The organism is Collinsella sp. OF02-10 (genome assembly GCF_003463445.1).
In the GTDB taxonomy this organism is placed as follows: domain Bacteria; phylum Actinomycetota; class Coriobacteriia; order Coriobacteriales; family Coriobacteriaceae; genus Collinsella.
The window spans coordinates 1-55,248 of sequence record NZ_QSCW01000014.1 but is presented as its reverse complement, the minus strand read 5'-3'; the positions used below and the strand labels follow the sequence as shown (position 1 = coordinate 55,248).

At 58.3% G+C, this 55,248-nt stretch carries 47 protein-coding genes and 1 pseudogene; 33 read left to right on the top strand and 15 right to left on the bottom strand.

Features of this window, described 5'->3' with window-relative positions:
- Positions 1-49: 49 nt before the first annotated feature.
- The 4 genes from DXA43_RS07620 to DXA43_RS07605 all read left to right on the top strand — a co-directional run bounded on the left by DXA43_RS07620 (position 50) and on the right by DXA43_RS07605 (position 5,857).
- A complete protein-coding gene (locus DXA43_RS07620) occupies positions 50-1,042 on the top strand; it encodes a helix-turn-helix transcriptional regulator (RefSeq protein WP_089572366.1) in 993 nt (330 codons plus the stop codon).
- A gap of 315 nt (positions 1,043-1,357) precedes the next feature.
- Positions 1,358-2,986 carry an amidohydrolase gene (locus DXA43_RS07615; protein WP_158564962.1) on the top strand — a complete coding sequence of 543 codons (1,629 nt, stop codon included), beginning with the start codon at positions 1,358-1,360 and terminating at the stop codon, positions 2,984-2,986.
- Between the two features lie 96 nt (positions 2,987-3,082).
- Complete coding sequence (locus tag DXA43_RS07610) at positions 3,083-4,459, top strand: MATE family efflux transporter (RefSeq protein ID WP_117806745.1); 1,377 nt, start codon at positions 3,083-3,085, stop codon at positions 4,457-4,459.
- A gap of 228 nt (positions 4,460-4,687) precedes the next feature.
- Entirely contained in the window at positions 4,688-5,857 is a 1,170-nt protein-coding gene (locus tag DXA43_RS07605; protein WP_199409482.1) for an ATP-binding protein, read from the top strand.
- Positions 5,858-6,230: 373 nt separating this feature from the next.
- Here DXA43_RS07605 and DXA43_RS10555 read toward each other — a convergent pair whose 3' ends face one another.
- Positions 6,231-7,034 carry a LuxR C-terminal-related transcriptional regulator gene (locus DXA43_RS10555; protein ID WP_255413567.1) on the bottom strand — a complete coding sequence of 268 codons (804 nt, stop codon included), beginning with the start codon at positions 7,032-7,034 and terminating at the stop codon, positions 6,231-6,233.
- A 178-nt stretch (positions 7,035-7,212) separates the two neighbouring features.
- Between DXA43_RS10555 and aguA the strand changes: the two genes are divergently transcribed.
- Together aguA and DXA43_RS10280 are read left to right on the top strand one after the other, a co-directional pair.
- Positions 7,213-8,334: an agmatine deiminase gene (gene aguA, locus DXA43_RS07595; RefSeq protein ID WP_117806744.1), complete on the top strand. Its 1,122-nt coding sequence runs from the start codon at positions 7,213-7,215 to the stop codon at positions 8,332-8,334.
- A gap of 181 nt (positions 8,335-8,515) precedes the next feature.
- Positions 8,516-8,665 carry a hypothetical protein gene (locus DXA43_RS10280; protein ID WP_158564961.1) on the top strand — a complete coding sequence of 50 codons (150 nt, stop codon included), beginning with the start codon at positions 8,516-8,518 and terminating at the stop codon, positions 8,663-8,665.
- Positions 8,666-9,280: 615 nt separating this feature from the next.
- On the opposite strand, the gene DXA43_RS07585 is transcribed toward DXA43_RS10280, so the two are convergent.
- The 5 genes from DXA43_RS07585 to DXA43_RS07565 form a co-directional block, all read right to left on the bottom strand.
- Complete coding sequence (locus tag DXA43_RS07585; protein ID WP_117806742.1) at positions 9,281-9,931, bottom strand: GNAT family N-acetyltransferase; 651 nt, start codon at positions 9,929-9,931, stop codon at positions 9,281-9,283.
- Between the two features lie 375 nt (positions 9,932-10,306).
- A complete protein-coding gene (locus DXA43_RS07580) occupies positions 10,307-11,338 on the bottom strand; it encodes a 3-deoxy-7-phosphoheptulonate synthase (protein ID WP_117806741.1) in 1,032 nt (343 codons plus the stop codon).
- 570 nt (positions 11,339-11,908) lie between these two features.
- A complete protein-coding gene (locus DXA43_RS07575; RefSeq protein WP_117806740.1) occupies positions 11,909-13,765 on the bottom strand; it encodes an ABC transporter ATP-binding protein in 1,857 nt (618 codons plus the stop codon).
- Positions 13,765-16,134, bottom strand: a complete 2,370-nt coding sequence (locus DXA43_RS07570) for an ABC transporter ATP-binding protein (RefSeq protein ID WP_117806739.1) — start codon at positions 16,132-16,134, stop codon at positions 13,765-13,767. The genes DXA43_RS07575 and DXA43_RS07570 overlap by 1 nt, the downstream gene beginning before the upstream one ends.
- The gene (locus tag DXA43_RS07565; RefSeq protein ID WP_117637026.1) at positions 16,131-16,580 is read right to left on the bottom strand and encodes a MarR family winged helix-turn-helix transcriptional regulator; all 450 of its coding nucleotides are present in this window, start codon (positions 16,578-16,580) and stop codon (positions 16,131-16,133) included. The genes DXA43_RS07570 and DXA43_RS07565 overlap by 4 nt, the downstream gene beginning before the upstream one ends.
- A 252-nt stretch (positions 16,581-16,832) precedes the next feature.
- On the opposite strand from DXA43_RS07565, the gene DXA43_RS07560 reads away from it, so the two are divergent.
- The 10 genes from DXA43_RS07560 (at position 16,833) to DXA43_RS07510 (ending at position 26,974) form a co-directional block, all read left to right on the top strand.
- Complete coding sequence (locus DXA43_RS07560) at positions 16,833-17,582, top strand: SDR family NAD(P)-dependent oxidoreductase (RefSeq protein WP_006234857.1); 750 nt, start codon at positions 16,833-16,835, stop codon at positions 17,580-17,582.
- Between the two features lie 108 nt (positions 17,583-17,690).
- Positions 17,691-18,704: a 2-keto-3-deoxygluconate permease gene (locus DXA43_RS07555; RefSeq protein ID WP_117564719.1), complete on the top strand. Its 1,014-nt coding sequence runs from the start codon at positions 17,691-17,693 to the stop codon at positions 18,702-18,704.
- Positions 18,705-19,173: 469 nt separating this feature from the next.
- Positions 19,174-21,225: a formate C-acetyltransferase gene (gene pflB / locus DXA43_RS07550; protein WP_117635670.1), complete on the top strand. Its 2,052-nt coding sequence runs from the start codon at positions 19,174-19,176 to the stop codon at positions 21,223-21,225.
- Between the two features lie 85 nt (positions 21,226-21,310).
- A complete protein-coding gene (gene grcA3, locus DXA43_RS07545) occupies positions 21,311-21,562 on the top strand; it encodes an autonomous glycyl radical cofactor GrcA3 (RefSeq protein WP_055252439.1) in 252 nt (83 codons plus the stop codon).
- A 444-nt stretch (positions 21,563-22,006) separates the two neighbouring features.
- Positions 22,007-22,861 (top strand): DegV family protein, encoded by an 855-nt coding sequence (locus DXA43_RS07540; protein WP_117806738.1) that lies wholly within the window; start codon positions 22,007-22,009, stop codon positions 22,859-22,861.
- Positions 22,862-23,048: 187 nt separating this feature from the next.
- Complete coding sequence (gene pflA / locus DXA43_RS07535; protein WP_089572353.1) at positions 23,049-23,867, top strand: pyruvate formate-lyase-activating protein; 819 nt, start codon at positions 23,049-23,051, stop codon at positions 23,865-23,867.
- A 298-nt stretch (positions 23,868-24,165) separates the two neighbouring features.
- A complete protein-coding gene (gene mtnN, locus DXA43_RS07525) occupies positions 24,166-24,906 on the top strand; it encodes a 5'-methylthioadenosine/S-adenosylhomocysteine nucleosidase (protein WP_099432169.1) in 741 nt (246 codons plus the stop codon).
- A gap of 38 nt (positions 24,907-24,944) precedes the next feature.
- Complete coding sequence (yihA, locus tag DXA43_RS07520; protein ID WP_089572350.1) at positions 24,945-25,535, top strand: ribosome biogenesis GTP-binding protein YihA/YsxC; 591 nt, start codon at positions 24,945-24,947, stop codon at positions 25,533-25,535.
- A gap of 91 nt (positions 25,536-25,626) precedes the next feature.
- A complete protein-coding gene (locus DXA43_RS07515) occupies positions 25,627-26,310 on the top strand; it encodes a DUF3990 domain-containing protein (protein ID WP_117648279.1) in 684 nt (227 codons plus the stop codon).
- A gap of 31 nt (positions 26,311-26,341) precedes the next feature.
- On the top strand, positions 26,342-26,974 hold the full coding sequence (locus DXA43_RS07510; protein WP_117806736.1) for a helix-turn-helix transcriptional regulator: 633 nt from the start codon (positions 26,342-26,344) through the stop codon (positions 26,972-26,974).
- Between the two features lie 282 nt (positions 26,975-27,256).
- Here the strand turns inward: DXA43_RS07510 and thrB are convergent, their stop codons facing one another.
- Both thrB and thrC read right to left on the bottom strand, forming a co-directional pair.
- Complete coding sequence (gene thrB / locus DXA43_RS07505; RefSeq protein WP_117806735.1) at positions 27,257-28,138, bottom strand: homoserine kinase; 882 nt, start codon at positions 28,136-28,138, stop codon at positions 27,257-27,259.
- A gap of 201 nt (positions 28,139-28,339) precedes the next feature.
- On the bottom strand, positions 28,340-29,857 hold the full coding sequence (gene thrC, locus DXA43_RS07500) for a threonine synthase (protein WP_117806734.1): 1,518 nt from the start codon (positions 29,855-29,857) through the stop codon (positions 28,340-28,342).
- 103 nt (positions 29,858-29,960) lie between these two features.
- Between thrC and DXA43_RS07495 the strand changes: the two genes are divergently transcribed.
- From DXA43_RS07495 to DXA43_RS07475, 5 genes are all read left to right on the top strand, one after another.
- The gene (locus DXA43_RS07495; protein WP_117806733.1) at positions 29,961-31,349 is read left to right on the top strand and encodes an aspartate kinase; all 1,389 of its coding nucleotides are present in this window, start codon (positions 29,961-29,963) and stop codon (positions 31,347-31,349) included.
- Positions 31,350-31,522: 173 nt separating this feature from the next.
- Positions 31,523-32,548 (top strand): aspartate-semialdehyde dehydrogenase, encoded by a 1,026-nt coding sequence (locus DXA43_RS07490; RefSeq protein ID WP_117790509.1) that lies wholly within the window; start codon positions 31,523-31,525, stop codon positions 32,546-32,548.
- A gap of 644 nt (positions 32,549-33,192) precedes the next feature.
- Entirely contained in the window at positions 33,193-33,768 is a 576-nt protein-coding gene (locus DXA43_RS07485; RefSeq protein WP_233508860.1) for a methylated-DNA--[protein]-cysteine S-methyltransferase, read from the top strand.
- 196 nt (positions 33,769-33,964) lie between these two features.
- Positions 33,965-34,465, top strand: coding sequence for an ATP-binding protein (locus DXA43_RS07480; RefSeq protein WP_117758369.1), 501 nt, complete (start codon positions 33,965-33,967; stop codon positions 34,463-34,465).
- A gap of 148 nt (positions 34,466-34,613) precedes the next feature.
- Entirely contained in the window at positions 34,614-35,288 is a 675-nt protein-coding gene (locus DXA43_RS07475; RefSeq protein WP_117806732.1) for a TIGR00266 family protein, read from the top strand.
- A 162-nt stretch (positions 35,289-35,450) separates the two neighbouring features.
- Here DXA43_RS07475 and DXA43_RS10610 read toward each other — a convergent pair.
- Positions 35,451-35,591, bottom strand: a pseudogene (locus DXA43_RS10610) (hypothetical protein); the annotation flags it as partial.
- A 109-nt stretch (positions 35,592-35,700) separates the two neighbouring features.
- On the opposite strand from DXA43_RS10610, the gene DXA43_RS07465 reads away from it, so the two are divergent.
- Positions 35,701-36,402 carry an ABC transporter ATP-binding protein gene (locus DXA43_RS07465; RefSeq protein WP_117806731.1) on the top strand — a complete coding sequence of 234 codons (702 nt, stop codon included), beginning with the start codon at positions 35,701-35,703 and terminating at the stop codon, positions 36,400-36,402.
- Positions 36,403-36,407: 5 nt separating this feature from the next.
- Complete coding sequence (locus tag DXA43_RS07460; protein WP_233540042.1) at positions 36,408-39,173, top strand: FtsX-like permease family protein; 2,766 nt, start codon at positions 36,408-36,410, stop codon at positions 39,171-39,173.
- 483 nt (positions 39,174-39,656) lie between these two features.
- Here the strand turns inward: DXA43_RS07460 and DXA43_RS07455 are convergent, their stop codons facing one another.
- The 3 genes from DXA43_RS07455 to DXA43_RS07445 form a co-directional block, all read right to left on the bottom strand.
- Positions 39,657-40,577 (bottom strand): helix-turn-helix domain-containing protein, encoded by a 921-nt coding sequence (locus tag DXA43_RS07455; protein WP_117806730.1) that lies wholly within the window; start codon positions 40,575-40,577, stop codon positions 39,657-39,659.
- A 393-nt stretch (positions 40,578-40,970) separates the two neighbouring features.
- Positions 40,971-42,050, bottom strand: coding sequence for a 6-phosphofructokinase (locus tag DXA43_RS07450; RefSeq protein ID WP_117640208.1), 1,080 nt, complete (start codon positions 42,048-42,050; stop codon positions 40,971-40,973).
- Positions 42,051-42,190: 140 nt separating this feature from the next.
- Positions 42,191-43,276 carry a carcinine hydrolase/isopenicillin-N N-acyltransferase family protein gene (locus tag DXA43_RS07445; RefSeq protein WP_117640210.1) on the bottom strand — a complete coding sequence of 362 codons (1,086 nt, stop codon included), beginning with the start codon at positions 43,274-43,276 and terminating at the stop codon, positions 42,191-42,193.
- Between the two features lie 161 nt (positions 43,277-43,437).
- Here DXA43_RS07445 and DXA43_RS07440 point away from each other — a divergent pair, with 161 nt between their 5' ends.
- Both DXA43_RS07440 and DXA43_RS07435 read left to right on the top strand, forming a co-directional pair.
- Positions 43,438-44,823 (top strand): M18 family aminopeptidase, encoded by a 1,386-nt coding sequence (locus DXA43_RS07440; protein WP_233540041.1) that lies wholly within the window; start codon positions 43,438-43,440, stop codon positions 44,821-44,823.
- A complete protein-coding gene (locus DXA43_RS07435; protein WP_117640212.1) occupies positions 44,824-45,006 on the top strand; it encodes a hypothetical protein in 183 nt (60 codons plus the stop codon).
- A 390-nt stretch (positions 45,007-45,396) separates the two neighbouring features.
- Here the strand turns inward: DXA43_RS07435 and DXA43_RS07430 are convergent, their stop codons facing one another.
- The 3 genes from DXA43_RS07430 to DXA43_RS07420 all read right to left on the bottom strand — a co-directional run bounded on the left by DXA43_RS07430 (position 45,397) and on the right by DXA43_RS07420 (position 48,201).
- Positions 45,397-46,332, bottom strand: a complete 936-nt coding sequence (locus tag DXA43_RS07430; RefSeq protein WP_117806729.1) for a D-2-hydroxyacid dehydrogenase — start codon at positions 46,330-46,332, stop codon at positions 45,397-45,399.
- A 130-nt stretch (positions 46,333-46,462) separates the two neighbouring features.
- Positions 46,463-47,350 (bottom strand): type I methionyl aminopeptidase, encoded by an 888-nt coding sequence (gene map / locus DXA43_RS07425; RefSeq protein ID WP_117806728.1) that lies wholly within the window; start codon positions 47,348-47,350, stop codon positions 46,463-46,465.
- Between the two features lie 74 nt (positions 47,351-47,424).
- Positions 47,425-48,201, bottom strand: a complete 777-nt coding sequence (locus DXA43_RS07420) for a radical SAM protein (RefSeq protein ID WP_117806727.1) — start codon at positions 48,199-48,201, stop codon at positions 47,425-47,427.
- Positions 48,202-48,377: 176 nt separating this feature from the next.
- Here DXA43_RS07420 and DXA43_RS07415 point away from each other — a divergent pair, with 176 nt between their 5' ends.
- The 8 genes from DXA43_RS07415 to DXA43_RS07380 form a co-directional block, all read left to right on the top strand.
- The gene (locus tag DXA43_RS07415) at positions 48,378-49,175 is read left to right on the top strand and encodes an alpha/beta fold hydrolase (protein WP_158564960.1); all 798 of its coding nucleotides are present in this window, start codon (positions 48,378-48,380) and stop codon (positions 49,173-49,175) included.
- A 211-nt stretch (positions 49,176-49,386) separates the two neighbouring features.
- Positions 49,387-51,270 carry an HD domain-containing phosphohydrolase gene (locus DXA43_RS07410; RefSeq protein ID WP_158564959.1) on the top strand — a complete coding sequence of 628 codons (1,884 nt, stop codon included), beginning with the start codon at positions 49,387-49,389 and terminating at the stop codon, positions 51,268-51,270.
- Positions 51,271-51,294: 24 nt separating this feature from the next.
- Entirely contained in the window at positions 51,295-51,651 is a 357-nt protein-coding gene (locus tag DXA43_RS07405) for an Hpt domain-containing protein (RefSeq protein ID WP_117806724.1), read from the top strand.
- A gap of 230 nt (positions 51,652-51,881) precedes the next feature.
- Complete coding sequence (locus DXA43_RS07400) at positions 51,882-52,442, top strand: hypothetical protein (protein ID WP_117806723.1); 561 nt, start codon at positions 51,882-51,884, stop codon at positions 52,440-52,442.
- Between the two features lie 8 nt (positions 52,443-52,450).
- Positions 52,451-52,780, top strand: a complete 330-nt coding sequence (locus tag DXA43_RS07395) for a helix-turn-helix transcriptional regulator (protein ID WP_117806722.1) — start codon at positions 52,451-52,453, stop codon at positions 52,778-52,780.
- Between the two features lie 144 nt (positions 52,781-52,924).
- Positions 52,925-53,686 carry an ABC transporter ATP-binding protein gene (locus tag DXA43_RS07390; RefSeq protein WP_117806721.1) on the top strand — a complete coding sequence of 254 codons (762 nt, stop codon included), beginning with the start codon at positions 52,925-52,927 and terminating at the stop codon, positions 53,684-53,686.
- On the top strand, positions 53,683-54,507 hold the full coding sequence (locus DXA43_RS07385; RefSeq protein ID WP_117806720.1) for a hypothetical protein: 825 nt from the start codon (positions 53,683-53,685) through the stop codon (positions 54,505-54,507). The genes DXA43_RS07390 and DXA43_RS07385 overlap by 4 nt, the downstream gene beginning before the upstream one ends.
- Positions 54,491-55,248: hypothetical protein (locus DXA43_RS07380; RefSeq protein ID WP_147344738.1), on the top strand; the 758-nt coding region annotated here is incomplete at its 3' end. The genes DXA43_RS07385 and DXA43_RS07380, both read left to right, overlap by 17 nt.

Here is a 55,248-nt window from a genome sequence, read left to right as displayed (position 1 = left end):
TGCTCGCCATCGAAATTTATCGATGGCCTATTTCAGACTGTAATGGGACATGAGCTTCGCATTCTATATCTACACCACAATTATCATGGGTGTGGCTCTGGTGACCAGTGCCGTGGCATTGGTGGTTTGGCTCATGACGCGCCGTCGCGACAGCCTGGTGGCCGCGGCGGGCTTTTTGCTCTACATGCTCGATATGTCGGTCATTTTTTTTGACGAGTACAATCGGCTCAAATACGACTACGCTGTTACCTTTAGCGAGCCGTTGCAGCACCCCTTGCTGCGCTGCGTGCTCGGTATTGCCATCTATGCCTGCGTGGTACTGTGGATGTTTGCGCGCTTGCGCAAAAGGCCGACGTCGCGCATGCTCGGACTTGCTATCGTGCCGTTTTCAATCTTGCAATTGGTGCTGGTGCCTCGCAGCGGTGCTGCCGGAGAGATGCAGCAGTATCTCTTTTGGCTCACGCGTGACCTGGGCAATGTAGGATGTCTTGCCTATGCCGCCTGGCATTACCGGCACAGGGCCACGCGTGTTGAGAAACTCGACCTCGACCGCTCAAAGCTCTTTTGGAAGGTGGCACTCGTTCTTGCGTTTTGCGTAATCGCCGAGGACACCTACATGATTTTGCTCTGCCGCCCCGACTCTCAAAACCCCGTCATCAGCCTCTTTTTGTGGTATCTGTCCGAGCGCAATATCTCCGAAAACGTGCTGCTCGTGGCATGCGCGGTCCAACTCTTTTGCCAGTTTAGCCATATCCTGCGCGTGTATGCCCGTCATCCGCGTGCCGATGAGGACGTGGCGGCCGAGAGCGCACGCTCTGGGGACGATCTAGCATCACGCGTTGTGATCTATGCCGATGCCCATAAGCTGTCGCGGCGCGAGCAGGAGGTGCTCACGCTGGTGCTGAAGGGCAACGACGCCCAAAACATCGCCAGCGAGTTGGTCATCAGCCCTGGCACGGTCAAGGCGCACTTGCATCGCATCTACGTTAAAAGCGGTGTCTCCAACCGAGATGACCTCATAGATGCCTTTTGGCGTTCCTAGTCCTATTCTTCCTTGCATGCGGGTCTTGCCGTGTGGGCGGGCACGCCGTTGGGCGTAATGACGCGGTAATAATCTCAGACAATAAACCTGCAGGTAAAGCGTGTAAACCTGCTTAAACTGACCGTTTGCGATCCCTGGCCTTGGCACGGATTTGCCCCTGTGTATCAATGGGTGTAGCGCGAAGCCGCGGACGTGGGACAGACGTCCGAGCACGGCTTGTAGGCACGCGCCGATGCGGGAGCGCTACGCTCCCAACCGAGTGCCCACGCGGGCGGTGCGTCCGCGTTGCAACCAAAGATGCCTGAGGAGGCTCACATGGACAAGGCTGATGTAGTTATCAAGAGCAACACCGTTTTTACCGGCGATGGGCTCGAACCGTTTAAGGGCGGCGTTGCCGTGCGTGGCGATAAGATCGTTGCCTGCGGTGACGATGCCCACTTGGCGCCGTTTATCGGCCCCGATACTGAGGTGCGCGACTTTGGCGATCAGCTCGTTATGCCTGGCCTGATTGACTCGCACACGCATTTTGCTCAGGGTGCGTTTATGACCGACCCCGATTTTGCCGTCAACCTTATCGATTGCACCAGTTTTGAGATGGCGATGGAGCGTGTCGTGGCGTTTGCGAACGCCCATCCCGATAATGAGTGGATTCTGGGCTGCCAAATCATTCAGTTCCAGTGGGATATCCCCGAGATGCCCACGGCTGCGATGATTGACAAATACATCTCGGACCGTCCGGTATTTTTGCAGCAGGTCGACATGCATACGTTTAGTGCCAATACCTGCGCTATCGAGAAAGTCGGCATTACTACCGAGACGGCCGATCCTACAGGCGGCAAGATCCTTAAGGATGCCGACGGCAACCTGACGGGCGTGTTTTCCAACAATGCCGGCTCCTTCTTTATGGATGAGGTCTACGACCCAGCGCCCGAGGTTGTTGACGCGTCGTTTGCAAAAACCGCCCGGCGCGCCAATGCCCTGGGAATCACTACGGTCGGCATGGTCAATCCTACGTTTGTGAGCATGGAAAACCCGTATGCGGTGTTGGCAGGTCTTAATGCCAAGGGCGACTTGCCACTGCGCGTGTTCCTGTACACCGATCTGTTCGAAAACGAGTCCTTAACGCTCGAGCAGATCAAGGAGAAATACGCCTTCTCGGGTACGCAGGTCGAGTGGCACGGCTTTAAGCAGTTTCTTGATGGCGTGTGCTCCGACCACACCGCTTGGATGCTTGAACCCTATTCCAACGCGCCCGATACCTGCGGTGAGCCCGCGGAGGATCCAGAGCGCATCCGTGCCGCCATTGTCAGGGCGCAGGAATGGGGCGTTGACACGCGCGTCCATACGATCGGCGATCGCTCGGTGCGTTTTGTGCTTGATTGCTTTGAGGAGGGCGAGCGCTTGCATGGTAAGCGGGGTTGCCGCCACTCCATGGAGCACAACGAGACGGTTCAGCCCGAGGATCTGCCGCGCTACGTGGAGCTTGGTATATGCCCCGGCATGCAACCGTGGCACATGCTGCTCGATATGGCTGACCTTGCCAAGGACGATGCCGTGGGCCCCGAGCGTGCAGCGCTTTCGTGGCCCCTGCACAGCCTGCTTGCAAGCGGTGCCGTGGTGCACTTGGGCAGCGACTTCCCCGTTGTGGGCTTGGAGCCCATGGAGGAGGTGTACGGCGCAGTCTTCCGCATGCTCGAGGACGGTTCCAACCCAGAAGGGTGGTTCCCGCAGGAGCGCATCACCATGGCCGAGGCCCTGCGCGCCTACACCTACGGCAGCGCCTACGCCATGCATGCCGAGGATCGCATCGGTACGCTCGCATGCGGCAAACAGGCTGATATCTGTGTGCTCGACCGCAACCTCTTTGACTGCGAACCGGCTGAGGTCCTCGAGGCCACGGCGTCTCTCACGATGATTGCCGGCAAGGTGGTCTACGAGGCCTAGCGGGGCTGCTGCATCGCTGGGCGGTGCCACAGCCTGTGCGTGCCGCCCATCCATCCATCCATCCATTCATCAATCTCTCATGGAAAGGGGAGAACAATGGCAGAAGAAACAACCGCCGCTGTTGAGGAGGAGCGTGAGCTTGCCTCGCAGCCGATTCCCGGCCTGGTGCGCAAGTACACCATCATCACCGGCCAGGGTATGCTTGCCCAAATCATCATGGTGGTCCTGGAGGGCCTTGTCATGGGCTGGGGCTTGGGTGCCCACGGCCTGGCATGTATCTCGATCATCATGTCGGTCGAGTACATTAACCTGGCCTTTGGTAACCTGTTTGGCACCGGCGTGCCCGCCGTGGTGGGCAACCTTTTGGGTGCCGGCGACATTAAGGGCGCCAGCAAGGCGTTTAGCCAGGGCTTTTGGCTTACCACGATTGTGAGTGTGCTGCTTGCTGTGGTGATGGCTGTGTTTACCGAGCCCATCTGCGCATTCTTCGGCGCCACGCCCGACATCATGGCCGATACCGTTGCCGGCGTGCGCACCTTCTCCGTGCTGCTGCCGCTCACGGTCATTGGTCAGATGGTCACCGCCGTCATGCGTGTGGACGAGAAGGTTCAGATCCAGGCCAACCTCATGACCATGTCTGCCATCGTCGCTATCTGCTGGCTTGCGCTTTCCACGTTTGTACTCAAGCTTGGCGTTATGGGAGCTGGCGTGTACTACGGTCTTTCCATCGGTATCTGGGCCATCGGTATCTTCTGGTTCATCGGGGGCAAAAAGTCCCAGCTCCAGATTAGCCTGGCCGACCTTAAGCTCGACCTCGCCATCTGCGGCCAGATCTTCAAGATCGGCTTCCCGTTCTTCCTGGTTCAGGGTGCGACCTTTATCTTTAATACCGTTGCCAACTCGCTTTTGGGTTCGCTCGGCGGCGATATGGGCTCGCTCTACATCGCAGCCTTTGGCGTGATCAACGGCTACATCCTCTACATTACCATGATGGTTGCCCAGTGCTTCTCCTACGGTCTACAGCCCATCGCTGCCTTCAACGCCGGCGCAAAGGCTTGGGCACGCCTTAAGGAGACGCTCTCCTGCACGCTTAAGTACCAGGTTGTGACGCTGGCGCTGGTCACCGTCGCGCTCTGGCTTGCCGCCACCCCGGTGTGCGCCTTCTTTGCCGGCAGCGATCCTGCGCTCGTTGAAGTTGCCGCCAACGCCACGCGTACTGTCATCCTGGCTGTTGCCCTGGGCTATCTTGCCATGACCATGTCGATGTATTTCCAGGCGGTCGAGAAGGTGGGTGTCGCCACGTTTACGGGCCTGCTTCGCTATGTGATCTGCTCGGTGCCGCTTATGTACCTCCTCGGCAACATGATGGGTGTCGAGGGCGTGTGGATCGCCCTGGTGGTGGCCGATGCCATTACTGGCATCATCTCCATTGCGCTCGCCGCGCACGAGTCCAAGCGCCTTGCCACGCTCTAGGCTCGGACATGGCTCGCGTACGATAGTCGAACAAGTTAACTCGCCTGCAAGCCACCACAATGGGGACAGTCCCCATTGTGGTGGCTTTTGTTATTTAGGGTCTGAGATTTCTGCTCTATAAATAATGCTTTTGAACTGGGTTACTATAAGATTATGGTAAACGCTACTATAAGATTATGGAGAATGAAACTATTCGATTATGGTAACAGCGTAATAAGGGGCGTTGATATGGCTGAGTTCATTAACAGGGATTTGCATGAGTTGCTCATTCGCATGGCAGGCTGGTTTCCTGTTGTGTCGTTGACAGGGCCTAGGCAGAGCGGTAAGTCTACGCTGGTTCGGCATGCCTTTCCCGACTATTCCTACGTCACGCTTGAGGACCCTCAAACGAGGCGCGCGGCCTTGGAGGATCCGGTGAGTTTTATCCGCAACCGAAAGGGCGGACTCATCATCGATGAGGCGCAATACGCGCCGGATTTGTTTTCAATGATCCAGGTTGTTTCGGATGAGCGGGGAGACGCCGGTCAATACATCCTTACAGGCTCGCAAAACTTTTTGATGATGAAAAGCATCGGGCAGTCTCTTGCCGGGCGAGTCGGGATCTTAAAATTGCTGCCATTATCGTTTCGAGAAGCGGAGAGGGGCCAGCAGGGGCAGCTGGAAGTGGATTTGTTCGCGCTCGAAGGGGGATACCCTCGCCTGCGTTCCGCCGGAATGCCGTCCTCGGTTTATTTCCCCAGCTATATCGATACCTATGTTGAGCGCGATGTTGTGGGCTTGCTTGATGTGCGCAATAAGGCGGAGTTTCATAAGTTTCTGTCCATAATTGCTCAGAGCGTCGGTGCCCTCATCAATATATCCTCGCTTTCTCGAGATACGGGCGTGAGCGTATCGACCATTAAAAGCTGGTTGTCCATCCTGGAGCAGAGCTACCTGACGTTTTCGCTGCAGCCCTATTATGCAAATGCCAAGAAGCGTCTAACTAAAACGCCCAAGCTCTATTTTTACGACACGGGGCTGCTCTGCTACTTGCTCAAAATTGGATCACTGGAGCAACTATTGGAGAGCCCTTATCTGGGGGCCGTTTTCGAAAACCTCATCGTTTCCGAAACGGCGAAGAGCCATCTCAACGTGGGCGAGAATCCCGAGCTGTATTTCTATAGGGACGACAGCAAGCGTGAAATCGATTTGCTCGACTGTACAAACTCAGGGAGTCCCAAGGCTATCGAAATAAAATCATCCAGAACGTATCACGATAAGTACGCCCGCCATCTACAGACTGTATGCGATGAGATCGACATTGCAAAAGATGCGCGCTATGTTGTGGCCCGCGTGGACTCAACGTATGAGTCGAAAGACTGTAGTGTGGTTTCGGCGCGTGATTGGCTTTTACGATAACAAGCTCGGCGCATTAACAACAGCCGCGAAGGGAACCGGCCCCTTTTGCGGCGGTTTTTTGCCTATCTGGTGCGTCTTAGATGCAAGTGAGTAGACTTATTTGGATATGCCGAGCACATCGCGACAAATGCTCAATAAAACCGCAGGTCAGAGCTGTGGCGTTTTGGGGCGTGCTTGACCTCCTGCAAAAAGCCTACTCACTTGGTTTTTTCTGTTAGAAGACCGCCGCGAGGGAAGGCAGCTCCCTCGCGGCGGCTGACATTTGCCCAGATAAAACCTGCCAAAATAAACCTGTCTACTCTTTGAGCCAGAGCCGACACTAATTCAAATGGCGAAATCAAAGGGCGTTCTCCGCATGGAGGGCGCCCTTTTTTCATCGCAGGATGTTTTGCACGGCAGTCATAAGGCCCAGGCGGTTGCCGACGCCGAGCTTGCGATAGATGGCGTTGATGTGCTTCTTGACGGTTGACTCGCTTATGAATAGCTCGTTTGCCATCTGTTTGTTCGTTTTGCCGTCGAGCATGAGCCGCATGACTTCGGCTTCGCGCGGTTGGATATTGTGTTCTGTAATGAAGGCGTTCAGATGGTTTGTGTCTTCGGTCTGGGTGAGTTTAATGCCCCGAGGATAGAGGTTGGCGAGCGCGAGGCTCGCGTGCCGAGCGATTTCGAGCAGGATTGCGAGCTCGGTGTCAGTGAAGTCCCCGGCCGTGCGTTCGCGAAACAGGGTGATGCTTCCAAGTGGTAGGTTGTTGTGAGCAAGCGTGGCCGTACAGCCAAAGTAGACGCCCTGCGGTTCCATCCATTTGCGATAGATGGGCGTGGCATCGCGTCGCTTGACGTCGACGAGGTCGAGGTCGCGGTAGACGCCGACCTTATGTAAGTCAAAGCTCCATGTTGTATAGTCCATCGCGGCGTAGCGGTTGTAGTAGTCGCTCAGTGCGCGGTCGTCCATTCCGCTGCTTGCGGGGTGGACGTAGCGTGGGGCATCACTGCCCGCCGCCTCGATCAGGTCGAACATGGCGATCCGATGGGGCACGAGCCCTATCGTTCCCTCGAGGGTCTCCTTTTGCAGCTTATCGACACCGTGTGATGCGTGGATTGCAAGCGCGAGCTCGTTGAGAGCAGTCCAGGTCGTACTGTCCAACTCAATAGTCTGCTGTTTATTGCATGGGGGCATAGGGCGTCCTTTCCATTGCGGAACCCAGTATGTCATGTTCTCGGCCTGAATAGAACTTTAGGTCAGCGAATGGTATACCGTCGATCGCTGAAAGGGGCTCGAGGGACCATTGAGAACATCTCGGTGCGGCCGCATCATGGTCTCGTCAAGCAAAAGCACCGAGATTTAGGAGCTTGAAATGAAGACCATCTACGAGAGTGAGTCCACACCTAAGAAGGACGGGTTCTATATGCCCGGCGAGTATGAGGAGCAGGAGCGCACCTGGATTTTGTGGCCGCATCGTTCGGATGTGTGGCGCTGCGGTGCCAAGCCGGCGCAAAAGGTCTTTACCGAGATTATTAAGACCGTTGCACGCTTCCAACCCATCACCGTTGGTGTCAATGCCGAGGATTTCCCTGCGGTGTGCGAGATTTTCGATGGCGTTGAGAACGTGCGCGTGATTCATATGGAGTACAACGACTCCTGGATCCGCGACCCCGGCCCGGCGTTTCTTGTCAACGACAAGGGCGACGTGGCACTCTCGCACTTCCACTTTAATGCTTACGGCGGTTTCATTGACGGCCTGTATTTCCCGTGGGACAAGGACGCTTCCATTGGCCTGCAGGTGGCACAGCTCGAGCAGGTTAACCGCTATCGTCCCGAGGATTATATCCTCGAGGGTGGCTCGTTTAACTGCGACGGCCAGGGCACCGTGGTGACCACCGAGATGTGCCTGCTCAATGAGGACCGCAACCCCCAGTACACCAAGGGGCAGATCGAGGAGAAGCTTGCCGAGTACCTGGGCATCGAGAAGGTCATTTGGATCAAGGATGGCATCGACCCGTTTGAGACCAACGGGCACGTGGATGACGTCGCATGCTTTAGTGCGCCCGGAGAGGTCTGCTGCATGTGGACCGATGATCCCAACCATAAGTTCTACAAGGAGTGCCAAGAGGCGTATAAGACGCTTTCCGAGACGACGGATGCCCGTGGCCGCAAGCTCAAGATCCACAAGGTGATTATGCCTGCGACCTCGGTATATATGACCGAGGAGGAGGCATCGACCATCGATCCGGTCGAGGGTGTGCTGCCGCGTACCCCCGAGGATGCTTTCGAGCCGAGCTACCTCAACTTCCTGCCCATCAACGGGGCGGTGCTGGTGCCACAGTTTGGCGACCCCAACGATGCCCAGGCACTCAAGGATATCCAAGCCGCCTATCCGGATCGCGAGGTCATCGGCATCATGACGCGCGAGGTCATCTATGGTGGCGGCAACATCCACTGCATCACCCAGCAGCAGCCCAAGGCGCGCTGTAAATAGCAGTTCCATGGTGAACAGTGCTTGATTGTCCGCACGCGAAAGTTCGCCGACTTCAATGGTCGGCGGACTTTTTGTGTGGTGGTTTCAGCTGAACGGCGGGCCGTGCGGCTTGGGTGTGCGGGCACACAATCTGGGGAAACCAAACAGATTGGGGGCTTGTATAATCGATTCGAAGGGAAACGTGCGACCCGAGGGCATGTTTAACAGGGCGTACCTGGCCCCCGAAGCCCAGCGCGCATACGATACGCTGCTCGAGTGCGTGCTCAACGGGCAGAAGGGTTGCGAGGCTTCGGCGCATGCGGGCATGGATACCATCAAGGCGCTCGTATAGCTTTACGCTTTCGGATGTGACACATAGGACTGCGTGCGCCGCTCCCGGCTATATTGCCCCCGAGGTGCTTCAACTCATGGAGATAGCCGGCATCAGCGATTTCGAGAGCTTGGCAGCGTCCACGAATGCCCCCGTGTTTACGCCACAGACGGATGACTTTGGACTCGCGGTCCATATCTTTAAGATGCTTAACCGCGGAATACACCCATACGCTTCTGGTGAGCTGGACTTGGACATATTTGACCTGGACGACGATGACATTCCGCCTGCACCATTGATAAACAGCTGCGTGTGTAATGGGCACAGCCCGTTTGTGGGGACGTTGGTCGGATACGTTGTCCCAAAGTACGCTCTTGAGCTCGATGATTTTAGCGGCATTATGGGCGAGGCACTCCGTCGATCGCTGTATGGCAGGGCGGAGGAGCGTCTTGACGCACGCACATGGGCGCGCCTGCTCGACCGCTATCTATCCGAGACAGTTGTGTGCAAACGTGGCCATCTCCACCACTCGTTACAGCACGAATGCCCTTGCTGCCGAGGAGAGCGCGCCTTGTTGACTCGTCTTGGTTGATGGTTTGGGCCGTCTTGTAGAAAGCCCGTGAGGCGACATGCAAGTTAATCCTGCGTGTCGCCTCCGTACATATAGACGATAAATCCGTCGCCGGTGTCCTGGCTGTGATCCTCCAAGATGCGCTTCATGTTGAGGTGCTCGTAGAACTGCCAGTCGGAGTTGCAGTCGCTCATCAGGAAGAATTTGGTGCACCCGGCTTTGGCGAGTTCGGCGCGCGCAAGGTCGATGAGCGCACGGCCGAGCCCCTTGCCCTGCCATTCGGGCACGATGATGATCAGGTTGAGCTGGCCCTGGGCATATTCGTTGCCCGTGGCGGCAAAGCGGTCGGCTGTTGCCTTCTCGCGGCTATCGCCAAAGAGCGAGCCTTCGAGCTTGGCATCGGCGGTCTTTGCCATCTCGGTTGCCTGGACGAACATTTCGTTGTAGCAGGGCTCCCACGTGGGATTGGTGCGTGGTTTGCCGTCTTCGAAGATACCGATGCAGCAAGCGGCGATGATGCGGCCTTCAGCTTCGGCAACGAGCGCGATGGGGGAGCGCTGCAGCTGCATGGCGATGTTAAAGCGCGCACAGAAATCGGCGGCTTCGACGTCGCCTCGGTTGCGCAGCGTGTTGCACCACAGCTGGTTGTAGATGGCGGCGATGCCGGCCAGGTCATCGAGCGTGGCGGCACGCAGAGTTACGTTGTCAAGGCTCATGGGGGCTCCTTCCAAGTTGGGTCAGGCCACCCCTGAGTGTGACATGGACGCAGGACGGCCGCATCGACCATTCGGCAGGCGAGCCTCGAATCCTCGGGGACGGAGGGTCCTAAGAAGGAATGAGGGCGGATTTTCGGACACTTGCTCGATGAGAGTGGATAATTTCCCACTTTTAGCGCTGGTATAGGCCAAAAACGGGAGATTATCCACTCTCATTCTGGGTAGTCGTTGGGGACGTTCTTAAACGACCAGTCATTAAAGAACGTCCCCAATGACTACCCCAAGGAACATCCCAGACTGCCGGCAGAAAAGGAACGTCCCTAACTGCCGCATCCGGAGTAAGACAACGCCGCAGGTAGAGGACGGCCCGCGTAACTAAACCCGCTCCGCGATCTCGTGGATGAGGTAGTCGGTCTTTTCCCAGCCCAGGCACGGGTCGGTGATCGACTTACCAAAGACACCGCCATCGACCGGCTGGTTGCCGTCCTCAAGGTAAGACTCGATCATAAAGCCCTTGACCAGCTTGGAGATGGACTCGTTGCGGCGGCAGCTGTCGAGCACCTCCTTGCAGATGCGGTACTGCTCCAGCGGGCGCTTGCCCGAGTTGTCGTGGTTGCAGTCGATGACCGCCGCCGGGTTGGCGTAGCCGGCATGCTCGGTATAGCGCTCGGCCAGGCGCTCCAGGTGCTCGTAGTGGTAGTTGGGGTAGGTGCGACCGTCGAGACCGATGTAGCCACGCATGACGGCGTGTGCGAGCGGGTTGCCGTCGCACTCAACCTCCCAGTTGCGGAAGATGAAGCTTTGATGTGCCTGGGCGGCGTAGATGGAGTTAAGCATGACGGTGGTGGAACCGGCGGTGGGGTTTTTCATGCCGACGGGCACCGAAATGCCGCTCGACACCAGGCGATGCTCCTGGTTTTCGACCGAGCGCGCGCCCACGGCAACGTAGCTCAGCAGGTCGACGAGGTACTGGTAGTTGGACGGGTAGAGCATCTCGTCGGCGGTAAAGAAACTGGTCTCCTCGATGACGCGCAGGTGCATGTGGCGAATGGCTTTAACGCCTTCGAGCAGGTCATCGGGCGCCTCGGGGTCGGGGTTGTGCAGCAGACCCTTGTAGCCGGTGCCCTTGGTGCGCGGCTTGTTGGTGTAGACACGCGGAATGATGATGAGCTTGTCCTTGACCTCTTCGGCGACCTTGGCCAGTCGGTTCATGTATTCAAGCACCGAGCCCTCGCGGTCGGCAGAGCACGGGCCGATGATGAGCACTTTGCGTGCGTCCTCGCCGGTAAAGACCTTGGCGACCTCGGCGTCGAATGCCTGCTTTTTGGCGGTAAGCTCGGCGGAAAGCGGCATTTCCTCGCGGATCTCCATGGGGATCGGCAACCTGCGCTTGAATTCCATGGCCATATGGGGCCTCCTTTATCAATTAACGGCAACAATTGGCGAATTCTCGAATGCTCGGCATTATCCGCTGTCGCACGCTAAAGTGCAAGTGAAACCTGCCGAAAAGGGACAGGTTTATTTTGGTCGGTTTTATCTGGGGAAATGTCGGCGCTCGCCGGAAGAGGAGGGCCAACGTACGGCACGCTGGAGCAAGTTGGATCTTCTGCGGCATACCCTGTGGACAAAAAATGGCAAATATAAGTACTGTTGCTAGCGTAGTATCATATCGATCTTACAAGATAATAGACACAACAGTAAATATGTTCATTAACGTTGGCACACAGAAGCATGCTACCGGGCATTTTGATCAATTTGAAGGCATGTCTAGGCCGCAATGAGGTCGTTTGGGGCAGTTTTGGCTGTTACTAAAAAGGTGACAGTACTCATATTTGCCATTTTTTGTCCACGGGGTCTTGAGGGAGGGCGTCAATCAGGTCCCAGGGGAGGCGGTTCGAGGGCCGCAGAACAAAAAACGGGGGCGCAGGCTGTCCTGCGCCCCCGTTCTCGGGCGTTATTCGTTCCCTGCGGCAGAATTTACGCCGCTTCGTCGAACTGCGAATTGTACAGGTCGGCGTAGAAGCCGCCTTGGGCGAGCAGCTCGTCGTGCGTGCCCTTCTCGACGATGTCGCCGTCGCGAATCACCAAGATCACGTCGGCGTTGCGGATCGTGGACAGGCGATGCGCGATGACAAAGCTCGTGCGGCCCTGCATCAGCGCATCCATGGCGCGCTGAATAAGCTCCTCGGTACGGGTATCGACGTTGGAAGTCGCCTCGTCCAAAATCAGCGCCGGACGGTCGGCCAAAATGGCGCGGGCGATGGTCACGAGTTGGCGCTGGCCCTGTGAGAGGTTGGTGCCCTCCTCATTGATCATAAAGTCGTAGCCGCCGGCGAGCGTATGGATAAAGTGGTCGCAGCGTGCGGCGCGTGCGGCGGCCTCGACCTCGGCGTCGGTCGCATCGGGGCGTCCGTAGCGGATGTTCTCGCGGATGGTGCCGTTAAACAGCCAGGTGTCCTGCAGCACCATGGCAAACTCGCCGCGCAGCGCCGCGCGGTCCCAGTCGCGCACGTCGACGCCTTCGACGCGCAGCGAACCGCCGTCCACGTCGTAAAAGCGCTGCAGCAGCTTAATGAGCGTGGTCTTGCCGGCGCCGGTGGGGCCGACGATGGCGATGGTCTGACCGGGCTGCGCCTCGCAGCTAAAGTCGTGGATGATGGTCTTGTCGGGCGTGTAGCCAAACTTGACGTGGTCGAACTCAACGTGGCCGGGGCGCTTCTCGGGAATCTGGGCGTCGGCCTTCTGCTCCTCCTCGGGCGCGGCGAGGAACTCAAAGACGCGCTCGGTGGCAGCGGCCATCGACTGCATCGTGTTGCTCACGTTGCCCAGCTGCTGCACCGGCTGCGTAAAGTTGCGCACGTACTGGATAAAGCTCTGGATGTCGCCGGGCGTGGCATTGCCGGTCAGCGCGAGCTGTGCGCCCACCACGACAACGCCCACGTAGCCCATGTTGCCCACCAAGCTCATAAGCGGCATCATCAGGCCCGACAGGAACTGCGAGCGCCAACCGCTCACAAACAGTCGGTCGTTTTGACGGTCGAACTCCTCGATCGAGGCCTCGGCGCGGTCGAACACCTGAATGACGTTCTGACCGGCAAAGTCCTCCTCGATAATGCCGTTGACGGTGCCCAGGACTTGCTGCTGCTCGCGGAAGTACGGCTGCGAGAAGTGAATCATCACGGTCAGGATAATCGCGGCGGCCGGCAGTGTGAGCACGGTGACGCCGGTGAGCGGCAGACTGATCGAAAGCATCATGACGAGCACGCCGATAATCTGCGTCACCGACGTGATGAGCTGCGTCACGCTCTGGTTGAGCGACTGACCCAGCGTATCGACGTCGTTGGTGATGCGGCTGAGCACGTCGCCCTTGCTGTGGCCGTTGAAGTAACTCATCGGAACGACGGCGATCTTGGCGGCGATCTCCTTGCGCATGCGATAACAAATCTTTTGCGTGACGCCGGTCATGAGCCAGCCTTGGATCAGGCTGCAGGCAGAGCTCGCCAGGTACAGGCAGAGCAAAAGGCCGAGCGTCTTGGCAATCCAGCCAAAGTCGACATCGCCGGTGCCGTTGACCTTGGCAACCAAGCCCTCGAACAGCTTAGTCGTAACCTGGCCGAGCACCTTGGGCCCCACAATGTTAAAGATGACCGAGCACACGGCAAAGGCGACGGCGGCAAACACGGCAATCTTGTGCTGGCCGATATAGCCGAGCAGCTGCCTCATGGTGCCCTTAAAGTCCTTGGCCTTTTCGCCACGGCGCATGCCACCCATGCGGCCCATGGGACCACGCTGGCGGGTGGGCTTGGGAATCTGAGTCTTGGTCTCGTCTGCCATTAGCGCTCGCCTCCTTCCATGACGGCTGCAATTTCTTCTTGGGTAAGCCCCAGCTCCTCGGCGGAAAGCTGCGACTGTGCAATCTCCAGGTACGCCGGGCAGCCGTGCAGCAACTCCTCGTGCGTGCCGGTGCCCACTACGTGACCGTCGTCGAGCACGATGATCTGGTCGGCGTGCATGATGGTCGCGATGCGCTGGGCCACGACCACGAGTGCGGCGTCGGTGACGTTTTTGGCCAGCTCCTCGCGCAGGCGCGCGTCGGTCTTGTAGTCGAGGGCGCTAAACGAGTCATCGAACACCACGACCTCGGGCTTTTTGGCCAACGCGCGGGCAATGGCCAGGCGTTGGCGCTGACCACCCGAAACATTGGAGCCGCCCTGGCTGATGGGGGAGTCGTAGCCGCCCTCGCGCTCGGCGATAAAGTCCTCGGCCTGGGCGATGCGTGCCGCCTGGCGCATATCATCATCGCTCACCATGTCGCCGGCAAACTTGAGGTTGCTCTCGACGGTGCCCGAGAACAGGCGACCCTGCTGCGGGATGTAACCAATGCGGTGGCGCAGCTCGGAAAGGGTCATGTCGCGCACGTCGATGCCGTCGAGCGAAATGCTGCCGCCCGTGACGTCGTACAGGCGCGGAATCAGCTGCACGAGCGTGGACTTGCCCGAACCCGTTGAGCCAATGATGCCGAGCATCTGGCCGGCATGTGTGGTGAAGTTCACGCCGCTGATGACATCGGCGCGGGCATCGGGGTACTGGAAGCTCACGTCGCGGAAGGTGAGCTCACCGCGCGGCGCGCTGGCTGCGGGCAGTTTGGGCGAGGCAGGGTCGTTGATGCTCGTGGGGCAGGTGATGACCTCTTCCACGCGCTCTGCTGCGACCTCGGCGCGGGGCAGGATAACCGAAACCATGGTGAGGATCATAAACGCCATGACGATCTGCATGGTGTAGGAGATGAACGCCATCATGTTGCCGACCTGCATCACGCCGTCAGACACGCCCTGCGCGCCAAACCAGACGATAAGCACGGTGATGCAGTTCATGACGAGCATCATGAGCGGCATCATAAAGCTCATGGCGCGGTTGGTGTAGAGCTGCGTGGTCATCAGGTCGAGGGACGCCTGGTCAAAGCGCTCGAGCTCATGCTCCTCGCGGTTAAACGAGCGGATGGGCATAAGGCCGTCGAGCAGCTCGCGGGCGGTAAGGTTCACGCGGTCCACAAAGCTCTGCATCTTTTTGAACTTGGGCATGGTGAGGCCCATAAGCACGCCGACGACGGCCGAGACCGCGATGATGGCCACGGCGATGGTCCACTCCAGGCCGGTGTGGTTGGCCAGGACGCGCATGACGGCGACGATGCCCATGACGGGCGCCATGAGGCACATGCGGATAAACAGGGTTGCGGCCATCTGAATCTGCTGAATGTCGTTGGTGCAGCGAGTGATGAGCGAGGCCTGGCTAAACTTGCCCACCTCGGCTGGCGAGAAGTGCATGACCTTGTTGAAGGTCTCGCGGCGCAGGTCGCGTGCGATGGAACAGGCGGTGCGCGAGGCCACGGCGCCGGTTAGGATGGTGGCGACCAGTGAGATCAGGCACAGACCAAACATCGTGGTCGCCATGCGGCCCAGGTAGGCGTTCTGCACGTCGGCGGGGTCGATACCCTGCGCCTTGTACTCGTCTTGCACATAGCTCACGGCGCGTTGGGTCACGATGGAGCCCGACATGGAGCCCATTTTGTCCGCCATTTCATTGGCGCCCTCGACGAGCTTGCTTTGGTCTACCAGACCGCCCTCGACACCTAGGCGCAGACTCTTCATGGTGATCTTGCCGCCGTCGGCATCAATCTGCTTTTGCATGTTTTGCGCCGCTGTGGCCTTCTGCTGCATCTCGGCGAGCTGCTCGGGCGTCATTGCCGCCATCTGCTCGGGGGTGGGCATGGCCTGGGCGCCGCCGCCATTGCTTGCCTCGGTGGATGCGCCGGTCATGTCGCCCATGGAGCTGGCGTCGATGCCCTGGTTGAGAGAAAGGACGACGGTCTCGGGCAGGCTCATAATGTCGGCAATCTTGCCGCCATCGGCACGCTCTTCCTCGGTGCCCTTGTACGTTCGAATGCCTTTTTTGTCAGCCTTGCTAAACACGGCCTCCACAGCTTTGGCGTCCTTGGTGCTCATAAAGAGCTCAAGGTCATCGAGTGATTCGGCACGAATGGTGTCGGGCACGGGCGAGGCGATGCCGCCTTGCTGTACGCCCACGTCGACGATGTCGCTCATGTAGGTAGGCAGTGCCAGATCGGCGTTGCAGCTGATTACGATAAGTACGATAGCTGTGAACAGTGCCAGGACATGCTTTTTAAAGAGCTTGAGAATCCTCACTCGGCATCTCTCCTTTCTTGATTGCGGTCGATAATTTCGTTGAAACGCCTTAGAAGGCGCACCATCTCTTGGGTATCTGTTTCGCCGAGCTGCTCGAGGAAGGCCGCGGTGCGCTCCTCGAATTCCCGACGTTTGATTTCGAGATTCTGGAATCCCTTATCGGTCATCGTGACGTGTACACGACGACGGTCGGTCTTTGAGTGCTCGCGCTCGACCCAGCCCTTGGCTTCGAGAGTGCGTAAGATATTGGCGATGCGGGCACTCGAGACCCAGGCGCGATTTGCGAGTTCGCTCGGCGTGAGCGAACCGCCAGCGAGCATGAGGGCGCGCATGACAGCCATCTCGCCGCCGAGAGCTTTGTCCGCAGAGCGTGAAATGCGATGATGCATGCTGCCAAACTCAGTTAAGAGCTGACGCCCAAGCTCATGGAAATCGGTATCTTCCACCGAAAAGCCCTAACACTAGAAACTATTTTCGGTGAAAGATGATACCCGCATATTCGGGCCTCATGCAGTGGGCAATATAAAGAGCGCATAAAGAGTTAAAAAATTCAATTGCTGAAGCGTTTCAAAGAACTATTATGCCCGCGGTTAGGCGGGGGGGTTGTCACCACCATGACGACTGGGACTCATATAATCGCCACGTGCGATGCTCCAACTTCCCGCAAGGAGACACCTTATATAAAGGGGGATGGAGTCATGGCATTTGACTTCACGGGCAAGACCGCGATTGTCACGGGTGGCACTCAGGGCATTGGCCTCGAGATCGCCAAGGGCATCGTCGCGGGCGGCGGACACGTCGCGCTCATCGCAAGGAACGCTGCTAAGGGCGAGGCCGCGGTGGCCGAGCTTGGCGAGGGCAACAAGTTCTATCAGCTCGATGTTGCCGATGCGCCCAAGGCGCGTGAGACCGTCGAGCAGATTTTTACGGACCTGCCGCAAACCAACATCCTGATCAACTGCGCTGGCGTCATCAGCACCAAGAAGTTCGACGAGATCGATGACACCGAGTGGCGTCGTACCATCGACATCAACCTCAACGGTACCTTCACTATGATGAATGCTGTGTACCCGCACTTTAAGGCGGCCCATGCCGGCACTATCGTCAACGTGAGTTCCGTTGCGGGCAAGATCGGTGGCGGCCTGCTCGGCACCGCGGCTTACGCGAGCTCCAAGGCCGGTGTTAACGGTCTAACCAAGGCAGTCGCCAAGGAAGGCGGCAAGTTTGGCGTCCGCTGCAACGCCGTGTGCCCGTCGCTCACCCTTACCGATATGACCTCGATTCTCTCTGACGAGAACTCTCAGCGCATCATCAACGGTATTCCTCTGGGCCGTGCCGCCCAGGCAAGCGAGCCCGCGCAGATGGTGCTCTTCTTTGCCTCCGACCTTGCCAGCTTCGTGAACGGCGAGATCGGTGACTGCGACGGTGGCATCGTCCTGGACGGGTAATACCCCGCGACGATAATTCGGCGACGGCTCCTGCGACTCGGGACCGTCGCCTTCTTTCTGACAAAGGCGCGTGCGGCCGCGTGTCACACGCATCAAAAGGAGATATAAATGAGTGAATCGACTGCGGTGGAGGCGCCGGCGGCAAAGGAGCCGTTCTTTAAGATGTCCTCCATCCCGGGTGCCAATATTTTGGTGCCGCTTTTGTTGGGCTGCCTGCTCAACACGCTGTTCCCCGATCTGTTCAAAACGCTCGGCAGCTTTACGCTCGGCATGACCCAGCAGGGCGCAGGCCCGCTTGTTGGCGCTTTTTTGCTCATCGTCGGTACGACGATTTCGTTTAAGAGCGCTCCTGCCGCCGCTGCCCGCGGCGCCATCATCATCGCCGTCAAGCAGATCGTGGTCGTTGCCGTGTCGCTGCTCATCCTTTATGTGTTCAACGACAACCTGTTTGGTATCTCGGCCATGGTGATGCTGGCCGCTTGCACGGGTGCCAACAACGCTATGTACGCTGGACTGATGGGCACCATGGGCAACGAGGCCGAGCGTGGCGCCGTCGCCATCACCACGCTGGTTGTCGGCCCTCCGGTCACGATGATCGTGCTCGGCGCTGCCGGTCAGGCTCCGATCGGCTGGTCGCTCGTGGGCGCCATCCTGCCGATCGTCGTCGGCATTATCCTGGGTAACCTCTTCCCCAGCTTTAAGAAGATGATGGCACCGGCACTTTCCGCCATCATCGTGCTCGTCTTCTTTGCCATGGGCTCGACCATGACCTTTGGCCAGCTTATCAACGGTGGTCTTCCCGGCATCCTGCTCGGCGTGATCTGCTCGGTGGTCTTTGCAATTCCCGTCATCGCGGTCGATAAGCTCACGGGCGGTACGGGTGTCGCAGGTGCGGCCATTTCGAGCTGCGCCGGAGCCAATGTGGCCACGCCTGCTGCCATGGCAAGCGTCAACGAGGCCATGTACGGCGGCGCGGTGCTCGCGACGGCGACGGCGCAGGTCGCAGCATGTGCTATCGTGACGGCCATTTTGACCCCGCTGGTCACCAGCTGGTGCTACAAGCATTTTGAGGGTCAGGGCCACAGCAAGGCAACGACCGACAAGGCCGCCGCAGCCGCCTAATGCCAAGTGGCAATCAAAGCTAAATAACTAGCCATGCCACAGGGCGGCCCCGGGGGAAATCCCGTGGCCGCCCTGCAGTTTCTGTGGGGTCTCTGGGGCACTTTACCCTGCTAAAACTGACATAACAGCTAGAGTGAACGTCGTACAAAGGCAAGGAAAAATACCAAACAAATCGGTGAACGGTAGTTGTTCGCGCTCGCATTTCCTGCGGATTTGTTAAAAACGCCATAATGGTATAAAAAAAGAAACATATAACAGCCCTGATGAAGGGGGTGGCTATGTTATCCTTCTCAAACGGGTGAAATCTTGGGTTTGGGTTGTAGTTCCAAGGTGGACAGACGTTTTTCCCTGCACCAACGTGTGGTGAAGAACGGAAGAAGCCGGTAGTGCAAGCCGATAATTCAAGAATTCAATAAGCAGCGGTGTGAGAGAGCGCCGCATTACACGTAACTAGGAGCGTGGTTACACAATGCAGGAGGCATGGGAAGGCTTCAAGGAAGGCATCTGGACGGGAGAGGTTGACGTCCGAGACTTCATCCAGAAGAACTACACCCCCTACGAGGGCGACGAGTCGTTCCTCGCCGGCCCGACTGAGCGTACCAAGGAGCTGTGGGGCGAGGTTCTCGATCTGCTGCTCAAGGAGCGCGAGCAGGGCGGCGTCCTCGATATGGACACCAAGACTGTCACGGGTATCGTGAGCCACCCCGCTGGCTACATCGATAACGCCCATCGCGACAAGGAGACCATCGTCGGCCTCCAGACCGACAAGCCGCTCAAGCGTGCGCTGCACGTCAACGGTGGTATCCGCATCGCTTGCCAGGCTGCCAGCCAGCACGGCTACAAGGTCGACGAGAACGTTGTCGAGCGCTACACCTTCGAGCGCAAGACCCACAACGCCGGCGTCTTCGATGTCTACACCCCCGAGATGCGCGCCTGCCGTTCGGCCCACATCATCACCGGTCTGCCCGATGGCTATGGCCGCGGCCGCATCATCGGCGACTACCGTCGTGTCGCCCTGTACGGTGTCGACTACCTGATCAAGGACAAGGAGGCCCAGAAGGCTTCCACCCCGACGGTCATGACCGCCGACAACATCCGCGATCGTGAGGAGCTGCAGGAGCAGATCCGCGCCCTCGGCGAGCTCAAGATGATGGCCGAGACCTATGGTTTCGACATTTCCAACCCTGCTACCAACACGCAGGAGGCCATCCAGTGGATGTACTTCGCCTACCTCGCTTCCGTCAAGGAGCAGAACGGCGCCGCTATGTCCATCGGCCGTACCTCTACGTTCATCGACATTTACGCTGAGCGCGACCTTGCCAACGGTACCTTCACCGAGGAGCAGATCCAGGAGTTCGTGGATCACTTCATCATGAAGCTCCGCATGGTCAAGTTTGCCCGTACCCCCGAGTACCAGGCCCTGTTCACCGGCGATCCGCAGTGGGTCACCGAGTCCATCGGCGGCATGGGTGTTGACGGCCGTACGCTCGTTACCAAGATGAGCTACCGCTACCTGCACACGCTCGAGAACATGGGCACCAGCCCCGAGCCCAACATGACCGTTCTGTGGTCGACCCGTCTGCCCGAGAACTTCAAGAAGTTCTGCGCCAAGACTTCTGTCGCCAGCTCCTCGATCCAGTACGAGAACGACGACCTCATGCGCGTTTACCACGGCGACGACTACGGCATCGCCTGCTGCGTGTCCTCCATGCGCATCGGCAAGGAGATGCAGTTCTTCGGCGCCCGCGCCAACCTGGCCAAGTGCCTGCTGTACGCACTCAACGGCGGTGTTGACGAGGTCTCCAAGAAGCAGGTCGGCCCCAAGTATCGCGCCGTCGAGGGCGATACGCTCGATTACGACGACGTTGTGGCCAAGTACAACGATATGATGAAGTGGCTCGCTGGCGTGTACGTCAACTCGCTGAACATCATTCACTACATGCACGACAAGTATTGCTACGAGCGCATCCAGATGGCTCTGCACGACAAGCACGTGCATCGTTGGTTCGCTACGGGCATCGCTGGCCTTTCCGTCGTGGCTGACTCCCTGTCCGCCATCAAGTACGCCAAGGTCCACCCCGTCCGTGACGAGAACGGCATCATCGTCGACTTCGAGACCGAGGGCGAGTTCCCCAAGTACGGTAACGACGACGACCGCGTCGACCAGATCGCTCACGACGTTGTGCACCAGTTCATGGAGTACATCCGCATGAACGACACCTACCGCAACTCCGTGCCCACGACCTCGGTTCTGACCATTACCTCCAACGTCGTGTACGGTAAGAAGACCGGCTCCACGCCCGACGGCCGCAAGGCTGGCCAGCCGTTCGCCCCGGGTGCTAACCCCATGCACAAGCGCGATAGCCACGGCGCCATCGCTTCGCTGTCTTCGGTTTCCAAGCTCCCGTTCCGCGATGCTCAGGACGGCATCTCCAACACCTTCTCCATCATCCCGGGTGCGCTCGGCAAGGAGGACCAGGTGTTCTTTGGCGATATCGACCTTGATCAGCTGGGCGAGTAACTATTGTTAGTGCTATACTAACAATAACGATTACTGATTGGCGCGCCGGTTTCGGCCGGCGCCTATCAATCGAAGGAGACACATTATGAAGGTTTCTGAAGTTTCCGAGACTCAGGCCGATAACCTGGTCCACATGCTCGACGCTTACGCCGAGAAGGGTGGCCACCACCTGAACATCAACGTCTTCAACCGTGAGACGTTGCTCGATGCTCAGGCTCACCCCGAGAAGTACCCGCAGCTGACCATCCGCGTTTCCGGCTATGCCGTGAACTTCCACACGCTCACCAAGGAGCAGCAGGACGAGGTCATTTCGCGTACCTTCCACAACAAGTTCTAAAGGGGTTTAACTCCCGCAGGATCGTCGGGGCTGTTTGGGCTACCTCCCAAAACGTCCTCGGACATGCAAGAAGCCCTCGCTGCGCACTTCGTGCGGCGAGGGCTTCTTGCGTCCTGCGGAAAGTTTTGGGAGGTAGCCCAAACAGCCCCGGCGGGGTCCTGTGTAGTCACCCTTTAGGCGGAACTCTCCTAATAGATTGATCGTTGGGGATACTTTCTTGGTTGCGCTACCGTTTATCGCGTATAGCTACCGTTTGCGGAGTAAGTAACACTTAGCAATAAACCGTGTAGAATCTCAGTTAAGCACGGAGTTTTCCAGGGAGACGCTGTCCTTTGTTATGTGCAAAGGGCGGCGTCTCTTTGGCGCTTGGACGCCGTTGTGCAACAGTGCGCCGGGCGTGTGTCATGTAGTGAAAAGCCAACGTCGAGATGGGTCGTGATAAGAATGGGCAAGTACGTAATCGTGGTTGAGTCTGGGTCGGATGTGACGCCGGAGCTCTGCGAGCGCTACGGCATCGTGCGCGTGCCCATGCATGTCACAATTGGTGACGAGACCGTTGAGGACGGCTCCATCGATCCGCTCGAGATTTACTCGCGCTGTAACGAGTTTGGCGTTATGCCCAAGACCAGTGGCTGCTCGCCTGCGGATTTTGCTCACGTGTACGATCGCATTCACGCTGAGCAGCCCGATGCGACCATTTTGCATCTCGCATATTCCGAGGCCACGACCTGCTCGCATCAGTCCTCCAAGATTGCAGCTAAGGGCCGCGACTACGTCTTCTCTATGGACACGCGTTTTGTTTCGGTTGGCCAGTCGCTCGTTGCCGTCGAGACCGCCAAATACATCGAGGCTCACCCCGATGCCACCGTCGATGAGATTTTTGCTTTTACGAACTCCGTCATGGACCGCGTGCTGCTGGGCTTTGTTCCTACCGACCTTGCCTTCCTTAAGGCGGGCGGTCGCTTGTCTAACGCCGCGTTCCTGGGCGCTCATCTGCTCAAGATTAAGCCCTGCATTGAGGTGACGGGTGGCAAATTCGTGGCGACCAAGAAGCTCCGCGGCTCTATGCTCAAATGTGCCCGTGCCTTTATTGACCACATGGTTGCGAAGGGCGATATTGATTACTCGCACATTGGTTTGGCGTATTCAGTGGGCCTTTCCGAGGAGCTGCGCGACGATATGGAAGTCTATGCGCACGACCTGGGCTTTAAGGACGTTACCTGGACGCAGGTCGGCGGTGTGATCTCGAGCCACTGCGGCCCGACCGCCTTTGGCGCGGTGCTTACGCTTAAGGCGTAGGGCCTGGCGTCTATCGATTTCTATTGCTTCGGCGGCGAGCGGGTTGTGACAACCTTCCCGCCGCTTTTGCGTGGAGTCAAATAGGACGATCAAATTGACCGCTAAACCGTTTCGCCATCAGGCGTATGGGCTAGAATGGCTCTGGCATTTTAATTGACAAAAACCAAAGAGAGGCAAGGTTGCGGGAATGGCTGAGATGACGCTTGAGGGTGTGGATGCTCATCCCGAGGACTCTGCGTATGCCCTGGGTCGCGTGCATTCGATCGAGACGATGGGAACGGTCGACGGACCCGGCATCCGCTTTGTGGTGTTTGTTCAGGGCTGTCCCATGCGCTGCGCGTATTGCCACAATCCCGATACCTGGTCTGTTAACGGCGGCACGATGGTGACCGTCGAGCATCTGATGGACGAGTTCCAGAGCAACCATGAGTTCTACCGTAGCGGCGGCATTACCGTTTCGGGCGGCGAACCGCTCCTGCAGCCCGAGTTTTTGGCCGACCTGTTCCGCGTGATGCACAACAACCCCGATGGCCGCGTACACACCTGCCTAGACAGCTGTGGCTATGCATTTGATCCCAAGCATCCGGAGAAGTTCGATGCTGTTCTCAACGAGACCGATATGGTGCTGCTCGACATCAAGCATGCCGATCCGGTTGAGCATAAAAAGCTGACCGGTTGCGATCCTGCGCGCATCCTGGCGTTTGGCGATGAGCTGGCGCGTCGCAAGATTAAGGTTGTTATTCGCCATGTGGTGGTGCCGGGTATCACCGACACGGCGGAGGAATGCGAGAAGCTCGGTCGCCTGATCGCTCCATGGCACAACGTGGTGGGCCTGGAAATGCTGCCGTATCACACGATGGGTGTCGTCAAGTACGAGCAACTGGGTATTCCCTATAAGCTCGAGGGCGTGCCCCAGATGGATACCGCGCGCATGCCCGAGCTGCGCAACGCCGTCATGGCCGGCATGAAAAAGCGCCGTGCGGAGCTCAGGTCGGCCATCGGCTAACAAGCCCGTCCCAAATTGACTACCCTTTAAGATGCGCAACAAGGCGGGCTGGATTAGCGAGGATGGTTACTATTCGACATGCGACGCCGGACTGATCGAAGTCGACGGCCATAGCTATGTTATGAGTATCATGACATTGATGTCGTGGAGCGACCGCTCGAGCGAGGTTACGGCCGCGATTGCAAAGGCGCTGTTTGATACGCGAGCTGCACTGGCTTAGCGTGTTCGTTTGGCGAGGTCAAACAAAATGCTGGTACCATACCGTGGTTGAGAATTTCGTATAGGTTTGGGGAATGGTATGGCTACCATCGCGATTATCGGTGCGCTCGAAAAAGAGATCATGCAGATTAAGGAAGAGCTGAGCGACGTTTGCGAGGCGCGGGAGGCAGGCTTGACCGTTGTGAGCGGTGAGCTCGACGGTCTGACAGTTGTCGCCACAACGGCGGGCATGGGCACGGTGAACGCCGCTGCTGCAACACAGCACCTCATTAGCAAGTATGCTCCGCAGGCTGTTGTGTTTTCGGGCATTGCGGGCGGTTTGAACCCCAAGCTCCATATCGACGACGTGGTCATTGGCAAACGCCTACGCTATCTGGATACCGATACCGCGCTTATCGCCGAGTCCGCACCGGGGCTCGAGGAGTTTGGCTCGACGCCCGCGCTGGTCGATATTGCCGTCGACGTGCTTGCTGAGCGTGGGTTTGTTGACGCTTCGACAAATGCAGTTGCTTCGAACGAGGGCACCAAACAGTTCCTGGTCGGCACGATTGCCACGGGTAACCGCTTTGTGACGGGCGCCGCCATGCGCAACGACGCTATCGAAGCGACGCATGCCGATTGTGTCGGCATGGAGGGCGCGGCGATTGCTCATGTCGCAACCAAAAATGGTGTCGATTGCCTGGTGTTGCGCGCTATCAGCGATAATTGTGACGAGGCGTACGATGCAATTTGCGACCGAGAGTTCGATCTGTTCGAGTACGCGCGTGTCGCAAGTAACATCACGCTCGATATCGTCCGCCGCATTGCCGCCGCGCAATAGCGCGCTCTTTTGTAAGAACCTACGACCAAGGAGTGTCCATGGCCGATTCCATTAACTATCAGCTTGCCAAGTTTGTCGCCAGCTACGGCAAGGTTTCGCAGATTCCCGAGTCTACCTGTCCCGAGGTGAGCTTTGTGGGCCGCTCCAACGTGGGCAAGTCCTCCATCATGAACAAGCTCTTTGGCCGCAAGAACTTGGTCAAGGTTTCGAGCACACCGGGCAAGACAAGCAACATCAATTTCTTCGAGGCCGACGACGTGCACTTCGTCGACCTGCCGGGCTATGGTTTCGCCCGTCGTTCTAAGGCCGAGCGCGACCGCTGGGCCGAGCTTATCGGCGACTTTTTCGACTCCGAGCGCAGCTTTAACTTGGTCGTCTCGCTGGTGGATATTCGTCACGACCCCAGCAAGCTCGATCATGACATGATCGACTACCTGCAGGGCAACGAGTTCAACTTTATCGTCTGCCTCACCAAAGCCGACAAGCTCAGTCGCACCCAGCAGGCCCGCCAGGCAGCAGCCATCAAAAAGCAGCTTAACGTCCCTGCCGAAAACGTGATCATCACAAGCTCCCAGACCGGTGTGGGCATCGACGAGCTCAAGCGCCGCATCGCTGAGGCTTGCCTCTAATCAGGTTAACCCCCCCAAAGCTCCTATCTATATCACCTCAGTGATAGTTATTGGTAAACTATCACTGAGGTGATATTTTTTGGAGGTCGCTATGGAGCTATGGCACGGGTCGGAGGTTGTTGTCGAACATCCATCGCTGGATAGATGTAGACAGTTCAACGACTATGGGCGTGGGTTTTATTGCACGCCACATGAGGAAATGGCGATGGAATGGGCATGTCGGACCGAGTCTGATGGCATTGCGAATCGATATGAGCTTGATTTAGATGGTCTTGCGATTTTGGATTTGGAATCAGGTGAGTTCTCGATTCTCAACTGGCTTGCAATTCTGGCGAATAACAGAGAGTTCAATGTCTCGACGCCATTGGCGCGCGAAGGGCTACGATTTCTACTTGATAACTGCCTGATTGATATTTCTTCATATGACGTTATTCGGGGCTATCGCGCTGACGACTCCTATTTTTCGTTTGCAAGACAGTTTGTCAGCGGCATGATATCGCTCAGACAGCTGCAACGTATCATGCGCTTGGGTGATTTGGGTATTCAATATGCTCTTATGAGCGAGCGCGCTTTTTCGGTGATTAGATTCTGCGATTGGAAGCAGGCTTCGGGGTCTGAGTTTTATCCCAAGCGTTTTGAGCGTGAGCAGAATGCTCGACGCAAATACTTGGATACGGTTAACGGGTTCGATTCCGAAGGTATCGACATTAGGGATTTAATGGCAGGGAGGGTTGATTTAAATGATCCAAGAGTTAACGGATTGTGGGCCGAGTAGGACATACCCCGTCTACTACCTCGAGGATGCAATGAACAACCTCGGTGACTGCTTTGACTATGCCGTCAATGACTATGGAGCAGAAGGATCTGAAGTTGCTGAACTCTTTTGTCTGAGCGGGGTTGCCCGCGAGTTTGAGCGTGGCAACGCATGGGTCGTATCGGGAAAATCGGGCGTTGAGCTGTTCGCACTGATCGCCGAAAGGTCGGGCTATGAAGCCAGGTCTATGCCGGACCGCACCTATCGATTTGAGAAAACACCGGAATACTGGACGGGCTGGATATTGGCGTATCTGCAGTGGCGCCTGGGAGAGTCTTTTGAAGACCTGCTGCATGTCGCTCCGTTTGATGTGCTGCATAACCTGTATCATCCCTGGCACGAAGCCTCGGAGGAACGTGTGACGCGTCTTATTTGCGACATGGCGAAGAAAACACCTCGTCAAACCAAACTGGCGCTAGCAAGAAAGCGGCTCAAGAAAACCCAACAAGACCTGGCATACGAATCGGGCGTATCACTCCGCTCAATCCAAATGTACGAGCAGCGCCAGAGAAACATCAATGAAGCTTCGGTAACAGGCGTAAGAGCCATAGCAAAAGCCCTCCACTGCAACATCGAAGATCTCCTAGAACCAGTCTTCGAATACAAAGAAACCAGCGCCGCCTAAACCAAGCACACAGCCGATGCCCGCCTCTAGGAAGTGCTCCAGCCTAGCAAGAGCCCCTACCAATAAAAAGCAACTATCAGCCCGGCGACTTTCCAGAGCGTAGGTCCCTGTAGCCGCCGCCAGCGAAGTTAACATAGGGGAGGCCAGGGGCTTTGCCCCCAAATCTTTCCGCAGGACGACAGGACCCCCGCCGCACGAAGTGCGCAGCGGGGGTCCTGCCATGTCCGAGGACGATTTGGGGGCAAAGCCCCTGGCCTCCCCGGCGGGTATAAGGTACGGCGACTACAGGTATTCGATCTGGGCGCCTTCCGTGTCGCACGTCAGAATATGCGTCTCACACTTGGGGAACTGCTCGCGCAGCTTGACCTGCAGGAACTTTGCCACGATGGTGTCGTCGGTTACAGCCATGAGGGTCGAGCCGGAGCCACTGATCCAGATGGTCTTGGCGCCGCCGTTAAGGCAGGTGTCGCGCACAGCGTTGTAATCGGGAATCAGGCGGCGGCGATAGGGCTCCTGGATGCGGTCGTCGTTGGCGGCGGCAATCAGGTCAAGGTCGCCGGTCTCCAGGCCGCGCGTCATGCCGGCGATGCGGCCCATCTGCCACACGGCGGTGGAGAGTGGAATCTCCTGCGGCACAACCTTGCGAGCCTCGCTCGTATGCACCTCGTAGGGCGGAATCACAGTAATAAAACGCAAGCGATCGCTCACCTTGTAGCGCAGGCACTGGGGGAGCGAATCGGTCGGCGTAAAGGAACAGACGGCGCCGCCCAGGATAGCGGGGGCGACGTTGTCGGGATGGCCCTCGACCTCGGTGGCGATGCGGACGAGCTCGGCGCGGTCGACGGTGTGGCCCGTCAGCGCGGCGGCTGCCATGATGCCCGCGACGACGCAGGTGGAGCTGGAACCCAGGCCGCGGGCGACGGGTACATCGGTCTGAATGTCGATAGCGACGGGAAAGGCCGGCTCGCCCCAAGCGGCCAGAGCATCGACAAAGCTCACATAGACCAGGTTGTTCTCGTTTTGGAACTCCTCGGGGCAGCCCGTGATGGTGAGCTTGTCGGTACGCTCGAAGGTGAAGTGCGAGTAGAGGCTGACGGCCATGCCGAGGGTGTCGTAGCCGATGCCTAGGTTGGCGCTGGTTGCTGGGACGGTGATTTTGATCATGTGGGTCCTCCTGGGCGGGTCTGGCCGTTTAGTTCGCTGCTCGGGCAGTCCTGGCTCGCTCGGAAAGCACATTAAGTGCTTTCCGGCTCGTGCGGAACTCGCGACGAACTAAACGGCCAGACCCGCTCGCATGCTCGTCATCATCCCGAAAGCTTAATAAAAAGAAGGTGTGCCGGCTTTCGCCGGCGCTTAATAAGGGGTTTAGTTGGTGCTCATTCGTTTTGCTGCAGACTCGACGTAGCTTGCCATCTCATCGACGTCGCAGACGTCTTCGAAGCGGACGGGCTTGGACTCGAGCTCGGCGAGCTGGGTCGGGGCGACCGTGTTGGTTGCCTGCTCGAGCACGCGCATAGCCTCAAAGTCGTCTTCGGGAACGTCGAGCCCCAGCGCGTCGCAGCAGGCGCGCGGGAACTTGTAGGGGCTGGCGGTCGAAAGCAGCACGCGGGCCTTGGCGCCCTCGGCGGGGGCGACCTTTTCAAAGACGTGATAGCCGCAAGCGGTGTGCGGGTCGATCACATAGCCGTTTGCATCCCAGCAGTTCTTGATGGCAGCGCGGACCTCGTCCTCGCTGGCCCAACCGCAGCCAAACACGCTCTGGATCTTTGCCAGCAGCTCGGCGGGCACCTCGTAGCGACCCGTCTGTGCCAGCTGCTCCATAAGGCCGGCTACGAGCTCGCAGTCGCCGTCGGATAAGAAGTAGAGCATGCGCTCCAGATTGGAGCTAATGAGAATGTCCATCGACGGCGAGATAGTCGTGAAGAACGGACGGTTGCGGTCGTAGACGCCGGTGGTCAGGAAGTCAGCGAGCACGTTGTTCTTGTCGCTCGCGACGATGAGCTTGGCAACGGGCAGACCCATGCGCTTGGCGTAGTAGCCGGCCAGGATATCGCCAAAGTTGCCAGTCGGCACGCAGAACTCAACGGCGTCGCCGGCCACAATGGCGCTGGCGCGCAGCAGCTGCGCATAGGCGGCAAAGTAGTAGACAACCTGCGGCACCAGGCGGCCGACGTTGATGGAGTTGGCGCTCGAAAGCACCGTGCCGGCGGCCTCCAAGCGCTCGGCAAGTTCCTTATCGGCAAAGATGCGCTTGACGGCACTCTGGGCGTCGTCGAAGTTACCGCGGATGCCGCAGACGGCGACGTTATCGCCCTCCTGTGTGGACATCTGCAGATTCTGCACGCGGCTGACTTTGCCTTCGGGATAAAAGACGGTGATGCCCGTCCCCGGAGCGTCGGCAAAACCGGCGAGTGCGGCCTTGCCGGTGTCGCCCGACGTGGCGGTGACGATCATGATGCGCTCGGCGCCGCCGTCCTTGGCGGAAGTGCGGGCCATGAGGCGGGGGAGCATCTGCAAGGCGACGTCCTTGAAGGCGCTTGTGGGGCCGCCAAAGAGCTCCATCACATAGGTCTGAGGGGCGTCAGCGCCCGGTGCGGCGTCGAGTTTGACGAGCGGCGTGACCTCTTCGCTCGCAAACGTGCTGCGGTAAGCCTCGTCGACACACGCCGAAATTTCTTCGGCCGTGTAATCATTCAGTAACATTCCCAACACATCTTGAGCGATTTCAAAGTACGATTTATCTGCAAGCGAGCTGATATCGAGTTGCTGGGTGCCCAGCTCGTCCGAGACAAACAAACCCCCGTCGGGAGCGATGCCGGTACGGATTGCCACCTTACTTGAGCACGATAAAGTGCGTCCTCGTGTACTATGATAAGTTCCCATATAACACTGCTCCTCGGATGCCTTGGTCCCAATCGGTGAAACCATGGTATCAGAGCGCGCAAAACAGGTTTGCAGAGGCTTTTAGAAAGGTAACCTCAAGCCCATGATTAAGATTGCCAAGTTTGGCGGCTCGTCGGTCGCCGACGCCGAACACTTTAAGAAGATCAAGGCCATTGTCGATGCCGACCCGGCCCGCCGTTTTGTGGTGGTTTCTGCCTGCGGTCGCCGCTTTAAGGGCGATACCAAGGTGACCGACCTGCTCTACTTGGTTAACGCACACGTTAAGTACCACGTGTCGTGCGAGGAGCTGCTCGAGGACATTGGGCAGCGCTATTTTGATATCGCTGACGAGCTGGAGCTCACCTATCCCATCCGCGAGGAGTTCGCGGCCTTTGCCGAGCGCGCCCGTTCCGGTGGCTACTCCACCGAGGAACTCGTGAGCCGCGGCGAGTACTTTACCGCCCGTCTGATGGCCGAGTACCTGGGCCTGCCGTTCCTGGACGCCGCGACGGTTGTGGCGTTCCATCACGACGGTACGCTCAGCATGAATCGCACCTCCGAGCTGGTGCAGGAGTACGGTCAGCAGGGCGGCTTTGTTATGCCCGGTTTCTACGGCGCGACGCGTGAGGGCCAGATCAAGCTGCTCGATCGTGGCGGCGGCGATATCTCGGGCTCGATTCTGGCCAAGTGCCTGGGCGCCGACCTGTACGAGAACTGGACCGACGTCTCGGGCTTCTATTCTGCCGACCCGCGTATTGTTCCCGAGGCTCAGCCCATTGCGCGCGTTACTTACGAGGAGCTGCGCGAGCTTTCGTACATGGGCGCAAGCGTCCTGCACGAGGAGGCCGTGTTCCCCGTGCGCGAGGCGGGCATTCCGCTGGTCATCAAGAACACCAATGCGCCGCAGGACCCCGGCACCATCATTAGCGAGACGGCTGATGAAGGCGAGGCAGAGCCCATCATTACCGGCGTGACCGGCAAGCGCGGTTTTGTCGCCATCAACGTGGCCCGCGACCGCACCAAGCCCCGCGTTGGCTTTATGCGCCGTGCGCTTTCGGTCTTCGAGCGCTATGACGTTTCCGTCGAGCATATGCCCACCGGCGTCGACCGCTTTGGCGCCGTGGTGCAGGAGCAGGATGTGCACGATTCGCTGTACTCACTCGTGGGCGACATCCAGCAGGAGGTCGAGCCGCTCGAGATCGAGGTCGTTGAGGGTCTGGCGCTTATCGCTACCGTTGGCCGCAACCTGCGCGGTCGCGCCGGCATCTCTGGCCACCTGTTTGGCATGCTTGGCCAGGCGGGCGTGAGCGTGCGTATGATTTCGCAGAGCTGCGACGAGATCAACATCATCATCGGCGTGGAGGAGAAGGACTTCGATCTGGCGATCCAGACCATTTACCGTGCCTTCTCCGATGAAAACGGCATTGTGAAGGTCTCCGACCTGGAGGCTCCCGCGCCGGCCGATCCCATCCAGGCCGCGCTCAAAAAGTAGCGACTGCTCGGTGGATTTTTGGGTCATGTCTCAAAAATCTACGGCGGGGCGTTTCGTTTCGGTTTCGTTTCGACGGGGCGGGTTTCGTGCCCGCCCCGTTCTTGTATACACTGGCAACAATAATCGGCCTGCTTGGCGTGCGGGCGATAGCCACAACCTTTAAAGGGGGAAGCATGAAACAGTACACGGTTGCTATTTTGGGCGCGACGGGAGCTGTGGGCACCCAGATGCTCGAGTGCCTCAACGAGCAGGAGTTTCCGGTCGGTAAGCTCAAGCTGCTGGCGAGCGCGCGCTCTGCGGGCAAGACCGTTGAGTTCCGCGGCGAGCAGGCTGTGATTGAGGAGGCTTGCCCCGAGGCTTTTGAGGGCTGCGACATCGTGCTCGGCGCTGCCGGCGACGATATCGCCAAGGAGCTGCTGCCCGAGGCCGTCAAGCGCGGCGCCGTCGTGGTCGACAACAGCCATGCCTTCCGTATGGATCCCGAGGTACCGCTGGTCGTGCCCGAGATTAATGCCGACGACATCAAGTGGCATCACGGTCTTATCGCCAATCCCAACTGCGCGACCATTATCGGCCTGGTTCCCACGTGGCCGCTGCATCAGCTCGCTGGCGTGAAGCGCATGATCGTCTCGACGTACCAGGCGGCTTCGGGCGCTGGTGCCCCCGGCATGGCCGAGCTTGAGGCCCAGCTGGCCGCCCTGGGCCGTGGCGAAGAGATTCCCGAGCCGCGCGCGTTTGCCGCCCAGCTGGCGAGCAACCTGATTCCGCAGATTGGCGGCGTCAAGGAAGAGGGCTTTACCTCCGAGGAGATGAAGCTGCAAAACGAGGGCCGCAAGATCATGCACCTGCCCGAGCTGCGCGTGAACTGCACCTGCGTGCGCGTGCCCGTGCTGCGCTCGCACTCCGAGAGCATTACGCTCGAGTTTGAGCGCGACATCACGGTGGAAGAGGCCCGTGCTGCGCTGGCTGCCGCTCCGGGCGTCAAGCTGGTTGACGACATGAGTGCCGAGGATGCGCACGATCGCTTCCCCATGCCGATGGACACCTCCGACCAGGACCTGATTTGGGTCGGTCGCGTACGCCGCGACATCTCGAACCCCGAGGCCGCACGTGGCATTACCTTCTGGTGCTGCGGCGACCAAATCCGTAAGGGCGCGGCAACCAACGCCGTCCAGATCGCTAAGCTGCTCTGCGAGTAGCGGTGGACCTGTCCGGCGGGGGCCGGGCTTGGTTTTCAGAACGTCCTCGACCATGTGTGGCGCCTTGTCCTGCTCCTTCGGAGCTGCGGACAAGGCGCCACACTGGTCTGCGGAATGTTCTGAAAACCAAGCCCGGCCCCCGCCTGCGGTGACTCGGCTGCGAGCGGCCTGCGATGGGGCCGTTGCTGGTTGGGGCCGCTGGGCTGATGTGGGGGCACGTGGTTGTTGCGGGCCCTAGTCCCGGCGGCGGCCTCGGCGCTTCGCGCCTGCTGCCTGGGGTGACTTTGGGCTTGGTGCGAATTGAGGTCTAATACTTTTCCCGTGAAGTGAACGACCTTATTTGGACCCCCGAAGCATTGGCATTTTTTGATTGCTATGTCCTGCGGTTTTGCAGCGCGAATCCTGCGGTTTTGCGGTCTAAAGGTGTGGATGCTCCGGGACTTCGTTTTTACTCGTTCACTTCTCGGGAAAGTATTAGAGCTCGGCTGACAGGGGTACCGCTCTGGTGTCGATGCCCTGCGTCTTTTTCGCTTGATTAGGGAAAACAGTCTCGCTTAAGTAATTGCGAGCCCGCCCAGACGTATCTGCGGGGTTGTCTGTACAATTCGCGGTATTATGTTGCGGAGTTTTGAAGGGAGCCGCTGGTGGTCACGACGACGTTTGCTTCGCCTTTGGGCGAAATCCTGCTTGCCGCTGATGGCCGCGGTCTGACGGGGCTTTGGTTTGAGGGGCAGGAGCACTTTGGTTCCACGCTTCTTAAAGAAAGCGCCGAATACGTTGAGGGCACCGATGCAGTTTCGGGTGCCGGGGGCATGCAGACGGTAAATCCGGCCAATGGCGCGGCTTCTTCGGTGCTAGAGCGTTCTTGGGCTTGGCTCAACGCCTATTTTGCGGGGCAGGAGCCTCGGTTTACGCCGCCGTTGCATTTGATTGGCACGGCGTTTCAGCGTGAGGTTTGGTTTGAGCTACTTTCAATTCCGCGTGGCGAGGTCGCTACGTATGGCGAGATCGCCCAGCGTGTTGCGGCTCGACATCGTGTGCCGGGAAATGAAGCGCCCGTTGTATCTCCTCGCGCGGTGGGGGCTGCGGTCGCTCGCAACCCTATTTCGATTATCGTGCCGTGCCATCGCGTGGTCGCGGCCGACGGATCGCTCAACGGATACGCCGGTGGACTGGATCGCAAGGAGTGGCTGCTGCGCCTCGAGGGTGCCTATCTATAAGCTGCAGGCGGCCGCAACGCCCATGCGGCAAGCGCGCTCGCTGTACGGGCGTTGTTTGCAGGGCGAGATGTGAAGCCGCCCGTTCCTTAAGTCCGACTAAGCTATAACCTTGCTTTTTTAAATATGCTCATCGACCTGCTAAGGCAGCACTAAGGCGAGTGCGGGTGCGCTATTATCGGCGCTCACGGAGCGCTTGGTGTTCTTGGCATGCATGGACGAGGGCTCGGCGGGCTTTACCATGGCGTCGATCGATCTTTCGGAGGCGGTGAACAAGGCGGCGGCGCCGTTTAAGTCGGTGGTGGTCTCAGGCGGTAAGCGCCTGTCGACGTCGATTGCGACCGGCGTGCGGACCCATGCCGATGCCGCGGCGGTGGCGCAGGTGGTTGAGTTGCTACTGGACAACGCCACGCGCTATGCGAGCGAGGGCAGCGTGATTGAGCTGAGCCTGTGCGCCGTTTCGCACGGCAAAGGCAAGGGCGCCGCCGAGCTTGTCGTGTCGAACGCCGTGGACGAGCTGCCCGAGGGCGACCTGGACCGATTGTTCGATCGCTTCTATCGTGCGGATGCGTCGCGCAGCTCCAAGACGGGTGGCTCGGGCGTGGGCCTGTCCGTGGTGCGTGCCATCGCCGAGGCCCATGGAGGCGCCGCCACCGTATCCGGTCACGGCAACCAGATCACCTTCACCGTTTGCCTTTAAAACCTGCCAAAAAGGAACAGGTTTATTTTGGCAGGTTTTATCTGGGGAAACGTCCGCAGGAGAGGGCATGGGCGGTGTGAACATATGCATCTCTACCTGCTAAAATATAGGCATCGTTATTCGGCTCCTGAGTGGAAAGGAGACGGTCATGCAGTACGAGATCGGCGGAGGGGCTTTCCCGGTTGTTACATGCAACCTTAGCGATGGCGAATCCATGATCACCGAAAGCGGCGCCATGGCTTGGATGACCCCCAACATGGAAATGTCTACCTCGGGCGGTGGCATCGGCAAGATGTTCTCCAAGGCTTTTTCGGGTGAGGCATTGTTCCAAAACATTTGGACCGCGCGTGGCGATGGCATGATCGCGTTTGGCTCCTGCTTCCCCGGCCGCATCGTGCCAATCGAGATCGGTCCGGGCAAGAGCTGGATTTTGCAGAAGCGTTCGTTCCTTGCCGCGGAAAGTGGCGTCGAGTTGAGCATTCACTTTAACAAGAAGGCAAAGGCCGGCGTCTTTGGCGGCGAGGGCTTTATCATGCAGAAGCTCACGGGCTCGGGTGTTGCTTTTGCCGAGATCGACGGCAACCTGGTTGAGTACGAGCTCGCTGCTGGCCAGCAGATGATTGTGGATACCGGCAACGTGGCCGGCTTTGAGGAGACCGTGAGCATCGACGCTCAAATGGTCAAGGGCGTCAAAAACATCATGTTTGGTGGCGAGGGCGTGTTCAACACCGTGCTCACCGGTCCCGGTCGCATCTGGTTGCAGACGATGCCCATTTCCAATCTTGCGGCAGCAGTGGCCTCGATGACCAACAACAATAACTAGTCCGCATAGGATAGCGCGCGGCGGGCTTACCCTGTCGCGCGCTTTTTTGCTGGCAAACGCCTCGCTTATAGAGTGTGGCTGCGCTGCTACAGCGAGCGTCGTCATCTCGTCACCCTGATAGCTTGCGGCAAGCGTGGCAATGAGGAGTGAGAATTTGAGTGCTCAGTCCCAAGGCATAATGGCGGCCATGCCAACAAGCAAAAACGAGTTGCCGGTGTCACGGAAAGGCAGGCGTCGGTCGATTCCACGTGAGACGGCTGTGCCGATCTGCACGGCCGCCCCTGCGCGTCCCGCGCTGCCCCCAAAGAGGTACGTTTCCCCATATAAAACCTGCCAAAATAAACCTGTCTCTTTTTGATAGGTGCGAAATGGGTAATACTAAAGAGTTATCCGACCAGATGGGAACCGATCGATGGCCTATATCGAATTTAAAGACGTCATCAAAGCATACGGCGAGGGCGATGCCCGCATTCACGCGCTCGACGGCGCGAGCTTTACCGTTGAGCGTGGCGAGCTTGCCATTATCTTGGGCGCTTCGGGCGCCGGTAAAACCACGGCGCTCAACATTCTGGGTGGCATGGATACGGCGACTTCCGGCACCGTGACGGTGGACGGGCGCGATGTGAGCGCTGCCAACGAGGCACAGCTCGTGGAATACCGCCGCGCCGACGTGGGCTTTGTCTTTCAGTTCTACAATCTGGTTCCCAACCTGACGGCGCTCGAAAACGTCGAGCTCGCAGCTCAGATCTGCCCCGATTCGCTCGATGCCGAACAGACACTTCGTCAGGTTGGCCTGGGCGAGCGCCTCGCCAACTTTCCGGCACAGCTTTCGGGCGGCGAGCAGCAGCGCGTGTCCATCGCTCGCGCACTGGCCAAGAATCCCAAGCTGCTTCTGTGCGACGAGCCCACGGGCGCGCTCGACTACAAAACCGGCAAGCAGATCTTGCAGTTGCTACAGGACACCTGTCGCAAGCAGGGCATTACGGTCATCATCATCACGCACAACTCCGCGCTCGCGCCCATGGCCGATCGCCTGATTCGCTTTAAGAATGGTCGCGTGGAGAGCGAGACGGTCCAGCAAAATCCCGTACCTATTGAGACGATCGAGTGGTAGCGCCCATGGACCAGGACCGCCAAAACAGCCAGCGCCGCGACGCGCAGAACACGGAGCGCGAGCAGGATTTTACGACCTACCGCACCGCCCAAAGCTCAAACGATATGGTGCCGATGGTTTTTCGCCGTGGCATCTACCGCACAATCCGAGGCAGTCTTAAGCGCTTCTTGTCCATCGTGGTCATCACCGCGCTCGGTGTGAGCGTGATGTGCGGCCTCAAGGCGGGCTGCGAGGACTTGTGCGATTCGGTCGACGCTTACTTTGACCAGCAGAATATTTATGACATCAACGTGCAGTCGACCTATGGTCTGACCGATGACGATCTTGCTGCGATCCAAGAGGTCGATGGCGTCGAGACGGCCGAGGGCATCTATACCGAGACCGCCTATACCGCCGTGGGTACGACGCGCGAGCGTGTCGTCGTACAGAGCCTCTCCAAAGAGAATATTGACCAACCGGTGCTAGTACGCGGCGAGCTGCCCGAGACTTCGGGCGAAGTGGCAGTGACCTCACGTTTTTTGAAGGCTTCGGGCAAGAAAATCGGCGATACAGTGAGCTTTGCCGCCAATGACGCGAGCTCGTCCAATCAAAGTGCCAAGGATCAGTTTGCCGCGGGCGATTACACCATTACGGCCGAGGTCCTCGATCCTACCGACGTGAGCTCCGACTCGACCGTCAACGCCTTTCGTGCTGCTTCGACTGCGGACTACAAGTTCTATGTGAGTGAGGATGCCGCGACATCTTCTTCCTACTCCGCGGTCCACGTGATCGTCGAGGGAGCCAAGAGCCTCAACTCCTATTCGGATGCCTACACGGCAAAGATCAATGAGGTCAAGGGCAATATCGAGAAGATCCGCGAGGAGCGTGAGAAGGCGCGCGCTCAGGAGCTGACGGTCGACACGCCGGCGAGTTTGGACGCGGCTGAGCGTCAGGCGAATATGGTCTTTGGGATCGAGCAGGACAACATCAACCGCATGGCCGAGGGCAGCGAGGAGCGTGCACAGGCTCAAGTCGACCTGGACCAGCGTCGTGCCGCCGCCGACCAACAGTTTGCCGATGCCCGCGCCGAGCTCTCTGACCTGGGCGAATGCACCTGGTACATCCAGGACCGCGGCAATATCGCAAGCTACTCGAGCGTCGAGAGCGATAGTTCCTCGATCGAGGCCATCGCCACGGTTTTCCCATTCATCTTCTTTATCGTCGCCGTGCTCATCAGCCTTACCACCGCCACGCGCATGGTCGAGGAGGAACGCACGCTCATTGGCCTGTACAAGGCGCTCGGCTATTCACGCGGGCGTATCCTGTCCAAATATGTGGACTACTCGCTGTGGGCGTGTCTGATCGGTGGCGTGCTCGGCAATATCATCGGATTTGTGGGCCTGCCGCTGTTCTTGTTTACGGTGTTCGACGACATGTACTCGCTGCCCCAGATGCTGCTTTCGTACGATATCGTGTCCTCGATTGTCTCGGTGGCGCTGTTTGCCGTGGGCGTGGTGGGCGCCACGATTATCGCCTGCCGCCACGAGATGGCCGAGACCCCGGCCTCGCTCATGCGCCCCAAGGCCCCGCGCGCCGGCTCGCGCATCTTGCTCGAGCGCATCGGCTTTATCTGGCGCCGCATGGGCTTTTTGAACAAGGTGGCAGCGCGTAACCTGTTTCGCTATAAAAAGCGCGCCTTTATGACCATCTTTGGCATTGCGGGCTGCACGGCGCTTGTGATTTGCGGCATGGGCATTCGTGATACGTCGGTCGCGCTGTCGCCCAAGCAGTACGGCCACATTACACGCTACGATCTGCTGGCGGTCGCCAATCCCGACGATTTTACGCAGACATGTGCGGCGCTAGAGGAACGCAGCACGGCCAAAGATTCCAACGTGACTGTGACTTCGACGCTGCCGATTATGACCGACAACGTCACCTTTACGTTTGGCGGCAAAAGCGAGACCGTGCAGCTCATCGTGATTCCCGATGACCGCACGAACGACCTGGACGACTATGTGCGCCTCGAGGACGAGTCCAAAGAGCCGCTGTCTTTGCGTGACGGAGACGTGTATCTGAGTAAGAGTTCACAGCTGGTGCTGGGGATTCAGCCGGGCGATACGGCATACGTCCAGGATTCGTCGCTCAATGTTGCCAAGGTCAAAGTCAGTGACATTTCGCTTAACTATCTTGGCAATACGCTTTACATGACGCAGGGCACCTATGAGCGCGCGTTCGGTCGAAGCGCACGCCTCAACGGCGTCTTTGTGCTGCTTAAGGGCTCGTCGGCCGACCAGATTGCGTTTAGCAAGAAGCTTAAGAGCGACGGTTGGCTCACCATCTCGAGCACGGCCGAACATTGGCAGAACTACGAGGCGAACTTTGCGATCATCAATTCGGTCGTGGTGCTCGTGACTTTTATGGCGGCATGCCTGTCGTTTGTGGTGGTGTTTACGCTGTCCAACACGAATATCTCCGAGCGCGAACGCGAGCTGGCGACCATCAAGGTGCTGGGCTTCCGCCGTGGCGAGGTGCACCATTACGTCAACAAGGAGACGTTGATCCTCACGGCGATCGGAGCCGCGCTGGGCGTACCGCTGGGCGGCTTGCTGGCCGAGAGTTTTACGTACATTTTGCAGATGCCGTCGCTGTACTTTGACGTCGAGGTCGAGCCGCTAAGCTACGTGCTCGCCGTGGTGCTTTCCTTTGGCTTTACGTTTATCGTCAACCTCGCCACCAACCGTACCCTCAACAAGATTGACATGGTCGGTGCCCTCAAGAGTGCCGAGTAACCTGCCAAAAAGGGACAGGTTTATTTTGGCAGGTTTTATCTGGGCAAACGCCGGGCACCTACGAGCGACCCGGCGTTTGTTGCTTTGCTATCTTTTGCCCGCAGGCGTGGATGAGAGGCTCTCTTTAGCCTTCGAGATTGGGCTTGAATGGGTCGTATGCCACAAAACGGGCCTATCTACTACGTTTAATTGGATACCCTCAACCATGCCGGGAAAACGAAAAATAAAACCGCAGGTAGAAGGCCTGTCGATTTTCGAAAAAGGCGGTCATGGTTGGCCCCATCGAGTTAAACGTAGTAGATGGCCCCTTTTCGTGGCGCGCGGTCAGCTCAATGCTAATCTCCGTGCCGGAACTGACCCAGTTGTTTGTAAGTTGCGGTGATATACGGACTGTTTGGCGCTTTGGAGCTTCAAAACAGTCCCTATCTCACCGCAACTTAGGAGAAGGGCGGGGGTGGTTGGGTGCTGGTGGGTCGGAGCGTGTTAGGCCTGTTTGCGGTGCTTCCATTGTTTGCGGCACCAGCGCATGAGCGCCTTTATGACGGGAATCGTGATGAGGATGATCCATGCAGGATGGGGCTGTCCCAAACAGAGCCACATGTAGAGGAACCAAGCGATGGCGGCTGCCGGGTAGATGGCCTCGATCAGCTTAGACAGGTGGCGCCGATCGATGAAGTCACCAATCGCGTAGTAGACGGGAACCAGAAAGACGAGGAAAAGCCCCATGCCCCATGCGCCGTAGACAATGCCGAGCACCAGATAGGCGAGAGTGACAAGTGCGGGGAAGGGGAATTTGTTCCATGCACGTCCGACCTTGGTGTGGAAATGCTTGCCATGATGGTCGAGCTTGTCGTGTGCTTCCTTCCAGCTGGAAAACGTCTCGCCGTCGATGGTGACGGTGCCGTCGTCATTGGTGCGTACGCTATGTCCATCGTCCTCAAGCGTATCGATATGCACGCCGTCCGGCCCCACATGCACCTCTTCGCCCTTGCGCTCGTTGGTCACATGGATGCCGCTCCAACCAACATGGACTTCCTCGCCTTTATTGGGATCAATGACGTGGATACCGCGCGCGAGGGAAATATCGACAAGTGGTTTGTCGCCGCAATCGGCGTGCTCGGCAGAATCCTCGGCCTCGTCAGCCACATCCGCCGTCTCGGTGTCGGCGCTACCGTCCTCCAGGTCGTCGGCATCGTTGGCCGCCTCCCCATATAACAGCTCGTCCAACGACACGTCATACAGCGCGGCGAGCGCAATGAGGTTATCGGTATCGGGTGAGGACTCGCTGCGCTCCCATTTACTGACAGCCTGACGACTCACACCCAGCTGGGCGGCAAGCGCCTCCTGAGAAAGCCCGGCAGCCTTGCGGCGATCGACGAGGCGCTGTGCCATCGCAAGATCCATGGTGGTTCCTTTCGTTTGATGGTCGAATCGAATGAGCCGAGTATGCCGAGAACAACCGGTAGCGACTACCATTTCTAGTTAGAATCTGCCCCAACCCTACCGCAACTACCGGTAGCAACCCCTAACGACCAGCCATTTCAGGACAAATGTCAGTGCTACTCTCAGCTAAGAGCCTGCAACATCCCAAAATCTCAGCCCACGCACTTGCAGCAAGAAGACGAATAGCCTCGGCCTCCCTAGTTACCGCAGGAGGCCTCAGGGCTTACCTCCCAAATCTTTCCGCAGGACGGAAGGACCCCGCCGCGCGAAGCGCACGGCGGGGTCTTGACATGTCCGAGGACGATTTGGGAGGTAAGCCCTGGGGCCTCCGATGGGGGGTGGTTCCAACCGAGGCTATTCGTCGCCGAAGCTGATGCCCAACGCCTTGGCCTCGCGCACCAGATCGCTCTGGGGGTCGACATATTTGAGCTTGCCGGCGACCTCCTCGAGCGGCATGTGGCACATCTTGCCGTCACGCAGGGCAATCATGTAGCCAAACTCGCCGCGTAGGCAGCCGAGCGCTGCCTCGACGCCGCACTGGGTCGCAAAGATGCGGTCCTGGGCGTCGGGCTGGCCGCCGCGCTGCGTGTGGCCGGGGATGGCGACGCGGGTCTCGCGACCGGTCTTGGCCTCGATCTCCTTGGCGATGTCGTACACGATTGACGGGCTCGTACGCTCGGCGAGCTTCTTCTTGTACTCCTTCTTGGACAGTGCCGCGTCATCCTTGGAGATGGCGCCCTCGGCGACGGCTACGATCGTAAAGCGGCTGCCGGTTTCCATGCGATGCTCGATGGTCTTGATGACGTTATCCATGTCGTAAGGGATCTCGGGAATCAGGATGACGTCCGCGCCGCCCGCGACGCCGGCATACAGCGGAATCCAACCGACCTTGTGGCCCATGATCTCGATGACAAACACGCGGCCGTGACTCGAGGCAGTGGTGTGGATGTCGTCGATGCACTTGGTGGCGACGTCGATGGCGCTCGTAAAGCCAAACGTCAACTCGGTGCCCCAGGTGTCGTTGTCGATGGTCTTGGGCAGGGCGATAACGTTGAGGCCCTCTTCGCGCAGGCGGTTGGCGGTCTTGGTGGAGCCGTTGCCGCCCAGCATAAACAGGCAGTCGAGCTGCAACTTGTGATAGGTGTGGACCATCGCGGGCACCTTCTCGACGCCGTCGGCCTCGGGAGTATCCAGGCGCTTGAACGGCGTACGGCTCGTGCCCAGGATGGTGCCGCCGCGGGTGAGGATACCGCTAAAATCGGCGGGCGTCATGACGCGGAACCTGCTGTAGATAAGGCCCTGGTAGCCGTCCTCAAAACCGTAGATCTCGATAGGCTCTTCGCTATTGGTCATGAGTGTTTTGACGATGCCGCGCATGGTGGCGTTGAGCGCCTGGCAGTCGCCGCCACTGGTAAGAAGACCGATCCTGAGCATGATGAATCCTTCCGGGCAAGTTATAACATGCGCATAAGTTTACCCCCGCACACTGTTGATACGGGGGTAAAACGTGTTAGCTCAAGCGTATAGAAATGTAAGCAACGTCAGGCGAGCGTAAGGTCGACGGGCCTGGCTCCTTACAGTGCGAAGGCGTCGGCGTCGCCCCAGTGGCGGCGCAGCGTAATAGCGGCGGCGGGTTCGGTATTGTCAAAGACGACCGACCACTGCGTGTTGCTGGTGATGTCTTCCGGATTGGGCTCTTGCGCTGCAGCGCGTAGGGCCTTCCAAGCGACTGCCTCGTCTTGGGCACCGACATGGGCGTCAAGGACATCGGCGATTGCGACGGCGCGCTCTTTACCATGGCCCAGCTCGCCATTCTTTTGGTTGGGGAGCACCTCGTCGCCATAGCAGGTGTAGAAGTTCGTAACCTGGCGTACGGGAGTCGCTTTGAAAGCGCGGTCCGGATCGTGCGGATCCCACTCTACTACGCGCGCGTCACCGGCGGCGTCGTTGATAAAGAAGTGGTAGTCGCGTCCGGCCATGGCGTGCATGTCATAGGCAGAAAGCAGGTCGACGGCCTCCTGTGTGGTAGCCGCGCGGTCGAGCACCAAGCGGATGGCGAGCGAGGTATTGATGACGGGGCGCTGCGTGTCCTGGTCACAGGGCTTGGAATCCAGAGTGAGTACGGCAATGGACACGCCGCATTCGTTAACACCGTCGAGCTGGGCAAACGGGCCCATCAACGCCGCGGCGCGTCCGGCGATGGAGTCAAGCGGAGTGTTATCGCCCAGGTTATTGAGGGCCGCAAAGCCGATGGAGGCATAGCCGTCACGCGGGTGATTGCGCACCAGCAGCGCCGAGGTGTCGTCCTTAAAGTCGTAATTGCGACCGGTGCGCACGCGGCCTTCGGCATCTACGGCGACAAAAGCGCTGCAGGCAAACTGGGGTGCCTGGACATGTGTCGGCACACCGGGCAGCACCTGCGCCACCACGGCATCGATGTAGGCCTGGTCGTCGCGCACGCCAGCAGCGATGATGCGATCAAGATCGTAGTCGTAGGCGATGTCGATTGCGTACAGGTCATAGCCATCCGCATAGTCGGTCAAGCGTTTGAGCGACGCGGCGGACTTGATTTGCTTGTGATAAACGATACCGGTGGCAGCGGCAAGGCCGACGGCGGCTCCCGCGACACCGTAGGCGATGGCAATGTTACGTGGCTTCATGACGACTCCTCTCGTCCTGTTAGCGTAATTGTCGCAAAAGGAGTGCGGGCATGATGACTCAACTTGGTGAGCGGCGCGGAATTAAGCACGGAATGAAGAGTGCGGCGCTGGCGCGGCGGGGTATGCTGGAAGGGACCATCAACCCAGCGAAAGGGGAGAGCATGACGGATCAGGAAACGCCCGAGCGCGCGCACGTGACGGCCGACGATATCGAGGCCGCCAACGACCTTATCGACTTTATCGAGGCATGCCCCAGCATGTTCCATACGGCGGCGACCATTATGGCCGAGCTCGACGAGGCAGGCTTTACCTATCTGCCCGAGAACGCGGCATGGGATATCGAACCGGGCGGTCGTTACTACACGCAGCGCAATACTTCGAGCGTTATCGCCTTTAAGGTGGGCGAGGACTTGGCTGCGACGTGGGGCGAGGACGGCGTTGCCGGTGACTATCATTTTCAGCTCACGGCGTCGCACAGCGATTCGCCGACGTTTAAGGTCAAGGCCGTGCCCGAGCTTGACGGCGCAGGCGAGACGTTGCGCCTGAACACCGAGGCCTACGGCGGCATGATCGACTACACCTGGTTCGATCGTCCGTTGGCGCTCGCGGGCCGCGTGTTGGTACGCGAAGGCGACCGTATTGAGAGCCGCCTGCTTGCCACCGAGCGCGAAGTCGCTATTATCCCGAGTCTTGCTATCCACATGAACCGCGGCGTTAACGAGGGCTTTGCTCCCAACCGAGCCGTCGACCTGTGCCCGCTCATCAGCGCTGGCGACCTTAAGCAGGGTGACTTCGATGCCCTGATCGCTGACGAATTGGACGTTGAGCCCGAGCAGATCCTGGGCCGCGATCTGTTCCTGGTCAATCGTCAGGATGCACGCATCTGGGGCTGGGCCGACGAGTTTATCTCGACGCCCAAGCTCGACGACCTGGCCTGCGCCTACACCTCGCTGCAGGCATTTTTGGGTGCCGAGAACGCGCGCGACGTTTCGGTCTTCTGCTGCTTTGATAACGAGGAGGTTGGCTCCGAGACCAAGCAGGGCGCCATGTCGACGTTCTTGGCCGATGCGCTGCGACGCATCAACGGATCGCTGGGCTTTGATGACGAGTCCTACCATCGCGCCCTTGCCGCATCGATGCTCGTGAGCTGCGATAATGCGCATGCCGTGCATCCCAATCATGCCGAAAAGTGTGACGCTCGCAACCAGGTGGTGCTTAACGGCGGCATCGTCATCAAGGAGGCAGCCAACCAGCACTATTGCACCGATGCCTTTAGCCGCGCGGTGTTCCAGGCTATCTGCGATGACGCCGACGTGCCCACGCAGGCTTTCGCCAACAAGAGCGACATGGCCGGCGGTTCTACCCTGGGCAACCTGTCGAACATGCAGGCGAGCATGCATGCCGTGGACGTGGGCCTGCCGCAGCTTGCCATGCACTCGAGCTACGAGACCGGCGGCGTGCGCGACGTAATGTACGCCATCCGCGCCCTCACCGCCTTCTACGAGCGCGACCTAACCATCAACGGAGCCGAAAGCGTGGAGCTCTAAATGCGAGCCGAAGAAATGAAGGCCGAGCGTGGGGCTCAGCTTATTGATCGGGGTTTACAGCTGTTCGTCGCCGCTTGCCATGAGTCAGGGGTCGACGTGTCCAAGGCGCGACCAACGAGTGCTGAAGAACTCAAGCGTAACGCCTATTCGGACCGCTATGACGAGGAGACGGACTGGCTCTAATAAGCGAAGTGTCGAAAACGCTAGATGTATGTTTGATATCACTTTGGCGAGAGTGTCGCAGACAGAACTACCGGTATGGCGCAAGCCAACCTGACCCCATTGCACCAAACCTACCAAAAAGGGACAGGTTTATTTTGGCAGGTTTTATCTGGGCAAATGCCACAACGCCAACGGCAAGACGGAACTGCTAAGGCTTGCAGATGAAGCCGGCGCCAGCGAAACGCCGCAGGTAGAGCGCACGCCAGCGAGAGCCCGCCGTTTGAGCCAAGGTGCCGTGAAATGAAAAGGCGCTGACCTTCTGGTCGCGCCTTTGAAATTGAGCGGCAGATTGGCCAAACGGCGGGCTCGCAGCGTCGGCTCATTACGCCGTTCGTTAGAACGGCGTAATACTTAGTGTTCGATCCAACAACGTAGCGTCTCGCCCGCCTGCAGGTGACGCAGATTCTCCGCGGCGATGTCGACCACGTTATTGAGCGTGGCTTCTAGGTGGAACCAGCCGGAGACATGCGGCGTGATGAGCATGTTGGGCGCATCCCACAGGGGGCTTGTCTCAGGCAGCGGCTCGGGGTCGGTGACGTCGACCGCGGCGCCGGCGAGATGCCCCGACTCCAGGGCGGCAACTAAGTCGTCGGCAACTACAAGGTCTCCGCGGCCGCCGTTGGCAAAGAAGGCACCTGGTTTCATAGCGGCAAAGAACTCCGCGTTCGCCAGACCGCGGGTCTCGGGCGTGCTCGGCATAAAGGATGCGACGATGTCGGCCTCTGCCAGGCGCTCAGGTAGGGCGTCCATGCCGTCCATGTCCTCAAACACAATGGGGTAGACGAGTGGATGGCGCTTGATGCCGCGGACGTGCGCGCCCATGCCGCGGCAGAGCGTGGCAAAGTGACCGCCGATATCGCCCGCGCCCAGCACCAGCACGTTGGCGTTTTTGAGCGAGGTAACTGGCCCCAAATCCTCCCAGCGATGTTCACGCTGCAAGTCGTGATAGCCGGGCAGGCGCTTCATCATGGAAAGGACCATGGCAAACATGTGCTCGCTCACGGCCTGGCCGTAGGCGCCCACCGAGCAAGACAGTTTGGCGTCGGCTGGTACGGTGCCGGCAGCCAAGTAATCGTCATAGCCCGCGGTCTGTAGTTGCAGCAGCTGGAGGTGCTCGCATGCGGTAAGTAGGGCAGGGTCTATGTTGCCCAAGATCACGTCGGCGTTGGCGACTTGTTCGCGCGTGATAGCGTCGGCGCTCGTGTAGATAAAGTCCTCGCCCGGAGCGCTCGACTCAAGAATTGCGCGATGGCGGTCGTTGACGGGCAGCAAAACCAAGATGTTCACAAGCAGTCCTTTCCGCTTGACCCGCCAAAAAGGGACAGGTTTATTTTGGCGGGTTTTATCAGGCAAAACGTTCAAACAAAAACGCCGGATGCTAGACGAGCGTGCCCGTCAGCATCCGGCGCATCCACGGCTACCAGCTCAGCAGCTCGTAGCCGTCCTCGGTCACCACGAGCTGTACCTCGCACTGGGCCGAATCGCTGCCGTCCTTGGTGCGCACGCACCAACCGTCACCCTTGCTAATCTTGATGTCGGGCGCTCCGGCGTTGACCATGGGCTCGATGGTAAAGACCATGCCCGGAGCCATGATGGTGTCTACATCGGGCGCCTCGGTGGTAAAGCCCACAAACGGGTCCTCGTGGAACTCCTTACCGATGCCGTGTCCGCCGTACTCGCGCACCACGCTAAAGCCGGCGTCCTCGACCGTCTTTTGCACGGCCTCGGCCATCACGGATAGCGGCAGCCACGGCTTGACGGCCGCCAGACCCGCCTCCACGCTGGCGCGGGTGACGTCGACCAGGCGCTGGCGCTCGGCCGAGACTTCGCCGATGCAGAACATACGGCTCGAGTCGCTAAAGTAGCCGTCCAAGATCGTGGAGCAGTCCACGTTGATGATGTCGCCCTCGTGCAGCACGTCCGTATCGCAGGGGATACCGTGGCAGACCACGTCGTTGATCGAGGTGCACACGCTCTTGGGATAGCCCTCGTAGTTGAGGTCGGCCGGCGTGCCACCGTGCTCGACGGTGTAGTCGTAGATCATCTGGTCGATCTGGTTGGTGGTCATGCCCGCGGCGATGTGCTCGCCCACGTAGTCGAGCACGCCTACGTTGATGGCGGCCGAACGCTTGATGCCCTCGATATCGGCGGGCATCTTGTAGAGCGTGCGGGGCAGAACCTCCCAGCCCTCTTCCCACAGGCGCTCGAGGCGCTCGTCGAAGGCGCTGTGGCATTTCTTATATTTTTTGCCGCTGCCGCACCAGCAAGCGTCGTTGCGGCCGGGCACGGGTTCATTGTCAAACATGGCTAACTTCCTTTCATTCGCAGCTAGTATAGCCCACCCCATCAGCCAAGTACCGGGTAGTCTGTGCGGTTCTGCTAGTAGCTCACCTGGCAGGGGATGCCGAGCGCGCGCACGCGTGCGGCGATTGTGTCGAGCACCACGGGCGCTGCTTTGGCAAGGCCGGCGACCGGTGTCTCGCGCGCCACCGTGTAGATGGTCGCCTCCTGCGGGCGAATGCGCTCGAGTGCCGCGAGCCAAGGGCCGACGTACGCTTCACCAGTGTTATCGAGGGACTTGCCCTGGTACTCGCCGTTCAAAAAGATCGTCTGGATAATAACGTGGCCGTTAAAGCTCGCGAACGTCTCGATCTGGTGCTCGACGTCGTAGGGGCCAACGGGCTGGTCGAGCAGCTGGATAAAAGCCGGGTCGACCGTATCGAGCTTGAGGATGTTGTCGTCGACCATCATGAGCGCATCGTGCACAGCGGGCTGGTCAGCGCGCGTGCCATTGGAGAGCACGGCGATCTTGGTGTTCGGGGCCAGCTGGTCGCGAAGTGCGATGGCGCCGGCGATAGCCTGCGGAAACTCCGGTGCGGCGGTGGGCTCGCCATTGCCGGCGAAGGTGATTACATCGGGTAGCTCACCCTCGGCTGCCATCTCGCGCAGCTTGGCCTCGAGTGCGTCGAGCACCACGGCGGCCGTGTTATACGGCTCATGGCAGGGGCGCTCGGCGTTAAGGCCGTTCTCGCAGTAGATGCAGTCGAACGTGCAGATCTTGCCCGACGCCGGCATCATGTTGACACCGAGCGAAAGGCCCAGGCGGCGACTGCGCACCGGTCCAAAGATGGGGCTGACATTTAAAAACGTAGACATAGGCATATGCTCCTTGGGACAGTTGTGCCTAAGCATAGCATCGGTGCCAAAGTCTGATTCGGGCTTGTGCTTTTCAGATTTCGTATTTTCACGCTGCCCTCGATGTCCGCGCTATGAGAGGTTTCCGGTTGGGTACAGTTAATGCGTTAACAAGGTGCAAGACGATGGGGCACAACATGGATTTTACGGTCGAGAATGCGGGCACCACGATTGCCTGTCGCGAGTTTGCCGAGCCGGGCGTGCCGTCGGATGCGCCTGCCTTGGTGTGCGTGCACGGCGCTTGCGTCGACGGCACATTTTTTGACGGGATCGCCCGCGAGCTCGCCTGCGGCTATCGCGTAATTGCCTACGACCGCCGCGGTTGCGGCGAGAGCGGCGATGCCGCGGACGGGCGCTACGACCTCGCCGCCCAGGCCGCCGACCTGCAGGCCGTTATCGAGCATGTCGGCGCCCCGGCAAATGTCCTCGCGCACAGCGCCGGTACGCTGGTGACCCTGGAGCTTCTCCGTACAAACCCGGCCATTGTCTCGCGCGCGATGCTGTACGAACCCGCCGTGACAAACGAGGGCGCTGGCCTGGGCACGGCCCCGGTTTTGCTCGAGATGATTGCTGCGGGAAAGGTCTCGAGGGCATTAAGAGCCTTCCTGAGTGCCATCGGTGATTCGGATCCTCAAGCTCCCAAGACAACCGAGGCGGAAGCCAAGCATGCCCTGCGCAACGGCCGCAGCTTTATGGCAAACGAATACGGGATCATTATGACCTGCGTTCCCGATTGGGATCGCGTCCGCGCATCGAAAACGGTGGCCGCCGTGTTTTTGGGCGAGCTCTCGATTGGCACGCCCCGCGAAGCGGGCACGAGAGCGTCGGCTGAGCTTTTGGGCTGTCCGCTCGTAACGGTCCCCGGCGCGCACAACGGGCTGCGCGATCGACCGGTAGCGGCTGCCCAGGCCGTCCGTGGCGTCCTAGGGTTCTAGCAGCCGCAATAATCAAAACGGGCTTTTCCCGTAAACATTTCGACCGTGTTAACAGATGCGCCCAGAACCTTACGGCTGCGGCTTCAGCCCTACCGTCTGCCAACTCATGAAAAAGAAACGGTATTCACGTGCGTACCTGCATCGACAAGGTGCTACCCTTGTAACATTTGGCACCCACTGCTACCAAGCAAAACTACTGAAAGGGCCTCCTATGCTCAATAATCACGAGGCCAATCTAACCGACGAGGAGGCTGCCGCCGAGGTCGCCCGTGTCGCGAAGACCTACCCCGTGGTGCGTTTGCTGTCTTTCGATCAGATTAAGGGCGATCCTAACTGCCTGCTCGCCGGCGAACGGTGTCCCTGTCTGCGCCAGTCAAGTCTTGAAGCCTTGGCGGCGGGTTCCGATGAGGTGTCGGAACGGCTGCTCAACGATGGCGTTGAGTACCGCGCTCGCCTGCGCTCTTTGATGGTTGAGGGCGAGCCTCACGTTCTGCTGATGGCGCGTCCGATTGATGAGCGGGAGGCCGCAGAAGAGGACCTTGTCTACACCGACGTGCTGACGAGCGTGCGCAATCGCCGATATTACGAGGAAAAGCTTCGTAGCGCCCGTATGCAGGCCGGCGTGGCCATGATCGACCTTGATGATTTTAGGGCCTTCAACGATACGTATGGCCGCCATGCCGGCGACCTTGCGCTTGGTGCCGTGGCGACGGCCATACGCAGCGGTGTTCGTTCGACTGACGAGCTTGTGCGTTTTGGCTGCGATAAGTTTGTGGCCGTCATGCCCAATATTCCCTCTGATGACTTTGCCCGTCGCCTGCGTCAAGTATCCGATGCCGTTCATTCCACGATTATTCCGGGGCATGAGCGCGTTAGCTTGACGGCATGCGTTGGTGGCGTTCGCATTAATGGCGAAACGGTCGATGAGGGTGTTAGCCAGGCTGTCCAATTATTGAGCCGCGCTAAGGCAAAAGCCGGTACAGTCGTGACCGATGCCGAATCCATCGAGGCCTTCCAAAGCGAAAAGCCTACGGTGCTTATTGTCGATGACTCCGAGATGAACCGAGCCATTCTCAACGAGATGCTCAAGGACGAGTATTGCATCCTCGAGGCCGATAACGGTCGCGCGGCGCTCGACATGGTCGACCGCTATGGCGATGAGTTGTCGCTCGTGCTGCTGGACATTGTCATGCCGGGCATGAACGGCTTTGAGGTGCTGGGCGATCTGTCGCGTCGATCGAATATTGACAATTTGCCCGTCATCATGATCTCGAGCGAAGATTCCGACGAAGTGGTGCTGCGTGCGTATGAGCTTGGTGCCTCGGACTATGTCAACCGCCCGTTTGACTCCCGTGTCGTGCGCCGCCGCGTAAGCAACACCATCCGCCTGTATGCCAAGCAACGCCGTCTGACGAGCCTGCTGTCTCAGCAGTACAATGAGCGCGTCAAGAATAGCCGCATGCTCATCGACATCATGGCCGGCGTCATGGAGCTTCGCAACGGCGAGAGCGGCAGGCACGTTACGAACATCGAGAAGCTGACCGAGCTGCTGCTTGGCTATCTGGTCCAGCGTAGCGGCACGATCTCCCTCGACAATGAGGAACGCTCCACGATCGCCCTGGCTTCGGCGCTGCAGGATATCGGCAAGATGTCGATTGACGATGCGATCCTCAACAAGCCCGGGCGCCTCACGCCCGAGGAATTCGAGATCATGAAGACGCATGCCACGATTGGCGCCAACATGCTGCTCGAGCTGGGCAGCCATCACGCCGGCAATGCGCTTTTGGAATATGCGTACCAGATTGCGCGTTGGCACCACGAGCGCTGGGACGGCAGGGGTTATCCCGACGGTCTTAAGGGCGACGATATCCCCATCGCCGCGCAGGTGGTTTCGGTGGCTGACGTGTACGATGCACTGACGAGTGCGCGTGTGTACAAGGACGCTATCCCGCACAAGGAGGCGATCCAGATGATCCTGGACGGTAAGTGCGGCACCTTTAACCCGCTGCTGCTCGATTGTCTGCTCGAGGTGCAAGACCAAATTGCCGAGACGTTGGCACGCCCCGCTGACGTCGTTGCGTTTCCCACGATTTAGTTTGACCAAAGGAGTTTTTAACCCATGATTTCCATGCGTGAGGCGTATGAGAAGATCGGCGCTAATTATGATGACGCGTGCGCTCGGCTGATGGGCGAGGAAATGCTTGCCCGCTTTGCCCTCAAGTTTTTGGATGACGAGAGCATGGACAAGCTGGAGGCTGCCATGGCGGCGGGAGATGCCGAGAGTGCGTTTATGGCAGTGCATACGCTCAAAGGCGTGAGCCAGAACCTGGGATTCGATAATCTGTACGAGCCGGCGGTCATGGTGACCGAGGCGCTGCGCGGCGCCGATGCCGTTGACGGCGCTCGCGAGGGAATGCATGCGCTGCAGCAGCAATATGCAGCTACGATGTCGGCCCTGCGCGAGGCGGCCGAGTAAGAGGCTGTGAGCCTTGATGACTATGAGAGTGGATAATCTCCCGTTTTAGGCCCGGTGGCGGCCTAAAAGTGGGAGATTATCCACTCTCGTTCGGTAAGTGTCCGAAAATCCACGCTCACCGCTCCGGGTTGGTAAATGGCCCATGCGCACTGGCGGGGCTTTCCGCATGCAATCCATATCGTTGTTCGATAAACTGTTCGAATAACGATAGAGCCGATGAGGGTGAGTGTATGTCCAACAGCGTTCAGCGTATGGCCAAGGCGGGCGAAAATATCAGGAAGCTTGGTTTTTGCATGGCAGCCGTTTTTGCAGGGATGCTCGTTGCTTTTGCCGCGTTGGTTGTTTACGTGATCTGGTATGCGGTTGCAAACGTTGTTTCTGTCGATTCTTTCGGTGTCGTGACGCTTCTCGATGGCGGGAGCATCGTTATCCCAAGCGGGCTGTGCCTGGCACTCGTCGTGGGTGTTTCGCTTGTCGCTTTGTGCGGAATCAGCCATAACATCTCTCGGGGCGTCTCGCCCTTTACCAAGGCGCATGTGCGGCTTATCCGTGTTCTTGCACTTGCCTTTGCTGTTAACGCCGTGGTTTCGTTTGTTGGTGCCTATGAATCGGTCAATCTCACCATTGGCGGACTGGAGCTTTACATCGTGCCTCATTCCTTCGTTATTGAGATTTGCCAAGGCGCTACCTTTGATGCGGGGTCGTTTATCGGTGCAGTTGTCTGTCTGTTTATCTCGGCGATCTGGAGTTATGCCTCGCTGCTCCAAGAGCAGTCTGACGAGCTTGTGTAGGAGGAAACATGAGCTATCTCATCATCGAGCTTGAGACGCAGCTGCTTAAGACCGGAAAGACCAGCGCTGATCTGATTCGGGCGACGGGGCATACTCCGGCTAATATTTCAAAGCTTAGAAACGGAAAGATAAAAGCTATTCGCCTAAAGACGCTTCTCGATATCTGTGATGAGCTTGATTGTCAACCGGGAGATATTATTCAGCGCGTGAGCGAGAAAGAGCTTGAGGAGCTTATTGTCGAGCGCGCGAAAAATGTCGTGAGACAGATGCAGGATGGCGGAGGCAACGAGGCGTCGCTTCCGACATCAGTCTTTGCTGTCGATTTGAGTGACGAGTAGCTTAAGGCGAACAACTAAAACGAAATATCAGCGTGAAGGGACCCGTGTCTAACACGGGTTCCTTCTTTTAGATTATCTTAACAAATATGAGTTATCGAAAAACAATAACAACTATGGAAAACGATAAAGGAAAGAAGGAACGATATGAGCGGTTTTGCTATCAAGCGGAACGGGAGGCCAATGAACGCATCGGCGATAAAGCTATCAAAAGTTTCAAAACGCTACGGGAAACGGCACGTTTTGCATGACGTTTCCTTCGAGGTGCATCAGTCTGAGCTCTGTGCCCTTGTCGGTGCAAACGGGGCGGGTAAAAGCACGCTTATTAAAATAGTGCTGGGCCTCTGTGAGCCATCGTCGGGGAGCGTGGAGCTCTTTGGAGGCAAATCAAAAAAAGAGCTGAGCCTGATGCGGACGCGTGTCGGCTATGTGCCAGATTCCTGCGGAGCATACCAATCTCTCAGTGCGGCTGAGAATCTTCGGATCCGATGTGCGGAATGGGGGCTCGATGAGAAACGTGAGGTTCCTCGCGTCTTGGGCCTGGTCGGGCTGGACGTCGATGAGAAAAAGAGCGTGAGCAGTTTTTCTCTGGGAATGAAACGGCGACTGGATATAGCTACGGCTTTATTGGGCGACACCGACGTACTAATTTTCGATGAGCCGGCAAATGGATTGGATCCGTTGGGCATCGAGAGTATATGGGCCCTTATCGGTCGATTGAATCGGGAGCAGGGCAAAACCATGCTTATCTCTAGCCACGACTTGGATGAGCTGGCATCGGTTGCAACAAGCTGCCTGTTTCTTCATGACGGTGAACTGCTAAAAAAGGAATCGATGGACGTCATAAGGGATGAGGCGCCATCCCTAAAAGAGTATTACAGGCGCTTGATGAAGGCGGTCTCGCTATGAAGCGGGCGATCCATCCCATAAAGGCAGATATGATGCGTTTGCACAGGATATTTCCGGCGAAGTTTGGTCTTGCGCTTATGTTGGCGTTCGGCCTTCTCTTCGGCATCTTTCTAAAAAACGGAACAACGTTGCTCGTCTTTGGCTATGGCGTTTGTGGGGAGGATATTGGTTTCCTCTGGAATGCAATCGATCCTTCTGCGCCTGATGAGTCCCTTGCGCGCAGCGCTTTTGCCGGTACATCCCTGTTCGTTCCACTCATCGTTTGTTTGGTGATTTTACAGGAGCATGGCTATAAAGAGGGGCACCGAATTTCTTCGGCAAGAGGTCTCAACCGCTTTTATGGGGCTCTAGCCCATGCATTTTCGTCTGCTTTAATAATTGGCGCAGCGTATAGCGCGCTTTGCCTTCTTCTTTTTGCAATAGCCATAATACGTGGAGGGCAAAACTATGCGCATAGCATGCTGGCTGCATTTTTGCCCGCAATGATGATTAACGCCGTATTGGTGATATCGGTTGCGTTGGAGACGGTGACCATCTATCGGATTACAAGCAGCGCCGTATTGAGCGGGGCTGTGGTAATAATCGGATTTGTCATGAGCTTGACGCTCTACGGAACTTACCTTCAGACGCCCATACCGTCCTTGCGATGGATCTTCTTTCTTCCGGGGCCGTATCTTGGAGTCGGATGTGCTCTTGGGTATAGCGATATGGGCCAGCTGACGCTTCTGGGATATGGCGTGGCGGCCAGCTGTCTATCAGTTTTGGTTTACGCTCACGTGAGCTTTCATGCTGGGGGTGTGCCCAATGGCTCATCAGATTAAAAGATTCCTCCATTCAGAATGGAAGCGTGTGATCAAATGGACGTACGCCTTAATCCTGGTAATTTATGCGTGCATGGTGGTATTGCAGCTTAATTCTTTCCCGATGTGGTTCTGTAGCCTCCGTGAGAACAGTTTCTTGGGCTTTTTCCCAGACCCGACGCTTCCGCTATCGGCGGAGGATGTCGTTCTATTTGGTAATGCAGAGGTTTTTCGCGGTCTGCTGTTCAACGTAGCCCCGTTGGCTCATGCATTGTTCTTTCCATTCATCGCGGCTTGCATTGCGCCGCGCTTTGTCAGTTCGGGCTTTGTCGAGGAACCGTGGGGGTTGTCGGAGGCTCGGGGAGGGAAGCGTGTGTGCGCTATCGTTGCGCGAGCGATGCTGTCTTCTTTCGCCCTTTTGGGCGCGTTTATCCTGACGAGTGTCGTTTTGTACTGTCTTAACTGCGCGATCGTTTTGGATGCTCAGCAGTATTTCAACCTGCATGTATTTTGCTATCGACTTGTTCTTGCTGCCGCCGCCTGCCTTGCATACGTGGTTTCTTGCGTAATCGTTGTTTCCTATTTTGGGTCCGGCTTCGGTCCGATTGGCATGCTGTTGCTTGTCAACGTTGTAGCGATCTACATACAGATCGGGGCCAATTCCATGCTTCCGCTTCCAGCCTCGATGCTCATGTGGATTTGCGGCGTGACCCCGTTGGGTGTTCCTATAGTTTTGTCAACTGGGAAATGCTCTCCGTGCGA

What these genes read in the sequence shown, in the direction of transcription:
- DXA43_RS07610 (WP_117806745.1), top strand. Translation starts at nt 3,083, where the DNA reads ATGGCAGAAGAAACAACCGCCGCTGTTGAGGAGGAGCGTGAGCTTGCC.
- DXA43_RS07475 (WP_117806732.1), top strand. Translation starts at nt 34,614, where the DNA reads ATGCAGTACGAGATCGGCGGAGGGGCTTTCCCGGTTGTTACATGCAAC.
- DXA43_RS07560 (WP_006234857.1), top strand. Translation starts at nt 16,833, where the DNA reads ATGGCATTTGACTTCACGGGCAAGACCGCGATTGTCACGGGTGGCACT.
- DXA43_RS07605 (WP_199409482.1), top strand. Translation starts at nt 4,688, where the DNA reads ATGGCTGAGTTCATTAACAGGGATTTGCATGAGTTGCTCATTCGCATG.
- pflB (WP_117635670.1), top strand. Translation starts at nt 19,174, where the DNA reads ATGCAGGAGGCATGGGAAGGCTTCAAGGAAGGCATCTGGACGGGAGAG.
- DXA43_RS07615 (WP_158564962.1), top strand. Translation starts at nt 1,358, where the DNA reads ATGGACAAGGCTGATGTAGTTATCAAGAGCAACACCGTTTTTACCGGC.
- aguA (WP_117806744.1), top strand. Translation starts at nt 7,213, where the DNA reads ATGAAGACCATCTACGAGAGTGAGTCCACACCTAAGAAGGACGGGTTC.
- DXA43_RS07410 (WP_158564959.1), top strand. Translation starts at nt 49,387, where the DNA reads ATGCTCAATAATCACGAGGCCAATCTAACCGACGAGGAGGCTGCCGCC.
- DXA43_RS07445 (WP_117640210.1), bottom strand. Translation starts at nt 43,276, where the DNA reads ATGAAGCCACGTAACATTGCCATCGCCTACGGTGTCGCGGGAGCCGCC.
- DXA43_RS07400 (WP_117806723.1), top strand. Translation starts at nt 51,882, where the DNA reads ATGTCCAACAGCGTTCAGCGTATGGCCAAGGCGGGCGAAAATATCAGG.
- DXA43_RS07420 (WP_117806727.1), bottom strand. Translation starts at nt 48,201, where the DNA reads ATGTCTACGTTTTTAAATGTCAGCCCCATCTTTGGACCGGTGCGCAGT.
- DXA43_RS07515 (WP_117648279.1), top strand. Translation starts at nt 25,627, where the DNA reads ATGGAGCTATGGCACGGGTCGGAGGTTGTTGTCGAACATCCATCGCTG.
- map (WP_117806728.1), bottom strand. Translation starts at nt 47,350, where the DNA reads ATGTTTGACAATGAACCCGTGCCCGGCCGCAACGACGCTTGCTGGTGC.
- DXA43_RS07415 (WP_158564960.1), top strand. Translation starts at nt 48,378, where the DNA reads ATGGATTTTACGGTCGAGAATGCGGGCACCACGATTGCCTGTCGCGAG.
- DXA43_RS07405 (WP_117806724.1), top strand. Translation starts at nt 51,295, where the DNA reads ATGATTTCCATGCGTGAGGCGTATGAGAAGATCGGCGCTAATTATGAT.
- grcA3 (WP_055252439.1), top strand. Translation starts at nt 21,311, where the DNA reads ATGAAGGTTTCTGAAGTTTCCGAGACTCAGGCCGATAACCTGGTCCAC.
- DXA43_RS07575 (WP_117806740.1), bottom strand. Translation starts at nt 13,765, where the DNA reads ATGGCAGACGAGACCAAGACTCAGATTCCCAAGCCCACCCGCCAGCGT.
- DXA43_RS07450 (WP_117640208.1), bottom strand. Translation starts at nt 42,050, where the DNA reads ATGCTCAGGATCGGTCTTCTTACCAGTGGCGGCGACTGCCAGGCGCTC.
- DXA43_RS07510 (WP_117806736.1), top strand. Translation starts at nt 26,342, where the DNA reads ATGAACAACCTCGGTGACTGCTTTGACTATGCCGTCAATGACTATGGA.
- DXA43_RS07465 (WP_117806731.1), top strand. Translation starts at nt 35,701, where the DNA reads ATGGCCTATATCGAATTTAAAGACGTCATCAAAGCATACGGCGAGGGC.
- DXA43_RS07385 (WP_117806720.1), top strand. Translation starts at nt 53,683, where the DNA reads ATGAAGCGGGCGATCCATCCCATAAAGGCAGATATGATGCGTTTGCAC.
- DXA43_RS07440 (WP_233540041.1), top strand. Translation starts at nt 43,438, where the DNA reads ATGACGGATCAGGAAACGCCCGAGCGCGCGCACGTGACGGCCGACGAT.
- thrC (WP_117806734.1), bottom strand. Translation starts at nt 29,857, where the DNA reads ATGGGAACTTATCATAGTACACGAGGACGCACTTTATCGTGCTCAAGT.
- yihA (WP_089572350.1), top strand. Translation starts at nt 24,945, where the DNA reads ATGGCCGATTCCATTAACTATCAGCTTGCCAAGTTTGTCGCCAGCTAC.
- DXA43_RS07395 (WP_117806722.1), top strand. Translation starts at nt 52,451, where the DNA reads ATGAGCTATCTCATCATCGAGCTTGAGACGCAGCTGCTTAAGACCGGA.
- DXA43_RS07495 (WP_117806733.1), top strand. Translation starts at nt 29,961, where the DNA reads ATGATTAAGATTGCCAAGTTTGGCGGCTCGTCGGTCGCCGACGCCGAA.
- mtnN (WP_099432169.1), top strand. Translation starts at nt 24,166, where the DNA reads ATGGCTACCATCGCGATTATCGGTGCGCTCGAAAAAGAGATCATGCAG.
- DXA43_RS07620 (WP_089572366.1), top strand. Translation starts at nt 50, where the DNA reads ATGAGCTTCGCATTCTATATCTACACCACAATTATCATGGGTGTGGCT.
- pflA (WP_089572353.1), top strand. Translation starts at nt 23,049, where the DNA reads ATGGCTGAGATGACGCTTGAGGGTGTGGATGCTCATCCCGAGGACTCT.
- DXA43_RS07435 (WP_117640212.1), top strand. Translation starts at nt 44,824, where the DNA reads ATGCGAGCCGAAGAAATGAAGGCCGAGCGTGGGGCTCAGCTTATTGAT.
- DXA43_RS10555 (WP_255413567.1), bottom strand. Translation starts at nt 7,034, where the DNA reads ATGCCCCCATGCAATAAACAGCAGACTATTGAGTTGGACAGTACGACC.
- DXA43_RS07540 (WP_117806738.1), top strand. Translation starts at nt 22,007, where the DNA reads ATGGGCAAGTACGTAATCGTGGTTGAGTCTGGGTCGGATGTGACGCCG.
- DXA43_RS07555 (WP_117564719.1), top strand. Translation starts at nt 17,691, where the DNA reads ATGAGTGAATCGACTGCGGTGGAGGCGCCGGCGGCAAAGGAGCCGTTC.
- DXA43_RS07390 (WP_117806721.1), top strand. Translation starts at nt 52,925, where the DNA reads ATGAGCGGTTTTGCTATCAAGCGGAACGGGAGGCCAATGAACGCATCG.
- DXA43_RS07455 (WP_117806730.1), bottom strand. Translation starts at nt 40,577, where the DNA reads ATGGATCTTGCGATGGCACAGCGCCTCGTCGATCGCCGCAAGGCTGCC.
- DXA43_RS07490 (WP_117790509.1), top strand. Translation starts at nt 31,523, where the DNA reads ATGAAACAGTACACGGTTGCTATTTTGGGCGCGACGGGAGCTGTGGGC.
- DXA43_RS07580 (WP_117806741.1), bottom strand. Translation starts at nt 11,338, where the DNA reads ATGGCCATGGAATTCAAGCGCAGGTTGCCGATCCCCATGGAGATCCGC.
- thrB (WP_117806735.1), bottom strand. Translation starts at nt 28,138, where the DNA reads ATGATCAAAATCACCGTCCCAGCAACCAGCGCCAACCTAGGCATCGGC.
- DXA43_RS07460 (WP_233540042.1), top strand. Translation starts at nt 36,408, where the DNA reads ATGGACCAGGACCGCCAAAACAGCCAGCGCCGCGACGCGCAGAACACG.
- DXA43_RS07585 (WP_117806742.1), bottom strand. Translation starts at nt 9,931, where the DNA reads ATGAGCCTTGACAACGTAACTCTGCGTGCCGCCACGCTCGATGACCTG.